The sequence below is a fragment of the Methylobacterium sp. UNCCL125 genome, from assembly GCF_900116795.1.
Lineage (GTDB): Bacteria > Pseudomonadota > Alphaproteobacteria > Rhizobiales > Beijerinckiaceae > Methylobacterium > Methylobacterium fujisawaense.
In genome coordinates this window covers 224267-281592 of sequence record NZ_FPBW01000002.1, presented here as the reverse complement: position 1 = coordinate 281592, position 57326 = coordinate 224267, and the positions used below count along the sequence as shown (strand labels likewise).

The following is a 57326-nucleotide window of genomic DNA, read 5'->3' as shown; positions in this document are numbered from 1 at the left end:
TCGCCAACCGGCCGAATCCCTATCCGATCTATGCGCGGCTGCGGGAGAACCCCGTCTCGCGCCAGGACGACGGCACCGAGGAGGGCACCTGGGTTGCGGCGACCCACGGCACCATCGCCAGCCTGCTGCAGGACCCGCGGGTCAGCTCCGAGACCCTGCCCCCGGCCGACCGGCCGCGTACCGGCAACCCCCTCACCGACCTGATCGTGAAGCCGCTCAAGGACTGGATGATGGACCGGCACCGGGTCTTCATCTTCCGCGACCCGCCGGACCACGATGCCCTGCGCTCCGCGGTGATGCACCAGTTCAGCCGGGAGCGCGTTCAGGCGATGCGCGCCCGCTCCGACCAATTGGTCGCCGATCTGCTCGACGAGAAATGCGGCGCCCGGGAGATCGATGCGGTCGACGACCTCGCCTACCCGCTGCCCGTGACGGTGATCTGCGAGCTGTTCGGCGTGCCCCGGGAGGACGAGCCGAAGTTCCACGGCTGGGCGACGCAGCTCGCCACCGCGCTGGAGCCCGACAGCCTGTCCGATCCCGAGATCCGCGCCGAGAACAGCCGGACCTTCGACGCGATCGGCGGCTACATGGCCGACCTGATCAAGGACAAGCGGAAGCACCCGGGGGACGACATGCTGTCGGGGCTTGCCAACCACGCGACCCCGGCCGGGGTGAAGATGGGTGATTACGACCTGATCGCCACCTCGATCCTGATGCTGGTGGCCGGCCACGAGACCACCGTGAACCTGATCACCAACGGCCTGCTGACCCTGCTGCGCCATCCCGACGAGCTGGAGCGCCTGCGGCAGGATCCGCTCCGGGCCCCGCGGCTGATCGAGGAACTGCTGCGCTACGAGCCGCCGGTGCAGTTCCGGACGCGGCGGACGCTCTCGGCCATCGACATCGCGGGCGTGACGATCCCCGAGGGCGCCGACCTCGTGCTGCTGCTGGCCTCCGGCAACCGCGACGGGGCCGTCTTCCCGGATCCCGACCGGTTCGACCCCGACCGCGCCGGACTCCGCCATCTCGGCTTCGGCGGCAGCCTGCATTACTGCGTCGGCGCGCCCCTTGCCCGGTTCGAGGCCGAGGCAGCGCTGACCGCCCTTGCCCGCCGGCTCAAGGCGCCCCGGCTCATCGAGGACCCGCCGCCCTACCGGTCGGGCGCGGCGCTCCGCGGGCCCGAGCATCTGCGGGTGGCGATCGACGGGATCGCATGAGGCGCCGCGGGGCCGGCGGGGCGGCGGCGCCTGATGCCCCTCAGGCGGCCTTGACGGCGGCGAGGAAGGTCGTGACCTCCTCGCCGAGGCTCGCCGAGTAGCGGGCCAGTTCCTGCGCGGCGCTCAGGACCTGTCCGGAGGCCGTCCCGGTGTCGCGGGCCGCCTGCCGGACGTCGGCGATATCGGTGCTCACCGCCTGCGTGCCCTGCGCCGCCTGCGTGACGTTCCGGACGATCTCGCTGGTGGCCGCGCCCTGTTCCTCCATGGCGGCGGCCACGCTGAGCGCCACCGTGCGCATCTCGTCGATCGTGCCCCCGATCGTCCGCATCGCCTCGACCGCCTGCCGCGTCTCGGTCTGTATGGCCGCGATCTGCGCCGCGATGGTCTCGGTCGCCCGGGCCGTCTGCGAAGCGAGCGCCTTCACCTCGCCCGCCACCACGGCGAAGCCCTTGCCGGCCTCGCCGGCGCGCGCCGCCTCGATGGTGGCGTTGAGGGCCAGCAGGTTGGTCTGCCCGGCGATCCCGGCGATCAGGCCCATCACCTCGCTGATCTGATCGGTGCCGCGGGACAGCACCTGCATCAGGGCGTTCGTCTGGATCACATCCGTGCTGGCCCGGTCGGCCATCGCGGAGGACTGGGCGACGCGGGCCGCGATCTCGTGGATCGAGGCGGCCATCTCCTCGCTGGCCGCCGCCACGGTCTGCACGTTGCTCGACGTCTGCTCGGAGGCAGCGGCCACGCGCACGGACTGGTCGGTGGTCCGCGCGGCCGTGCGCGTCATCTCCCGGGCGGTGGCTTCCATCTCCACCGCGGCCGAGGACAGCCCCTGCGTCAGCGCGCCGACCTGCGTGTCGAACCGGGCGGTGATCGCGTCCAGCATCTGGGCGCGGCGCATCTTCGCGTCGTTCTCCGCCACGGCGGCCGCGTCGGCCGCGCGCTTGGCGATCAGGGCGTCCTTGAACACCTGGACCGCGCGGGCCATGGCGCCGACCTCGTCGCCGCGCCGCTGGTCATCGACCGTCACCGCGAGATCGCCGTCCGCGAGGCCGCGCATCGCCGCGGTCAGGCGGGTGATCGGACGCGCCAGGCTGTTGCCGACGAGGAGGAGCAGCGCCAGGATCGGCAGGGCGAGGCCGGCGGACCAGACGGCGATGGTGACCGCCCGGTCGCGCACGGCCGCGTGGACATCGTCCCGGTACAGGCCGGTGGCGACGATCCAGCCCCACGGCTTGAACATCTGCACGCTCGCGACCTTCTCCACCGCCACGGACCCGCCGGCGCGCGGCTTCATGTAGTCGACGAAGCCGGAGCCGTCGCGCGTGGCGGTCTCGACCATCTCGGCGAAGTAGCGCTTTCCGCCGGGGACGTCGGTCTGGTCCACCACCCGCTTGCCGACGTTCTTGGCGTTGAAGGCGTTGGCGATCAGGTGACCCTGGGCATCGAGGACGAAGAAGTAGTCCTCGCTGCCGAAGCGCAGGGCGGTGATCGCCGCGAGGGCCGCCTTCTGCGCCTCGGCGAGGGGCATCTGGCCCGCGGTGGCCTGCGCCTCGTAATGGCCGAGCAGGCTCTGCGCGACCTCGGTGAGGCGCTTCGTCATCAGGGCGCGATCCTCGAGCGCCGAGCTGCGCATGTCGACATAGCTCAGCGCGCTCAGGGCGCCGATGGCCACGAGCACCAGGACCATCACGGCCGCCAGCTTGTGGCGGAGCTTGAGGTTGGCGAGACTGTGCCACGGCACGGCACGGTCGGCGGACGGGCGGCTGGTCTGGTTGGGAATCATCCGAGCACCGGAAGAGGACGCCTGCAGCCTGCCGGAACAGGGTCGCCGTCGGCGCTGCATCGAGCCACTTTCGCGCGATCGGGTTAGTAAATCGCAAAAATTCGCGACCGAGAGCCGGAACCCTGAGGGCGGATGTCGAGAGGCGCCCCGTGAAAGCAGCCTATCTCAGTAAATTTACATAGATTAGTATCTAATTCTATTCGAGACGGGACAGCAACTCAACTGTTCACGGCTGTCCGGTCACGCTGTAGTGTACCCGCCTGAAGCAGCCCGTGTCCGGCCGCAGGGGCGAGCGGCGGTCGGCCCGACGATCAGTCCGGTCTGCGCCACGAGCGCGAGCCTGTCCGGCCGCAGGATCCGTCATCGATCGGCAGGCTCCGATGGCGCCGGTCCGGCAGGGGCTCCCGGCCGGCAGGACCGCGGCCGCCCCGACACGGATCGCCCGAGCGGAGCGTCATCGGTATTAAACGTGCTTCGACGATCTTCATGGAAATGCAGCGACGGAATTCCCCTGTGCGGCAGTTCGATCTATTGTTGCATCGCCTAGCGGATCAGTCGGGAACGCCGCGATTTCAGGAGGGCACCATGTTGCACGGTGCGCGAACGAGCCTCGCCGCCCTCATCCTGGCCCTCGGCCTGGGCGGCGCATCCGCCGAATCCGTGGCCACGACCTGGACGGACCCACCGGCCCACAAACCGGCCACCGAAAAGGCGCCGGCCGCGGATCAGAAGGCGGCGGCGCCGGCAACGGCCGCCTCGACCCCCGCGGCGGCGACGAAGGTCCGGCCGACGCCCGCCAAACGGACGGCCGTCGCGGCGCGGCGCGAGCCGGAGCGGAAGGCGGCACGCGGCCCATCATCGACCGCCAAGCGGCTCGCCGCCGCGCCGCGCCGGGCCCGCATCGCCGCGGCGCCGGCCCGCATGATCCGCAGCGGCCCGCAGATCGCCGCGGCGCCTCCGCCTGAAGGCTACGCGCGCTACCGCGCCTACAATTACGGGCCCGGCTATGGGTACGGCTACGCGCCGGACGACACCGACGACCGCCTCGATCGCCTGAGCAGCGCGCAGGCCGCCGGCTACGTCGTGGTCCGCCGCCGGACGGTGCAGTTCCCCGACGGCCGGACCCTGCGGGTCTACCGCCCGGACCAAGAGGGTGAGCCGTTCTGATCTGACACGCCTGCGAACACCGCCCGCAGGGGGGCCCTCAGAATCTTCCCGGCGGGGTTGCGCGGCAGGAGTTCGTCCCGGATCACGATCCGCACCGGGACCTTGAACGCCGCGAGCCGCGCGGCCGCGAAGGCGCGGATCTCCGAGGCGTCGGCACTCGACCCCTCCGCCAGAACCACGATGGCGCCCGGCTCCTCCCCGAGGGTCGGATGGGGCACCGGCAGCACCACGGCGTCGATCACGTCCGGATGGGCGTAGAGGGCGTTCTCGACCTCGCAGCAATAGATGTTCTCGCCGCCGCGGATCAGCATGTCCTTGATCCGGTCGACGATGGTCAGGAACCCCTCGTCGTCGGCGCGGGCGAGATCGCCGGTGCGCAGCCAGCCCTCGGAGAGGGCCTCGGCGGTGGCCGTCGGGTCGTCCCAGTAGCCGCGGACCACGTTGGGGCCCTTCACGCAGAGCTCGCCGACCGCGCCCGGCGGCAGCACGTCCCCGAGGGGGTCGACGATCCGCACCTCGCAGACCGGCAGGGGCGGACCGCAGGACTCGGGATGCGCGAGGTAATCCTCGCCCTGGTGATGGGTGAAGGTCGCCGAGGTCTCGGTCATGCCCCAGCCGGTCCCGGGGACGACCTTCGGCAAGGCCTCGCCGAGCGTTCGCACGAGGTCGCCGGCGGCCGGGGCGCCGCCATAGGTGACGCCCTCGAGACTCGGCAGCGGCCGTCCGGCTTCCCGGGCGGCGGTGGCGAGCTGCCACGCGATGGTCGGGACGCCGCCCGCGCTGGTGCAGCCCTCCCGTTCGATCAGGTCGAGGGCCGCGTCCGCGTCCCAGCGGTGCATCATCACCAGCCGGTGGCCACCGTAGAGCGCCGCCCCGAGGCTCGCGTGGCAGCCGGTGACGTGGAACAGCGGGATCACCAGCAGCGCCGCCCGCTGCGGCGCGGACGGGTCGGGCTTGGGCGGGCTCTCGCCCCGGCGCAGGGCGCTGCGCGCCGCCGAGTAGGGATAGGCCATCACCGTCGTGGCGGCCGCCCGGTGGGTGCCGACCGCCCCCTTGGGCTTGCCGGTGGTGCCCGAGGTGTAGAACAGCGTCGCGTCGTCCTCCGGATCGAGAGCGATGTCGGGCAGGGGCAGGTCGGGCAGGGCGGCCCAGTCCCGGACCGGCCCCACGATCTCGGCGAGCGGCGTCGCCCGGGGGTCCGGCTCCATCCGGGTGGTGAGGACCCGCTCCAGGGCCTGGCATTCGCCCAGATGCGGGGCGAGCCGGGCGAAGCGCTCGCCGTCGGCGATCAGCACCCGCGCGCCCGAATGCTGCAGGCCGTAGGCGAGCTCGGGCCCGGTCCACCACGCATTGAGCGGCGTCGCGATCGCCCCGGCGAGCAGGGCACCGAAATAGCTCACCGGCCATTCGGGCAGGTTGCGCTGCGCGATGGCGACCCGGTCGCCCTTGCGCAGGCCGGCCTCCACCAGGGCCCGCGCGAGGGTGGTCGCCGCCCGGGCGAAGCCCGTGAAGGTCACGCGCTCGTCCTGGTAGACCAAGAAGGTCTTCTCTCCGTGCCCCCGGGCGATCCGGAACAGGTCGCGCAGGGTCGGCGGGGCCTTCTCCCAGATCCGGGTCGGCACGCCCCGGATCGGCACCGTGGCGATGGCGAAGGGTGCGCCCGGGGCGGTGAGCCGCGCCTCGGCCTCGCGGAAGGGCAGGGAAGGCCAGCCGGCGGGGATGCGGGGGTCGAGACTCATCGGGCGATGGTCACGCCGCCGTCGATGACCAGTGCCTGACCGGTCACGAACCGGCCCGCCGCGGAGGCCAGGAACACGGCGGCGCCGGCGATCTCGTCGGGCTCGCCGATCCGGCGCAGGGGCGCGGCGTCCGTGGTGGCGGCCAGCATCTCGGGATCCTCCCATAGGGCCCGGGCGAAATCGGTGCGGATCAGCCCCGGGCAGAGGCAGTTCACCCGCACGTTGGCGGGCCCGTACTCCACCGCGTAGTTGCGGGCGAGCTGAAGGTCGGCGGCCTTCGAGATGTTGTAGGCGCCGATCACCGGCGACCCTTTGAGCGCCCCGATGGAGGAGACGATGACGATCGCGCCGTCCCGCCGCGCCACCATGCCGGGGGCGACCCTCTGGATCAGCCAGTGGTTCGCCAGGACGTTGTTCTCGAGGATCTTCCGGAACTGCGCGTCGGAGATGCCGGCCAGCGGCCCGTAATAGGGATTGCTGGCGGCGTTGCAGACCAGCACGTCCACCGGGCCGAGCCGCGCCTCGGTCTCGGTGACCAGGGCTTCCAGCTCGTCCTTCACCGAGATGCTCGCCGGGATCGCCACGGCGCGGCCGGCGCCGTGCGCGGCCTCGATCTCGGCGACCACCGCCGCGCAGGCTTCGCGCTTGCGCGAGGAGATCACCACCCGGGCGCCGTGCTCGGCCATCCGCAGGGCGATCGCCCGCCCGATGCCCCGGGAGGAGCCGGTGATGAGCGCGACCTTGCCGGTCAGATCGAACAGGGACATGGCTCGCCTCCGCGCTGCGCAGGGCCGGACACGCCCGCCAGCTTGGTTCCGCGGGATCTGACGGTCGCGACGCGCCCCCTCTCCCGTACGGAAGAGAGTTGGGGTGAGGGGTGCGCGCTGTCCGGAAAGACCCGATCCCTCACCCTGTCCCTCTCCCGCACGGGAGAGGGGACCAGCGCCCCATCCGGCTGTCGACGATGTCTCCGGACGCCGCCCATCCTCACGCCCCCGCCCGCATCGACCGGCGCAGGCGCGCCATGCCGGCAAGCCACCGTTCGGGATCCTCGGCCCGGCGGCGGGCGTATTCGGCCACCTGCGGGTGCGGCAGGATCAGGAAGCGCCCCGATGCCAGCCCATCCAGGGCGGCCTCGGCGACGGCCTCGGGTGACAGCACGCCGTCGCGCGACGCGGCGCTGGTCGCCCCCAGCATGGCGGTGTCGACGCCTTGCGGGCACAGGGCGGCGACCCGGATCCCGTCCGCGGCATGGGCGATGGCGAGATGCTCCAGGAAGGCCAGCGCCGCGTGCTTGGTGGCCGAGTAGGTGGCGCTGCCGATCTGGCTCAAGAGCCCCGCCGCCGAGACGGTGCCGAGGAACGCGCCCCCGCCTCGGGCGCGCCAGAGCGGGACCAGAACCCGCGCCGCGTGGACATGGCCCATCACGTTCACCGACCACGACCGCGCCCAGCTCTCCGGATCGGCGGAGGTGGCCAGCTCCGGATCGGGGTCGCGCTCCAGGATGCCGGCATTGGAGCAGTAGAGCGCGATGGGACCGATCCCGGCCTCGATGCCTGCGAGGGCAGCGGCAACCGCCTCCGGGTCGCCCACGTCGATGGCATAGGCCCGTCCGCCGAGTTCCGCCGCCACGGCCTCAGCCCCGGCGCCGTCGCGGTCGAGGGCGACCACGGTCGCGCCCCGGGCCCGGGCCGCCGCGGCGAGCGCCCGGCCGATGCCCCGGGCGGCCCCCGTGACGGCGACGACGCGGCCGGAAAACTCCATGCTCAGGCCCCCGCCCGCTCGGCGAAGCCCCAGGCCGCTTCGGCAAGCTTCGGGACGCGTGCCGCCATGGCGGCGGCGTGCTCGCTCGCGGCGTTGCCCGCCTTGGCGCGGGCGGCCACACCCTGCAGGATGCCGACCAGCCGGAACAGGTTGTAGGCGAAGTACCAGTCGAGGTCGGGCAGGCTTTTCCGATCCGCCGCCCGGCAGTAGAGCGCCACCGCCTCGTCCCGTGTGGGAATGCCCAAAGCCGGCAGGTCGAGCCCGCCGAGCCCGCTGCGCCCGTCGGCCGGCAACTCCCACTGCATCAGCAGGTAGCTGAAATCGGCGAGCGGGTCGCCGAGCGTCGACAGCTCCCAGTCGAGCACCGCGCTGACGCCGCCGTCGCGGGAAAAGATCAGGTTGTCGAGGCGGTAATCACCGTGGACCACGCAGGCGCCCTGCTGCTCCGGCACGGTCCGAGGCAGCCACGCGATCAGCCGCTCGACGTCCTCCAGGCGCCCGTCCTCGGCGGCGCGGTACTGGCGGGTCCAGCGGTCGACCTGCCGGGCGAAGTAGTTGCCGGGCCGGCCGTAATCGGAGAGCCCCGCCGCCTCCGGGTCGATGGCGTGCAGGCGCGCCAGCGTGGCGATCATGCCGGCATAGTGCCGGTGGCGGGCATGGGGATCGAGGCCCGGCAGCGCCCCGTCCCAGTGCACCGCGCCGTCCACCGCCTCCATCACGTAGAAGGACGCGCCGATGATGTCCGGGTCCTCGCACAGCGCGAAGGGCCGCGGCACCGGGAAACCCTCGCCGTAGAGGGCGCCGATCACCCGGAACTCGCGGTCCACCGCGTGCGCGGAGGGGAGGAGCGGGCCGAAGGGTTTTCGCCGGAGCACGTAGGCCTGGGCGGGCGTGTCGAGCCGGTAGGTCGGGTTCGACTGACCGCCGCGGAACTGCCGCACGGTGAGCGGGCCGGCGTAGCCGCGGACGTGGCCCTCCATCCAGGCGGCGAGCTTCGCCTCGTCGATCCGGTGGCGCGGCTCGACCGGCTTCACGCCGGAGAAGACATCCGCGTCGCTCATGCGCCCTCGCGGGCATTGGTGTAGCGCCCGAATTCCAGCCGGGCGATCGAGCGGTTGTGGACCTCGTCGGGCCCGTCGGCGAGCCGCAGGGTGCGGATATGGGCGTACATCCTGGCGAGCCCGAAATCCTCCGAGACGCCGGCCCCGCCATGGGCCTGGATCGCGTCGTCGATCACCTTCAGCGCCACCCGGGGCGCCGCGACCTTGATCATGGCGATCTCGAGCTTGGCGCCCTTGGCGCCGACCTTGTCCATCATGTCGGCGGCCTTCAGGCAGAGGAGGCGGGCCATCTCGATGTCGATCCGCGCCTCCGCGACCCGCTGCTCCCAGACCGACTGCTCGGAGATCCGCTTGCCGAAGGCGACCCGGGACACGAGGCGGCGCGCCATGGCCTCCAGGGCCACCTCGGCGGCCCCGATGGTGCGCATGCAATGGTGGATCCGGCCCGGCCCGAGCCTTCCCTGCGCGATCTCGAAGCCGCGGCCCTCGCCCAGGATCAAGTTCCCGGCCGGCACGCGGACATGCTCCAGCACCACCTCGCCGTGGCCCTTGGGGGCGTCCTCGTAGCCGAAGACCGGCAGCAGCCGCTCCACCCGCACCCCCGGCGTGTCCATCGGCACCAGGATCTGCGTTTGCTGCCGGTGGCGGGGGGCGTCCGGGTCGGTCTTGCCCATCAGGATCGCGATCCTGCAGCGCGGGTCGCCGACGCCGGTCGACCACCACTTGCGGCCGTCGATGACGTAGTGGTCGCCGTCCCGGCGGATCGACGTCGCGATGTTGGTGGCGTCCGAGGAGGCGACCTCCGGCTCGGTCATCAGGAAGGCCGAGCGGATCGCGCCGGCCATCAGGGGCCTGAGCCACGCCTCCTTCTGGGCGGGGCTGCCGTAGCGGTGCAGCACCTCCATGTTGCCGGTATCGGGCGCCGCGCAGTTGAAGACTTCCGAGGCGATCCCGACCCGGCCCATCGCCTCGGCGCAGAGCGCGTAATCGAGGTTGGTGAGGCCGGCGCCGCGGTATTCCACCGTGTCGTGCTCGGGGGAGGGCGGCAGGAACAGGTTCCACAGGCCCTCGGCCTTCGCCCGGTCCTTCAGCCGCTCCATCGTGGGCGAGGGGGCACGGCTCTCCGTCCGCTCGGCCGCGACCGCGGCGGTGGCCGGCAGGATCTCGGCGGCGATGAAGGCGCGGACGCGGTTCAGCCAGTGCGTCTGGGACTGGGAGAGGTTGAAGTCCACGGTGTCCGCTCCCTAGGGTTTTCCTGCCGGCCAGCGCACCAAGCTGTGCGAGCCGGCTGCCCGCCGTCCCACTGCCTTCACCCGCGGCGCGACGGGCCCCCTCTCCCGTGCGGGAGAGGGTTGGGGTGAGGGACGAGAACTCTCAGGATCAAGCAACCCAGCGACGCGCGTCCCTGGCGCGCCGCCTCCGGACAGACCTGATCCCTCACCCTGTCCCTCTCCCGCACGGGAGAGGGGACCTGCGCTCCAACCCGAATCGAACGTGGATCTTGATCGACCCGGATCACGCCACCCCTCACAGATAGGCCGATCCCATCTCGCTGGCGAAGCGCTGCGGCGGCCCCTCCCAGACGATCCGCGCCTGCTCCAGCACGTAGACCCGGTCGGCGTGCGGGAGCGCGAAGGTGACGTTCTGCTCGCCGAGCAGGACCGTGATCGGCGTGGTCTGCCGCAGCTTCTCCAAGGCTTTCGACAGCAGCTCCAGGATCACCGGGGCAAGGCCGAGCGTCGGCTCGTCGAGGATCAGGAGGCGCGGCCGCATCATCAGCGCCCGGGCGATGGTCAGCATCTGCTGCTCGCCCCCCGACAGGGTGCGGGCGCTCTGCGTCTCGCGGGCCTTCAGGATCGGGAACAGCTCGTAGAGCCAGTCGCGCTGCCTGGCGCTCTCGGCCTTGGGGAAATGCTGACCGCCGAGGTCGAGGTTCTCGCGCACGCTGAGGTCACCGAACAGCTCGCGGGTCTCGGGCACCTGGACGATGCCGGCCCGGGCGATGGCGGCGGGCTTCATCGTCGCGAGATCCCGGCCGTCGAACCGGATCGTGCCGGTATGCGGCACGAGGCCCGAAATGGCGTTGAACAACGTGGTCTTGCCGGCGCCGTTCAGGCCCACCACCGAGACGAACTCGCCCTCGTGGACGTGGATCGAGGCGGCGCGGAGCGCCTGCGCCTTGCCGTAGAGCACGTCGACACCCTCGACGGTCAGCAGCGAATCCGGCTTGAACGCGGCTTCCGGCCGGGCCGCCGTCTCGATGCTGCCGCCGAGATAGACCCGGCGCACGGTCGGGTCGGCCATCACGGACTCGGCCGAGCCCTCGGCGATGCGCTCGCCGAGATACATGGCGAACACCCGGTCCACGAGGGCCGAGACGCTCTTCACGTTGTGGTCGACGAGGAGCACGGCCTTGCCCTCGTCGCGAAACCCCCGGATCAGCTCGGAGAAGGCCGCGACCTCGCCGCCGGTCAGGCCCGCGAAGGGCTCGTCGACCAGCACCACCCGGGGATCGCGGGCGATGGCCTTGGCGAGCTCAAGCCGGCGCAGATCCGCGAAGGGCAGGGTGCCGGGCCGCCGGTCGACCACGGCGCCGAGGCCGACGCGCTCGGCGATTTCTTTCGCGCGCCGCGCGACGTGGGGATCCGCGACCAATCGGATCAGGCTGTCGGGCAGGAGCGCGAGGCTGATATTCTCCAGCACGGTCTGCCGCTGGAGCGGCCGCGCGTGCTGGAACACGAGGCCGATCCCGGAGCGCGCCACCCGGTGGGCCGGCATCCCGCCGATCTCGGCGCCGTCGAGGCGGATCGAGCCGGCGCTCGGCCGCTCCAGCCCCATGATCAGCTTCATCACGGTGGACTTGCCCGAGCCGTTCGGGCCGATCAGGCCGAGGATCTCGCCGGGCCGCAGGTCGAGATCGACCTCCTTGACGGCGACGAGGCCGCCATAGCGCTTGGTCAGGCCGCGCACGGTGAGGCAGGGCTCGGCCAGGACGGGCGACACGGCCGGCGGGGGTGCCACGGCGACGGTCATCGGGCGCTCCGGAAGGAGGCGAGGCCGAGCAGCCCCGAGGGCACGAACAGGATCACCAGCAGCGCCACCGCCGAGACCACGAAGGTCGAGAGCCCACCGAGCGGGCGCAGCAATTCGCCCGCCGCGATCAGGAACACGGCGCCGAGCGCCGCGCCCACGATGGTGCGGCGGCCGCCGAGCACCGCCGCGATGATCACCTGCACGCCCACCGACGTGTTGATCAGCGTGCCCACCGAGGCGGTGCCCATGTAGAAGACCACCAGCCCGCCCGCGAGGCCCGAGAAGGCGGCGCTCACCGCGAAGGCCGCGAGCTTGTGCTTGGCGACGTTGAAGCCGAGCGCCCCGGTCACCACCGGATCCTGGCCGGCGGCCTGGAGGATCAGCCCCGCGGGCGAGCGGGCGATGGCCGTGAGGATCAGGCCGGAGACCGCCATGAAGCCGAGCGCCAGCCAGTAATTGGTGTCGGCGTCGATGGAGATGACGTCGGGGACGGTCAGGCCGATCTCGCCGCCGGTGAGGCCGGAGAAGACCACGATCATGTTCTGCAGGAGCAGGACCGCCACCAGGGTGATCAGTCCGAAATAGGGGCCGCGGACCTTGAGCGCCGGCAGCGCCAGGGCGAGGCCGCCGACCACGGCGAGCACGGTCCCGGCCGCGAGGCAGTAGGGGATCGGCAGCTCGTAGCGGTTGTTGAGGATGCCGGCGCCGTAGGCCCCGAGCCCGATCAGGAAGGTCGGGCCGAAATTCACCTCGCCGGCGAAGCCGAAGAGGAGGTCCCAGGCCATCGAGAACACGCCGAAATAGTAGGCGATCGTGAGCAGGCCTAGGATGTAGCCGGAGACATACCAGGGGAGGGTGGCGGCGGCCGCGACGGCGAGGATCGCGATCCAGAAGCCGGGGGTGGTGAGGAGCTTCATGGATGAGCCGCACCAGGATTGATGATCAGGGCTTCAACGCTGATGAGGGAACGTGACGCGCCCCCTCTCCCGTGCGGGAGAGGGTTGGGGTGAGGGTCGAGATTGTTCAGGATCGAGCCCGTCCTCGACGCGCGTTCGTGTCCCGCCTTCTCCGGGCGCCGCACGCCCCTCACCCTGTCCCTCTCCCGCACGGGAGAGGGGACCCGCGTCTCGTCTTGCCGCCGCCGCGGCGGCGCACACGCCGTTCGAATCCGGGAGCCAGCACAGGGAAGGGCGTTCATCACGCGCCCGGCGAAGACTCTGATCTCGAGGACCGCCATCAGCGCCGCCCCAGCAGGCCCTGCGGGCGCAGGTACATGACGGCGACGAGCAGCAGCAGCGCCGGGATGACCCGGTAGGCCGGCGAGATCAGGTAGGCGGTGGCGGTCTCGAGGTAGCCCACCACGTAGGCGGCGATCAGCGAGCCGGTGACGCTCCCCAAGCCCCCCAGCACCACGATCGAGAAGGCGCTCGCGGTGAGCGGCCCCACCGAATACGAAGACACCCCGAGGAACATCCCGAGCAGCACCCCGGCGATGCCGGCCAGAAGCCCGTAGATCGCCCAGACCGCCACGTAGATCTTCGCCATGTCGTGGCCGAGCAGCGTGACGCCGCGCGGGTTCATGGAGGCGGCGAGCAGGACCTTGCCGGCCCGCGCCCGGTTCACGAACAGCCAGAGCAGCCCGATCACCACCCAGCAGATCAGCGCGGTGAAGAGCTCGTTCTTCGGCGTGCGGACGCCCGCGATCTCCACCACGCCCTCGATGAGCGGCAGCACGGTCTTCGGGTTGTCGGTGAAGAAGTAGGCCACCAGCTCCTGGATCATGATCCCCCAGAGCAGCGTGCCGGTGAGCACGAAGATTTCCTTCTCTTCGCGCGGGATCGCCCGGCTGCGCTCGATCGGCGCCACGACGGCGAAATAGGTGACGAGGGCGCCCGCGAGCCCGCACAGCACGCCGATCGCCGCGCCCGCATAGGAGCCGAGCCCGAACAGGGCCGAGGCCGCCCAGGCCGCCACCGCGGCCATGACCATCAGGGCGCCGTGGGTCAGGTTGAGGACGCCCGAGACCCCGAAGATCAGGGTGAAGCCCATCGCGCCGAGGGCGTAGAGGGCCGAGATCGCGAAACCGTCGACGAGGATCTGGAGGCCGATCATCGTGCTCTCCCTGTCCGCCTACGGGACCGCCGCCTTCACCGCAGGGGGCAGGATCATGGTCCCGTTGGCGGTCGCCGCCGGCCAGATCGCCACTTGCTTGCCGTTCTGCCACTGGCCGAGGACGCTGGTCATCAGGCCGGGGCCGTACTGGATCGAGTGGGTGAACGGGTCGTCCTTGCCGTAGAACTTCAGGTGCCCGACGGTGCCGACATAATCGGTCTTCTCCAGGGCCTCGACGAGCTTGTCGGCCTCCGTGGAGCCCGCCCGCTTGATCGCCTCCGCGGTGTAGTAGACGGCGTCGTAGGCCATGAAGCCCGCGTAGGAAGGCGCCCCGCCGAAGCGCTTGGTAAAGGCCTCGGAGAACGGGATCGTCTTCTCGGTGAGCGCCACGCCCGGCAGCGCCACGCTGTCGAACAGCACGCCCTGCGTGCCGCCGTTGGTGTTGGCCCAGAAGGTCGAGGAGGTCGCCTGGCCGCTGATGCCGGTCATGGCGATCGGCACCTGCTGATTCTGCCACTGCACGGTCGGCTGCACGCCGACATGGGCGATGCCGGTGACGATCAGGTCGGGCTTGGCCGCCTCGATCTTGTTGTAGATCGGCGTGAAGTCCCCCGTGTCCGGCGAGAAGCGGACATGCTCCACCACCTTGAGCCCGGATTTCGGCAGGCATTCCTGGTAGGCGGCGTCGAGCGGCCGGGTCCAGGCGGCGTCCTCGCTCATGATCGCGGCGGTCTTGGCCTTGAGCGTCCCGACCAGCACCTCCTTGGCCGAGTCGCAGACCGCCTGCGCCAGGGCGTGGGAGGTCAGGTAGCCGTGGAAGGTGTACTTGTTCCGGGCGTAGTCCTTATGGACGTTCACGCTGATCTCGTTGGAGGCCGCGCCGGGCGTGATCATCGGCGTCTTGAGCCGCGCCGCCCAGGGCATCAGCGCCAGCACGACCTCCGAGATGTAGCTGGCGATGACGACGTTGACCTTGTCCTCGGAGACCGCCCGCTGGAAGGCGCGGACCGCGTCGGAGGCGGAGGACTTGTCGTCGTAGGTGACGACCTGGATCTGGCGCCCGTCGATCCCGCCCTTGGCGTTGATCTCGTCGGCGGCGAGCTGGACCGCCTGCGGGATCGAGGCCCCGGCGACCGACTGCGCCTCGGCGATCACCCCGATCTTGATCGGATCCGCGGCCCGGACGGGCCCGGCGGCGACCAGCCCCGCCGCGATCAGCGCGGGCAGCATGCGCCGAATCGGGGCAACCCGAGCGGCGGCGCGCACGGTCTCGGACATCGGCGCTTCCTCATCCCAGTGCCCGAATTTTATATTCGCGGGCTTGGGGAGGGACTGTACCCGCGCTCCGACGGATCACAAGGGGCCGATCGGGACCGGCCGGTGACGTTTGCACCGAGTCGTTTTCCGCCCGGGGTATCGCGGCGCGCCGCCGCGTCCTAGGCTCGCCGCGGCCCTGCGAAGCGCGGGCCCGGCGGCCTCGAAGAAGGGCACGGTCTGGTGAGGAACGCACGCTCGGCCGCGGCCGGGGTTCGCCCCGGACCGCGGCCCTGGAGCCTCGGGAAGCGGCCGGCGCAGGCAGGGGGACCACAGGCATGACCCTGCGCTGGACCCGGCGGCCCGAGGGCTCGACCTGGGGGGATTTCGGCCCCGACGACGAGCTGGGGCGCCTGAACCTGCTGACCCCCGAGAAGGTACTGCAGGGCGTCGCCGAGGTGCGCGCGGGCCGGACCTTCTGCCTCAGCCTGCCGCTGGACCTGCCGGGCGGCAACGTCCTGAACCCGCGCCGCCACCCGCCCCAGATCACCCCGACCCGCCGCGCCGACGGCCGGCCGAACATGAACTTCCCGGTCTGCGAGGAGGTCGACGGCGCCACCGACGTGATCTGCGACGACCGGGCGCTGATCCACCTGCAATACTCGACGCAGTGGGACTCGCTCGCCCATGTCGGGTCGCTGTTCGACGCGGACGGCACGGGCGCGACGCCGACCTACTACAACGGCTTCCGCGGCGGCCGGGACATCGTCGGTCCGAGCGCGCCGGAGGCGGCGGATCAGCCGTCCCGGGCGAAGCGCCTGGGGATCGAGCGCCTCGCCGAGACCGGCATGCAGGGCCGCGCCGTGATGATCGACCTGCGCGCCCATCTCGGCGACGCCAAGACCAAGGTGGGTTACGACCAGCTCGCCCGGATCCTGGAGGCCGATGGCGTCGTGATCGAGCCCGGCGACATGGTCTGCCTGCATACGGGCTTTGCCGAGCGGCTGATCGCCATGGGCGGCGATCCGGACCCGAAGCTGGTCCACAATCTCTGCGCCGGCCTCGACGGGCGGGACCCGCGGCTCCTCGAGTGGATCACCCGAACCGGGCTCTGCGCGCTGATCGCCGACAACTACGCCGTGGAGGCCTACCCGGCGGGACCCGGTCCCGCCTGCTGCGCGACGCTGCCGCTCCACGAGCACTGCCTGTTCAAGCTCGGGGTCAATCTCGGCGAACTGTGGCACCTGACGCCGCTGGCCGCGTGGCTGCGCGCCCATGGACGGAGCCGCTTTTTGCTCACAGCCCCGCCGCTGCGCCTGCCCGGCGCGGTGGGCTCGCCGACGACGCCGATCGCCACGGTGTGAGCACCGGGGCGGCCTCAGATGCCGACCGGATCAGCCGAGGGCGGCGGGCGCGGCGGCGGCGCGCGGCGGGTCGCCGACCGGCTCCGCGGCCAGCTCCGCAGCCGGCTCCGCGGCTTCCTGGGGCGGCCCGGGACGGAGGACGGCGCGCTCGCGGAAATGCGGGATGGCCGCCTCGAACACGGCCTCGGCGGCGGCCCGGTCGCCCGCCGCCACGGCGTCGCGCAGCCGCACCACCCAGCCGTCGAGCCGGGCCCGGTCGGCGAAGACCGGCCGCGCCGCCATCACCCCGTCGATGCCCGGCAGGGCGATCCGGGGCTCCTCGCGGGCGAACAGGATCTCGTTGAGCCGCTCGCCGGGCCGGGCGCCGGTATAGGCGATCTCGATCTCCGCGCCGGGCTCGAAGCCGGCCAGCCGGATCATCCGCTCGGCGAGCTCGGCGATCCGCACCGGCTGGCCCATCTTGAGCACGTAGACCGCGGCACGCTCCGCGCCCGCCCGGGCCTCGCCGTCGGCATGCGAGGCCGCCGTCAGCACGAGGTCGCAGGCCTCGCGCACGGTCATGAAGTAGCGGACCATGTCGGGGTGGGTGACGGTGACCGGGCCGCCCCGGGCGATCTGCGCCTTGAACACCGGCACCACGGAGCCGGCGGAGCCCAGCACGTTGCCGAAGCGCACGGCGATCAGCCGGGTCGCGTGGTTCGGCCTGACCGATTGTTCGGCATCGAGGGCCTGGGCGACCATCTCGGCGAAGCGCTTGGTGACGCCGAGCTGCGAGACCGGCTCGATCGCCTTGTCGGTGGAGATCATCACGAGCGCCCGGGCGCCGGCCGCCACCGCGGCCTCGGCCACGTTGATCGAGCCGAACACGTTGGTCTTGATGCCCTCCTGCCAGTCCCGCTCCAGGTAGGGCACCTGCTTGAGCGCGGCGGCGTGGAGCACGTAGTCCGGCCGGAACGCCGCGATCACCGCGTGCGTCCGCTCCCGGTCGCGGATATCGGCCAGCACGCCGGTCACGTCCGCCTCCGCGGCCAGGATCGCGGGGTGGCTGAGGATGCCGTGGAGGGCCGGCTCGGAGGATTCGAGCACCAGCACGGCGGCGGCCCCGAAGGCCACGGCCCGCAGGCAGATCTCCGAGCCGATCGAGCCGCCGCCGCCGGTGACCACGACCCGGCGTCCGGCGAGGAACGCCTCCAGGCGCGGGCGGTCGATGGCGACGGTCGGCCGCAGCAGCAGATCCTCGATCTCGAGCGGCGCCAGTTCCGGGCCCTGGACGCCCTCGCCGAGACCGACGACGCGGGCGAGGGGCAGGCCGAGGCGCCGGGCACGGGCGATCAGGTCGTCGGGGGCCGCCTCGGGCACGAGGGCGCTCGGGGCCGCCACCAGCCGCCGCACCGGCGCGCCGCGGTTCGCGAGGTCGGCGACCACGCGCTCGAGATCGGGGAACCCGCCCAGAACCGGCACGCCGCGCATGAACTGGCCGCGCTCGTCCGCCCGGGGCGACAGGATGCCCCGCGGCGCGAGCTTCTTCACGGAGCCCGTCTCGATCGCCCGGAGCAGCACGTCCATGTCGGCGCCACGGCCGAGGAGCAGGGTCGGGACGGTGGCGGCCCGCGCGCTCGTCTGCCGGGAGCGGGTATCCTTGAGGTAGCGGAACGCGAGCCGGGTACCGCCCAGGAAGAAGATCTGCAGGACCCAGTACAGCAGGATCGCGATCTTGCCGAAGAAGTAGAAGCCGTACAGGTCGGACGAGACCAGGACCCAGTCGGTCACCAGGAGCGCCAGCGCCAGGACGCTGGCCGCCCGGACGATGCCGGCGAGATCCTGCAGCGAGGCGAAGCGCCACTTGGTCCGGTAGAGCCGGAACCGGCCGTAGACGAGGCCTGCGAAGACCAGGAACGGCGGCAGCAGCAGGGGCAGGGCGTGCAGGCGCTCGGCGAGCATGCCGCCCTGGAAGCGGAACAGGAAGGTGAGCACCACGGCGGCAGCGGTCGCCGCGAGGTCGTGGGTCACCATCACCGCGGTCTTGTAGAGGCGCTGCTGCATCGGGTGCCGGATGGGATGCCGCGGGGTATCCGCCGCGGCACCGGCCCTGTCAACGCGCCGCTCCGGCCCCGCGCCACACGGACGCGCGACCGCTGGGCGTATTACCTGCCGAGACTGCCGCCGAACCCGGATTTGAAATTCTTCTGATAAGTGCGCCCTTTCACCGGGTCGGCCTTGTCGACCATCAGAATTTTGACGCGCTCATTGAAGTCTTCCGTGGTCACGGTCTGTGCCCGACCGGTGATCAGAATTCTAGCCATCTTGGCCTCCGCAACATCGCCCAGGGCACAGGATCGCGCGGAGGGTCTGTTTTACTTGGTGTGTGGCCAGCCGATTACAATCGGAGCAGCCTCAGAATTGCCAGGCTTAGGTCAGCGCCCGGGCCGCGGCGCCGGCCGCATCGTCCACACGGTCGATGTCCGGGGCCTCGATGTGCCGGTACCGCGCCTGAATCAGCCCGAAGGCACCGAAAGCCGCGTGGCCCGCCGCGGCGAGCCCGAGCAGCACCCAGCCGTAGGGCTGCGCCCGCAGCAGCGCGAAGGCCTCGGACAGGCCCTTGGCATCCGAGGAGCGCTGGTGCCACGCCGCCGCCACGAGGAACCCGCCGATGATCAAGAAGGCGAGGCCCCGCGCCGCGTAGCCGAACCGGCCGATCGGGCCGGCCCAGCGGTCACGGGCTTGCGGGTCGATGGCGAGTCGGTCGGTGACGTCGCCGCGCCAAGCCTTGCCGAGGAAGCCGAAGCCGCCTCCGACGACCGCGAGGCCGACGAGGGCCACGAGCCAGCGGCCGAAGGGCTTGCTCAGGAGCCACGCGGTCCCGTCATGCACGCCGTCGCCGCCGCTCATGCCCAGGCCGAGGCTGAGCGAGGCCGCGCTGGCGGCGAGACCGAGATAGAGCACGGCGCTGATCAAGTGGGCGCCGCGCACGGCGAGGCCCTTGGCCGAGGTGCCCCGCCGGTCGGCATCCGTGATGCCCTCGACGAGGCGCCAGAGGGCGAATCCGGCGAGACCCAGGGCGATCAGGCCGACGATGGCCGCGCCGAACGGCCCGGCCATCACGGCGCGGAGCGCGTCCTTGCTGTCCCCGGCCCGCCCGCCATGCCCCAGGGCCGCCAGCAAGGCGAGGCCGCCGACCACGATGTAGACGACACCGCGGGCGCCGTAGCCGAAGCGGGCGATGCGCTCGATCGTGTTGCGGCCCCCGGGAAGCGTCCTCATCGGCAGACCTGGGAAGCCGGGATACGGATGTTCGTCACGGGCTGCCTCGATGAGCGACGTCCTGAGCGACGTCCGGTGACGCTGCGCCTCGTCAACGCCCGGCGGCCCGCGCGCGATCCGTTGCCGGCGCAGAGTTCCGGCCGCCTACATCGGCGTCCGCTCGGCCCGGCCCGTGAGCGCCACGTAGAAGCCCAGCCCGTCCTGGGCCGGGAGGGTCTGCAGGCGCTCGATCAGGCCGCGACGCTTCGCGTCGAGGAGCAGGCGGCCGGCCGGCTGGAACAGGGTCTCGCCCCCGCCCTCCGGCGGCGGATCGAGCCGGATCGCCACGGTCTTGCCCTTGGCGAAGCGGCTGCGCTCCAGCATGTCCTTGAGGGAGGCCTCGGCGGTCGCCCGGTTGGCGCCGCGCAGGTCGAGCACCGACTCGGCGTCGGTCACGCCGAGGGAGCCGCGCAGCTTGGCCGCGTAGAAGTCTTCGAAATGGGGCAAGTCTCGGTGCCTTGATGCGTCGCCGTTCGATCAGGTGGGGTGCGGGCGCTCAGAAGGCGAGGCCGCGGTAGATGTCGCGCACCGGCACCGCGCCGTCGAGTTCCGGCAGCGGCACGGTGCCGTCCAGCCCGAGGGCCGCGACGCTCCGGTCGTCCCCCGCGCGCCGCAAGACCTCGACCCGTGCCGCGTCGGAATAGACGATCGGCAGCACCGCGAGGCGCGGCACGGTCCGGCAGGTATCGATCTTGCGGCCGCGGTCGAGCCTCATGGTCGCGGGAAGGAGCACCTCGGCGACGAGAAGCGGATCCGTGGCATCGCCCTCCGGCAGGGGCGGCCCGGCCCGCACCACCACATCGGGGACCGTCGCGAAATCGTCCCTCGCGGCGCGGGGGATCCCGAGATCCGGCATGGCGCGGCAGCCCCTGCCGTCCGCGAGATCGCCGATTCGTCGGATCAGGTTGGCGACGATCGCCCGATGCCGCTCCCGCGGCGGCGCCATCAGCACGGGTCCGCCGTCGGGCAGTTCCCGACGCTCGTGCGCGGGCCGGCTCTCCACCCAGAGCCTGAACTCGGACACATCCATCCGCGCGTCGCGCTTCGCGGTCAGAGCCATCGCCGATCCCCGATCCCGACCCGATCGTAGCACCGGGGCGGCCGGCCGCAACAGCGCCGCCTCAGAAGGTCATCCGGGCGCGTCATCGTCGATCGCGGCGCTGCGGATCGCGAGATCCGGATAGGCGCCGCCGCCCCGTTCTCGGGCCATCGCGTCGAGACTTCGGGCGACCGTTGAGAACGATCAGCCGCGCGCGCGGCGGCGCCCTCAGCACCGTCGAGGACGTCCCCGCGCCCCTCGTCCCAGCACAGCTTCAGCCATCGCATGTCCTCGGCGACGCCCATGCGCGCGTCGCGCTTCACGGCCAATGCCACGCGGCCTCCGAGCGCGACGCGGAGGCTCGCACGATGCGGCCCTCCAGGGGGCGGACTCAGTCGGCTCCGAGCCGGGCCGTCGCGACGGTCGCGCCGGCGTCCAGGAAGCGCTGCGGATCCACCGGCGCGCCGTCGATGCGGGTCTCGTAATGCAGATGCGCCCCCGTGGAGCGCCCCGTCGAGCCAACCGAGCCGATGACGTCGCCTGCGGCCACGCGCTGCCCCGGGCGCACCCCGATGCGGGCGAGATGGCCGAACCGGGTGGTCAGGCCGTGGCCGTGGTCGATCTCGACCATGTTGCCGTACCCGCCCGCAGCCTCGGCGGTGACGACCCGGCCCGGCGCGGTGGCGCGGGCGGGCTCGCCGTACTCCGCCTTCAGGTCCAGCCCGGTATGCAGGGCGAGGCCGCGGGTGAAGGGGTCGAGGCGCGTGCCGAACGGGCTCGACACGATCGAGGCCCCCCGGATCGGACGGGCCAGGGGCAGGGTCGCGGCGACCCGGCGCAGGCGCTCGCCGTCGTCGAGCGTCCGCCGGGCCAGCGCGAGGCCCTCCGCGAAGCCGCTGCCGTCCAGGGCGCGGCCATTCAGGGGGACCAGCGGGCCGCCGAGTCCGGCGGCCGGCACGGCCGCATCGAAGCGGTCGGGATCGAGGCCGGTGCGGCCGATCAGGCCGCGCAGCCCCCGCACCGCGTCCCCGGCCCGGGCGGCCAGTCGGGCGAGGCGCTCGCCCTGGGCCGCCTGCAGGCCGTCGAGCCGGGCCTCCAGCCGGATCAGCCCGGTCTCCGCCTCGCGCGCGCTCCGGCGGGGCAGGGGCTCGATGGCGGACCGCGCCGGAGCCGGCCCCTCGGTCGGACGCAGGAGAAGCCCGTCATAGCCGCCGCTGCGCGGTCCGTCGGACCGGTCGGGCAGGGCGCCGGTGGTGGAGGGCTCGGACAGGGCCTGCCGCTCGAGGTCGCCGAGAGCCGCGGTGCGCCGCTCCAGCTCGGCCTGGCGCTCCAGGGCGGCCGCGACCCGTTCGGCCAATCCCGCCTCGCTGCCCACCCTGTCGCGCCGGTCGCGGTCGAGGCGGTCCTGCAACTCGCCGATGCGCGCCTCGTAGGCGTCGCGCAGGGCGGCCTGCCGGGCGACGAAGCCGGCGAGCACGTCGTCGTGGAACACGATCAGGTAGGAGGCGCCGAGCGCCCAGACCAGCGCCAGGGCGAGGCCGGCGGCAAGCCAGGGGGCCGGCCGGCACGGCCTGGGAAGCATGTGGAACTTCGGAGGATGCATCGGGACGGCCCCGGAGGAGCCGCCATTCAGACCTCAGTAGGGTTAAGGATCCGTCGCGGGCCGGGTCGTCCGGCCGGTCAGGGCAGGGCGCGGGCGGCCGTCAGCACGGCCTCGGCATGCCCCGGGACCTTCACCTTCGGCCAGATCTTCGCGATACGCCCCTCGCGGTCGACCAGCACGGTGGTGCGCTCCACGCCCATGTACTTGCGCCCATACATGCTCTTCTCGACCCAGACGCCGTAGGCTTCGAGCACGGCCTTGTCCTCGTCGGCGGCGAGCGGGAAGGCGAGTCCGTACTTGCCGCAGAACTTGTCGTGGCTCTTCACCGGGTCCGGCGACAGGCCGACGACCTTGGCGTCCGCCTCCGCGAAGGCCGGCAGGAGACCGTTGAAGTCCTGCGCTTCCAGCGTGCATCCGCTCGTGTCGTCCTTCGGGTAGAAGTAGAGCACGACTTTGTGACCTTTGAGCGCGGACAATCCGACGCGCCCTCCGCCCGAGGCGGGAAGGTCGAAATCGGGGGCGAGATCCCCCTCTGACAGCGGCATCGTGCCTTCCTTTCGGCCGATTGATGATGTGCAACCGATCTCGTGCGCGGCCTCAAGCGATTGCGCCGCGCACGTCCGAGCCAAGCCCGGAGTCGCCGCCGCTGTAAAGCGCGGGCGTGCTTCGATCCACCGGCCGCGGTGCCCGAAGGTGCCGCGCGCAGAGCCCCCGGAACAAGGGTCCCGATGGCGGACGAGACAACGTCGGCAGGCAGGCCTCGGGGGCGGGCGCGGCGCGTGGGTGGCTTCTGCCTCGTGAGCGCCCTCGCGCTGGTGCTGCTCCTCGGCGCCGGTGTCGGCCTCGTGGCCCTGCGCCTGTCGAACGGGCCGCTGCAGATCGACGGCCTGTCGCGCCGCGTCGCCGCCGCCGTGGCCGAGCGGATCGGGCCCGGCTGGAGCATCGGGCTGCGCGGCAGCAGCCTGGAGCTCGACCGCGAGAACGCCCTGAGCCTGCGCTTCTCCGGCCTCGACATCCGCAACCCGCAGGGCGACCTCGTGGTCCGTGCGCCCCTGGCGCTCGTCAGCCTCGACCTCTGGGGACTCCTGCGGCTCAACGTGCAGCCGCGCTCGATCGAGTTCCGCGAGACGCAGACCACCGCGCTGCTGCACCGGGACGGCTCCATCGCCTTCGCGGCCTCGGAGGCCAACCACCCGGTCGATATCGCGCCGCACACGCCGCCGAGCGTGGACGGGGTGCGCGGCACCGTCTCGCCGCTCTCGGCCGCGATCGCGTCGATCTTCGGTGTCGTCCTCGATTCGGGCGGCGTGGTCGGCGCCCTCGACCGCGCCCGCGTCACCGACGCGCGCCTGCGGCTGATCGACGAGGACGGCCACGAGCGCGCGGTCTTCGCGCGGGTCAACGGCCTGTTCGGGCGCGATCCGGTCAACGGGACCCGAAACTTCGAATTGCGGCTCGACGGGCCGCACGGCGAGTGGCGCTTCGGCGGCACGCTGCGCGACGGCGCGGACGGGCAGGAGCGCTCGGGCGTCATCACCCTCGACGACCTGCCGGTCACGGATCTCCTGCTGCTCTCGGGCCAGTCCGGCATGCCTCTGACCACGGACCTGAAGGTCTCGGCTCGCGCCGACGTGAGCCTGACGGCCGGCCGCATCCGGACCATGAACGCCAAGCTCCATACCGGCGACGGCACGTTCCTGATCGAGGAAAAGGACTTCAACCCCGTCACCGTCGAGAGCCTCGACGCGTCCCTGGACTGGGACGAGGCCAACCGGGTCATGTCGCTCACCGGCCTGGATTATCGCGGGGCCGGCAACGCCGTGCACCTCACGGGGACGTGGAAGGGCAACCCCGCCGACGCGAGCACGGCCTGGACCGCGACCCTCGCGAGCCGCGACGCGACCTTACGCGGGGCGACCCCGCAGGACGCGCCGGTGAAGATCGACGCCCTGGACGCGCAGCTCTCCGGCCGCGACGGCGGGATCGCCATCGACGCGCTCACCCTGTCGGGCCCCGGCGTGAAGGGCTCGATCACCGGCACGATCGGCACCACCGCCGACGACGGCGGCCTGACGCTCCACCTCGCCGGCCACGACGGCGAGGTCCGCACCGGGCTGCGGCTCTGGCCGGAGCACATCGCGCCGCCGGCCCGCACCTACCTGGTGGACCAGCTCCGCCGGGGCCGGGTCGATTCCGTCGACATCAAGGTGAAGATGTCGGGCTCGGTCCTGGCCGCCGCGACCCGGGGCGACCCGGCCCCGGACGACGCGGTCCATATCGACTTCCACGTCTCGGACGCGGCCATCGACGTCACCGCCGACGCTCCGCCGGTCACCAAGGGCAACGTCACCGGCGTCATCACCGGACGCTCGACCACGGTGCGCAACGTGACCGCCGAGGTCCACGGGCCGGACGGGCGCGGGCTCGCCATCACGGACGGCAGCTTCGTCATCCCGCAGATCACGCCGGACCGGGTCGTGGCGCAGATCGGGATGCGGCTCTCCGGCGGCGCCGACGGCATGGCCTCCGTGCTTCAGGCCAAGCTGTTCAAGAGCGTGATGAGCGTCGATCTCGACCCCGCCACGATCAAGGGCAGCGCCGACCTGCGCGTCGACTTCCCCCTCGATCTCAAGCACATCCCCGACCTGCCGGACCTGCCGGTGACGCTGATCGGCACGCTCGCCGACCTCTCGGTCGACAAGGTGATGGGCCGAGACAGGCTCGAGTCGGGCAAGTTCAACCTCGCCTACGACCGGGGCGCCTTCACGCTGAAGGGCGACGGCCGGGTCGCGGGCGCCCCCATGTCGGTCGACCTGCGCCAGCCGAAGGTCGGGCAGCCCGGCGAGGCGGTGGTCAACGTCTCGCTCGACGAGGCGGTCCGCGGCCGCAAGGGCCTGCCGACCGCGCCGCAGCTCACCGGCACGATCCCGGTCCGCGCGGTGGTGCCGATCGGCCGGCCGGGATCCGGCAAGCCACCGATCCGGGTCGAGGCGGATCTGGCCAAGGCCGGGATCGACGGGCTGATCCCGGGGCTCACGAAGCCCGCGGGCAAGCCGGGGCGGCTCAGCTTCACCCTCGTCGACAGCGGCCAGAGCTTCGACCTGCGCGACTTCGCCCTCGACGCGGCCCCCGCGAGCGCGCGCGGCACCGTCTCGATCACGCCCGAGGGCGGCCTGGAGCGGGCGGATCTCACCAACGTCAAGCTCTCCCCCGGCGACGACCTGCGCGTGAGCCTCGACCGGACCGGCGGCGGCTACAAGGTCGTGGTCCGGGGCGCGGTGGTCGATGCAAGGCCGTTCCTGAAATCCCTGGGCGCCCCCGATCCCAAGGGCGGCCGGGATGCGAAAGACGCGAACCCGAAGGATGTCGATGCCGACATCCAGGTGCCCATCGTCACCGGCTTCAACGAGGAGGCCCTGACCGGCGCCACCCTGAAGCTCGCCCTGCACGGGAAGACGCTGCGCGCCGCCACCATCACCGGGCGGTTCCGCGCCGCGCCCTTCGCCGCCACGGTCACCCGCGGCGAGCGCGGCGTGCCGACGCTCGCGGTGGACTCGGCCGATGCCGGCGCGACGCTGCGGTTCGTCGACGTGTACCGGCGCATGTATGGCGGCCGGCTCAATGCCGGGATCGGCCTCAACGACGGTCCGCAATCCGGCGTCGTGCAGATCCGCGACTTCATCCTGCGCAACGAGCCGGCGCTGTCGAGCATCATGGCGCAGGGCCCGGAGCCGACCGACACGGAGACGGCCCGCGGCCGCCGGGTCGCCCCGGGCCGGGGGGCGGGCGACGTCAGCTTCGATCGCATGCGCGCAAACTTCGTGCGCACCGGCACCCGCGTCGATTTCAGCGACGCGGCGATCTCGAACGCCGCCATGGGCTTCACCCTGTCGGGCTGGCTCGATACCGGCCGCGAGCGCACCGACATGACCGGCACCTTCGTGCCGCTCTACGGCCTGAACAACGTGGCCTCGCAGCTGCCCCTGCTCGGGCCGCTGCTCGGGGGCGGGCACAACGAGGGCCTGTTCGCGGTCAATTTCCGCGTCTCCGGCAAGCTCGCCTCGCCGGACGTGAGCGTGAACCCGCTCTCGGCGATCGCCCCGGGCTTCCTGCGCAAGCTGTTCAGCGCCGGCGGCGGCCCCTTCGCGGACGGGATGCAGGGGGTCCCGCAGCAATAGGGCGGGCAGCCCGGAAGAGCCGCCCGCCCCGGTCTCACGCGCGGATGAATTCCGCGATCACGGCCGGCGCCGCCGCGTCGAAGCCGACCACGTCGAGCATGCCGGGATCCGCCGGGTCGGCGATGCTGAAGCCGTTGGAGACCAGCCCCACGACCACCAGCTTCGCCGGGATCCCGGTCTTCTCCCGGTACGCCCGCAGGGCCTGGACCGGGTGGACCGGCCCCGCCCAGGTCTCCGAGTCCGTGTAGACCACGAACGCGTCGGCCTTCACGCCCCGCTCCAGCGCCCAGCGCATCGGCAGGGCGCAGTCGGTGGCGCCGAACGGCAGGTCGGCGGTCGCCCGCACCGCCCGATCGAGCCGCATCGACGGGCCGATCGCCAGGGGCGTCAGACCGTCGGTGAAGCCGAGCACCTGCCAGTGCTCCTCGGTCGCCGCGGTGACGAGCGCCATCGCGGCGGCCGCCTCCCGGGCCGTGAGCGTCGAGCCCGCGACCGTGCTGGCGCCCATCGAACCCGAGACGTCCAGCGCCAGCACGAGGCGCCGGCCCGTGGGCTCCACCGCGCTGAACGCCGTGTAGAACGCGGCGTTCAGCGCCTCGACGATCGCGGCCACCGGCTCCCAGGCGAGCGTGCCCCGCTGACCGCGCCCGGAGGCGTAGGTCTTGAGAGCGAGCAGCAGCGCCATCGGGTGGAGGCGCGCCCGGAGGATGCGCTCCCGGTCCGACAGGACCGACCGGACATGCTCGGTGCCCTCCGAGAAGGGCGCGAGTACCCCCGCGGCCGTCAGGCGGCCGAGCTGGCGCACGAGGGCTCCGACCGGCATCCGCTCGATCAGGGCCTCGTTCACCGCGCGGCTGCCCATCAGCCCGGTCGGCAGCGCCTCCCACGGCAGGCCGTGCGAGCGCACCAGGGCGGCGGCCACCGCCCCGTCGATGCCCTCCGTCTGCACCTGCGCGAAGGCGTGGACGATCCCGGGGGCGGCCTCGGTCACGGTGCCGCGGCAGATCCAGTCGAACAGCGCCTTCCGGGCGGGCTCCTCCGTCTCCGGATGGGCCAGCCGCAGCAGGTCGCGGTGCGACCAGCCCTGACGGGCCCGGTACTTCACCGCCTGGAAGGCCAGGGCCTCCACGGGCTTGGCGCAGTACCAGCCGCCGACGGCCCGGCGCAGGCCCCGGCCCCAGCCGCGCATCGCCTCGACGGACGCGGCGAACTGGAACAGGTGCGTGCCGGTGCGGCAGACCCGGGGCAGGGCCGCGAGCGCCGCGCGCCGGGTCGCCAGATCCGCCGAAGCGGCCGCCAGCGCCAGGGCGAAGATCGCCGGATCCTGCTTCGGAGCCCGGCCGCCCTCGCTCACCGCCACGATGGCGGCGACCGCGCGGGCGCCGTCCTGCGCGATGCACCGCTGCACGGAAGCCGCGTTCTCGGCGGTCAGGGCGCGCGGGCTCGCGTAGTACGAGCCGCCCTCGGAGCCGAGCACCAGGAAGCGGTCGAACCGCGCCCAGTCGCCGACCGCGAAGGCGTGGCCCCCGGCGGCATTCGGCACCGTGCCGGGGATCGGCTCCGCCTGCGGGGTGGCTCGGAGCCGGAACATCTGTGCAAGCTTCGTCATGGCGGGCTCCTCTCTGTCTCTCCTCTCTCCATCGCGGCCGATCGCCGGCCGGTGGCGCGTTTCGGCGCGCGCGGACGGGCGGGGGACGCGGCCGCAGCGCATCGTCCTCCGCCGCTGCCGGGCGGCCGGTCTCTCGTGTCGTCGGGGGCGGGTTTCCGTCCGGCTGCGGGCGTGGCGGCGACGAAGGGCTTGTCCGATGCTCTGCTTGAGCGACGGGCCTGACGGCCCGGCGGGACTTGCACCCGCACCCCTCGGATCCCGAGAACCTTCGTCTTCCGGCCCGCGTCCGGGCGATGCAGTCGTGGCGTGAGGAACGGTGTCTGGGCGCTCTATCCGGGCTGAGCTACGGGCCTCGCGGCCCGGCGGGATTCGAACCCGCGACCTCCTCCTGCGTCAGGATAACCGTTCCTCTCCGGCCCGCATCGTCGGTCGGGATCCGCGCACGGTCGGCTCCACGGTCGTCTCGCGGGGCCCTGCGGTCGTGGTGTCGGGGACGGGCATGAGCTCCGGCGACCTCGCGGCCCCCGGCGGGGATCGAACCCGCAACCTCCGCGGGACAAGCCAGCGGCGCTCTACCGATGATAACCGTCCCCTGCCGGCCCGCAGGGTCCTCGAGACGCGCGTGGGAACCGCGTCGGCGGCGCCGGGCTCCGCCCGGACGCGCTCAGCCTCTCGGGCCGAGAGCCCCGCGATACGACCGTAACGGTCGCATCAGCCCGGGACGGGCGAACGCCGCGACGCCGATTCCGTCGTGCTGTTTCATGCCAGGCTCCGTCCGAACGGGGCTGCGGGTGACGCGGGCGTGTCGATGAGGCTCGGGGGGATCCGTGACAGGGATAACCGAGCGTCTCCGGCCCGCGCCGGTGAATGTCAGGGGCCTGCCGGTCATGTCCGATCGAGGCGGACTGGGCGTTTCACCCCCGCGGCTCGCCGGCCGCGGACGTCCCAAGGGTGCGATAACCTCGGATCACCGGCCCGGCAGGCCGATGGCGGGGTGGATACGGCCGCGCTCGACCTGCGTCAACCGGAAACTTGAAAATTCTTTCAGTTCGGGCGATGCCGGAGCCATGATCACTGCCGCCCAGATCCGCGCCGGCCGCGGACTTCTCAAATGGACGCAAGGGGTTCTCGCGAGCCGCGCCGCGGTCTCCGTCGTCACCCTGAACATGATCGAGAGCGAACAGGTCCAGCCCCGCAACCGGACCCTCGCGGCGATCCGCACGGTCCTCGAAGGGGCGGGCATCCGCTTCGTCGGCGACGATCAGGAGGGATACGGGGCGATCCTGCGCCCCGCCCCCGCGACCGGATCCGGGGACGGGCCGGCACAGAAAAGCCCGGCGCGGCGGACCGCACCGGGCTGAACCCGAAACCGACCTGCGCGGCGGGCTACTTCTCCACGAACGCCTTCTCGATCACGTAGTGACCGGCCTCGCCGTGGTTGCCCTCCTCGTAGCCGCGGCCCGAGAGCAGCTCGCGCGTGTCGCGGATCATGTCGGGGCTGCCGCACAGCATGAACCGGTCGTTCTCGATCGACATGTCCGGCAGGCCGATATCCTCGAACAGCTTGCCCGAGACCATGAGGTCGGTGATCCGGCCGCGATTGCGGAACGGCTCGCGGGTCACGGTCGGGTAGTAGACCAGCTGGTTCGAGATCATCTCCCCCAGGAATTCATGCTTGGGCAGCGTCTCGGTGATGGTCTCGCCGTAGGCGAGTTCCTGCACCTGCCGGCAGCCATGGACCAGCACGACCTTCTCGAAGCGCTCGTAAGCCTCCGGATCCTTGATGATCGACAGGAACGGCGCGAGCCCCGTGCCGGTGCCGAGCAGATAGAGGTTCTTGCCCGGCAGGAGGTTGTCGAGCACGAGGGTGCCGGTGGGCTTCTTGCCGACGATGATCGGGTCGCCGACCTTGAGGTGCTGGAGCTTCGAGGTCAGCGGGCCGTCCTGGACCTTGATCGAGAAGAACTCCAGTTCCTCCTCGTAATTGGCCGAGACCACGGAATAGGCGCGCAGCAGCGGCCGGCCCTCGACCTCCAGGCCGATCATGGTGAACTCGCCGTTGCGGAACCGGAACGCCGGGTCGCGGGTCGTGCGGAACGAGAACAGATTGTCGGTCCAGTGGTGGACCGACAGGACGCGCTCCTCGTAGAACTTGCTCATCGACGGATCAGCCCTCGAATCCTCTGATGCTCGGCTCACGGTCCCGACGATTCGGGGGCCGTGGTTCGGCGGATCCCCGCCGCCCCGCTCGGGCGGGGGTGGATCCTCGACGAGAGAGCCCGCCCGGATCCGGATGACACACGCGCGCTGCTTCTTTCGCAGTTGCAGCACGCCCGTCAAGGCGCGCCGGGATCACACTCGCGAAAGAAGTGAACGGCCTGGAATCGTTCGAATATTTAGCGTCTTCGCGGAAGGTCTGCAGCACCGCTCCGGACATGGGAGGGTTGCCGCCCGCCGGGCCTCGCGCGGCGCGATCAGCCGGCGGTTCCGGGGTGGAGCGGCTTCAATCCCGCCTCGATCTCGGCCCGGCGCGGCTCAAGGAAGGGCGGCAGGGCGAGGCGGTCGCCCAGGGTCTCCAGCGGCTCGTCCGCGGTGAAGCCGGGCCCATCCGTGGCGATCTCGAACAGGATGCCGTTGGGCTCGCGGAAGTAGAGGCTGCGGAAGTAGTAGCGGTCCACCGGCCCGCTGGTCGGAACCCGGGCGGCCTTGAGCCGGTCGGCCCAGCCGCCGTAATCCGCATCCGGGATGCGGAAGGCGACGTGGTGAACCGCGCCCGCGCCCTGGCGGGCCGGCGCGGACCGATCGGCCAGGAGCTGGACCTCCGCGGCCGGGCCGCCGGGCCCCATGGCGTAGACCGCCACCGGCCCGTCGCCCGTCTCGAAGACGCGGTCCCGACGCATGCCGAGCACCTCGGTCAGCACCGCGGCGGTGCGGGCCGGGTCCGGCACCGAGAGCCGGATCGGGCCGAGGCCGCGGATCTGGTAGGGCGCCGGCACCGGCGAGCCGTCCCAGGGATGCTCCGGCCCGGTCCCGCCGTCATCGACCAGGGCGAGGCGCTGACCCTCCGGATCCTCGAAGTCGAGGGTGAGGCGCCCGTCGCGCAGGGCGGGCTCGGCCTCGACGAACCCGGCCTCGCGCAGCCGGGCGTGCCACCAGGCCACTGCGCCTTCGCCGGGCACACGCAGATGCGTGCGGGTGATGCTGTTGGAGCCCCGCCGCTCCGGGGGCGCCGGCCAGTCGAAGAAGGTGATGTCCGTGCCGGGGCTCGCCAGCCCGTCCGCGTAGAACAGGTGGTAGGCCGAGACGTCATCCTGATTCACCGTCTTCTTGACGAGGCGCAGGCCCAGCGTCCCGGTGTAGAAGGCGACGTTCTCGGCCGCGCGGGCGGTCACCGCCGTGAGGTGATGGAGGCCGGTGAGGTGCATGTCGATCCGGGGGTTGACGCCGATGCGTCTCAGGTAGGGATCCCCGCCGGCACTGCGAGCACCGAGGCTTCCGGGCCGATCGACATCGCGTCGGAAGGCGCCTCGTCCGGGCGCAATCCGGTCCGGAGATGCCGACGCCGTGCGCGGGGACTGGGACAGGTCTTCCAGCCAGCCGTGCGGGCCCTGGACAGCACCTGCGAGGCTGAACGATCGACGATCGTTCAGCCTCCAGGATGAAGGGTTGGAGCGGACGGCCTCGCGGTCGACCGCCTCGATGGTCCGCTCCGAAAGCTCAGAGCCCGACCGGACGGCCGGCGGCGACCACCAGCATCTTGCCGTCCGCGAAGGTGCGGACGGCGGCCCGGCGGATATCCGCCTGGGTCACGGCCGAGACCATGGCGTTGCGGCGGGCGATGTAGTCCATGCCGAGCTCCTCGAAGGCGATCTGCACCAGCTGGTGGGCGATCTTGGTCGAGGTGTCGAAGCCCAGGGCGTAGGAGCCGGTGAGGTAGTCCTTGGCCTTCTGCAATTCGTCGTCGTCCGGCCCGTCGGTGATGAGCCGGCCGATCTCGTCGCCGATCACCGACAGCGCCTCGCCGACGCGCTCGTTCTTGGTGGCGGTGTAGCCCCAGGTCATCGCGGCGGACCGGTGGCTGACCAGGGAGGTCCCCACCGAGTAGGCCAGCCCGCGCTTCTCGCGCACCTCCTGGAACAGGCGGGACGTGAAGGCGCCGCCCCCGAGGATGTGGTTCAGCACGTAGGCCGGGATGAAATCCGGGTCCCGCCAGGGCACGCCGGCCATGCCGAACCGGATCACCGACTGGGGCACGTCGAGGTCGACGACGATGCGGCGGCCGAGATCCTGGACCTCGGTCCGCGGGACCGCCTTCAGCGCCCCGGCCTCGGGGAGCGCCCCGAAGGCGCGGTTCAGACCCTCGGCGAGTTGCTCCGCCCCGATGGCGCCGACGGCCGCGACCTTGACCCGGCCGCGCCCGATGATGCGGGCATGCATCTCCAGCAGGTCCTCGCGGGTGATCGCCGCGACGCTCTCCACGGTGCCGGAGGAGGGTCGAGCGTAGGGGTGGCCGGCGAAGGCCTCCTTGAAGAAGCGCCGCGAGGCCAGGACGCCCGGATCGTTCTGCTGGTAGCGCAGGCCGGCGATGATCTGGGCCCGAACCCGCTCGATCGCGTCCGGATCGAAGCGGGGCTTGGCCAGCGCCAGGGCGAGGAGGGCGATGCCCTCGTCGGCATGCTTGACCAGCATCTTCAGCGAGCCGCCGACCGCGTCGGCGCCGGCATGGAAGGACAGTTCGATGGCCCGGGCGGCCAGCCGCTCCTGGAACAGATCGGAGGTGAGGTCGCCCGCCCCTTCATCGAGGAGCCGCGCCAGCATCTGGGCGCAGCCGGCCTTGCCCGCCGGGTCCTGCGCGGCGCCGCCCTCGAAGGTGAAGGCGAGGGCGATCATCGGCACCACCGGCGATTCGACGTGCCACGCCTCGATGCCGGGGGCGGTCGTCACCGGCAGCGCCGTCGTGGGCGACGTGGCGGCGGGGGCGGCGGTCTCGACCAGAGTCTCGGCCAAGCTCATGGGAACCTCTTGTCTCTTTCTCGGGCGACGGCGGAGCGGGCCAAGGCTCCCGTTCGGCACACGCCCCGTGCCGGCCCTCCGAGGGCCGGGCGGGACGCGCCCGGGGCTACTCGGCGGCCATCGCGACCGGGGCGTCCGGATCCTGCGCCTTGGTCAGGTAACCGGTCACCGAGCGGGCCGGCGTCAGCCAGCGCTCGGCGGCGGTCTTGAGGCGGTCCTGCGTCACCCCCTCGATATCGGTCGGCCAGCGGCGGACCTCCTCGATGGTCTCGCCGATCGCGAGCGCAGACCCGTAGATGCGCGCCAGCGACGACTGGCTGTCGGAGGAGTACACGGTCTCGGCCACGAGGCGGGTCTTGGCCCGCTCGATCGCCTCGGCGTCCAGGGCCTCGGCGGGCGCGCGGCGCAGCACCTTGTCGACGGCCTCCTCCAGCTTCTCCAGCGGCACGCCCTCGGCGGGCACCGCGTAGACGGAGAAGCGGGTGTCGTCGATCGCCGAGCCCATGTACCAGGCGCCGGCATTCACCGCGAGGCCGCTCTCCATGACCAGCTTGCGGTAGAGGTAGGAGGTCGAGCCGCCGCCCAGCACCTCGGCGAGGAGTTCCAGGTCGTGGCAGCCGCCGTCGCGGGCGGTGATGCAGGAGGGCGTGAGGTAGAGCCGCTGCAGGGTCGGCTGCTCCACCTTCGGGTCGGCCACGGCGACGCGGCGCAGCGCCTTCGGCTCCGGCTCCCGCGCACGCAGGCGCTCCGGCCGGGCGCCCTGGGGCGTCACGCGGCCGTAGGTGTCCTCGGCGAGGCGACGCACCTCGTCCGGGGTGACGTCGCCCGCGACCACCAGGATGGCGTTCTCGGGGGTGTAGAAGCGCTTGTAGTAGGCGAGCGCATGCTCGCGGTTCAGGCCCTCGATCTCGTGCATCCAGCCGATGATCGGGATGCCGTAGGGATGGTGCACGAACAGGCCGGCGGCCATCGCCTCGGAGAGCTGCGCGGAGGGGTCGGTCTCGACCCGCATGCGGCGCTCCTCCAGCACCACGTCGCGCTCGGGCGCCACGACGGCATCGTCGAGGACGAGGCCGCTCATCCGGTCCGCCTCGAACGCCATCATGGTGCCGAGATGATCCCGGGCGACCCGCTGGAAATAGGCCGTGTAGTCGTAGCTGGTGAAGGCGTTCTCCTGGCCGCCCAGGCCCGACACCGCCTTGGAGAAGGCCCCGACGGGGTGTTTCTCGGTGCCCTTGAACATCAGGTGCTCGAGGAAGTGGGCGATGCCCGACTGGCCGAGGGGATCATCGGCCGAGCCGTTGCGGTACCAGATCATGTGGGTGGCGACGGGGGCCCGGTGGTCGGGGACGACCACCACGTCGAGGCCGTTGTCGAGGGTGAAGGCCGTCACTTCCGGTCCGCCCGCCTCGGAACGCCCGAACGGCGCGGCCTCGCCCCGGCCGGCGCTGCCGCCGAAGGACGAACCCGGACGCAGCGGGAAGAGGTGGGGCGTCGCCTTCCTGAACAGGTGCATTCCGCTTTCCTTCTGCCGGCCCCAGATCGAAGCGTTCCACGACAGGACGCGTTCGTGGTTCGGGGCCGTCCTGGTCTCCGGTGGGCAAGAGCCGTACCGGGACGATCATCTCATGTTGCCATGCCGCGTCGTCGTTGCAACGGCGACACGGCGCCCCCGTCACTGCTGCGCGCGCTTCCGGAGATACGCGCCGGGATCCGCCTCTTCGCGTTCGCGGCTGGCGTTGTTGATCGGGTCGCTCGACGGCGGGCGGGCCAGCTTCTTGGGCGACTGGCGGTATCCGGTCGGCGGATCCGTGAGCGTGTCGCGGCTCGGCTCGATGTCGGACGGCTCGGCATTGGCGCTCTTGCCCTTCAGGAGCTCGAAGGGGCTGAGCAGGCTGTCGTCGCGGTTGTTGTCGCCGGGCTTCCGCTCGGCCGTGGTCGTGAGGCCCGCCCCGGCGCGGCGGCCGCCGCGCATCTCATCCACGGAGAGCGTCGCGTTGTTGTCGTCGTAGCGGCCCTGGGCCTGGGCGCCCCTGGGATTACGCCGCTCCACGGCGGCGCGCTCGCGCTCCACGATCTCGGGATCCTTCGGCCACGCGGTGCTGGTGGAACGCGCCCGGGGCTGGGGCAGGGCCTTGCCGTCGATCTTGGGCGGCATCACCAGCGGCGGGCGCTCGTGATAGTCGATCGGATCCTGGCGCTTCTCCAAGAGGCCGATGCCCGACAGCGCGTCGCGCATGAATTCGCCGCGCTCCTGCGCCTGCGCGGTGCCGGCGCAGAGCGGGGCCAGGACGACCGCGGCGGAGAGGAGGGGACGAAGCCTGCTATGCCCGGTCATGCTGCCTCACGGGTTCCGGACGGAGCGTCCGGCTCTGGGATGACCGCGGCGCGGCCTGATCCGACGGGTTCCGGCCTGAGACCGGTTTCCGGCGATCGTATGGCGCCTTGGCCACGTTGCGCCAGGGCAGGCATGCAGGTGGACCTGTGTGTTGCGCGGATCACAGGCGCGGAGCGGGGTCGCCCTGCGACGGAAGCGGCCGCTCCTTGCGGCTGTCCGGGGACAGGCTGTCGAGGATCAGGCCGATCACGCCGGCCACGATCGCCGCATCGGCGACGTTGAACACGTACCAGGACCAGCCGCCGGCATGCAGGTGGACGAAGTCAAACACCGCCCCGTAGGCGGCCCGGTCGATGGCGTTGCCGAGCGCCCCGCCGACGATGAGCCCCAGGGCGACGCCGAGGAGCCGCGAGCCGGCCCGGCGCATCCAGATCCCGAGGCCGATCGCGGCGGCGAGCGACAGGACCACGAGGAGCCAGCGCCCGATCCCGCCCTCCTGCTGGAACAGGCCGTAGGAGACGCCCCGGTTCCAGACCACGACGAAGTCGACGAACGGCGCCAGCCGCCAGGGCTGGGTCAGCACGAGGTCGGTGCCGAAATAGAGGCCGAGCTTGGAGGCCTGGTCGAGGACCAGGGTGAGGAGGAGGGCCAGAAGGCCGGCGCGGAAGGGGGTCACGGGCGCCGACCCCGCGACCCATGCCGTGCGGGCGCATCGCCCTCTCCCCTCTGCGGGGGAGGGTACCCTGCGCAGCAGCGGGAGAGAGGGGAGCGACGGCGCAGAGAAAGGCTGTGGGCTTCAAGACGGTCGCGCCGCGACCGGAAGCCGGGCGCCCCTCTGCCGACCCTCGCGGACGCGAGGGCCACTCTCCCCCGCAGGGAGGAGAGGGAGAGCACCGTCGCGCGCCTCTTCACGCCGCGCTCGCCTCCGGATGCGCCGCGTCCCACTCGCGCAGGGCCCGGGCGTCGCGGGGGGTCACGTCCGGATAGTCCGGATCGCTGCCAACGCTGGGGCTCACCCGCCAGGAGCGGGCGCATTTGCGCCCCTCGGCCGGGCTCGGCACCACGGCGACGCCGCGGATCTCGTCGAGGCGGAAGGCGTCGGCCGGCCCCTCGCCCGCCGTCACCGTGATGTCGGAGGTGATGCAGGTGTCGGCGAAGTCGCAGCCCTCGAGCGCGGCGAGCAACTCGGGATCCGCCACGTAGACGTGCGGGGCCGCCTCCAGGCTCGCGCCGATGCGCTTCGCCGCGCGCTCGATCTCCAGGGCGCCGGTCACCACCCGCCGCACCCGCCGGATCTTGTGCCAGCGCTCCGCGAGGGCGGCGTCGAGCCACGCGGCCGGGGTCTCCGGCAGCGTCTGGAGATGCACCGATCCGTCCTCGGACGGGTAGCGGTCGAGCCACGCCTCCTCGGCCGTGAAGGCGAGCACCGGGGCGAGCCAGATCGCCACCCGCCGGAAGGCCTCGTCGATCACCTGCAGCGACGCCCGGCGGCGGACCGAGGAGATCGGATCGCAGTACAGGGCATCCTTGCGGACATCGAAGTAGAAGGACGACAGGTCGCCGGTCATGAAGCCGTTGAGCAGCGCCACCACCCGCTTGGTGTCGAAGGCCGCGTAGGCCTCGCGGATCTCGCCGTCGAGCTCGGCGAGCCGGTGCAGGATCAACCGCTCCAGCTCCGGCATGTCCGCGTAGGCCACGTCGTCGCCCTGAACCCGGTGGGCCAGCGAGCCCAGCATCCACCGCAGGGAGTTGCGCAGCTTCCGGTAGGTCTCCGCGAAGGTCTTGATGATCTCCGGTCCGATGCGCAGGTCGTCGGTGTAGTCGGAGGCGGCAACCCACAGGCGCAGGATGTCGGCCCCCGAATCCTTGATGACGCTCTGCGGCGCGACGACGTTGCCCTTGGACTTCGACATCTTCAGGCCCTTGCCGTCGAGCACGAAGCCGTGGGTCAGGACGATGTCGTAGGGCGCCCGGCCGCGGGTCCCGGCGGATTCGAGCAGCGAGGACTGGAACCAGCCGCGGTGCTGGTCCGACCCCTCCAGGTACATGACCCGGTCCTGGCCGCCGTCGCGGACGCGCGTCACTCCGGCCAGGCCCGGGAAGGCCTCCGGATCGTCCAGCACGAAGGCGTGGGTCGAGCCCGAATCGAACCAGACGTCGAGGACGTCGGTGACCTTGTCGTAGGCGGCCGGGTCGTGGTCCGGCGCCAGGAAGCGCTGGGCGGCGTCGTCCTGGAACCACGCGTCGGCGCCCTCGGCCGCGAAGGCGTCGCGGATGCGGGCGTTGACGCGCTCGTCCTTCAGGATCTCGGCCGTCTCCCGGTGAACGAACACGGTGATCGGCACGCCCCAGGCGCGCTGGCGCGAGACCACCCAGTCCGGCCGGTTGGCGACCATGCCGGTGATGCGGTTCTTCCCCTGGGCCGGCACCCACTGGGTGTCGTCGATGCCCTGAAGGGCCACTTCCCGGAGCGTCCGGTCGCCGAGCAAATCCACCGGCCGGTCCATGGCGATGAACCATTGCGGCGTGTTGCGGAAGATCACCGGCTTCTTGGAGCGCCAGGAATGCGGGTATTGGTGGCGCAGCACCCCGCGGGCGATCAGCGCCCCGGCCTCGGTCAGCGCGGCGATGACCGCCTTGTTGGCGTCGCCCTTCTCGCCCTTGGCGGTGAGCACGCGGGTGCCGGTGAAGCCCGGGGCGGCCTCCGTGAGCACGCCGTCCGCATCCACCGTGTAGGGGATGGTCGTGTCGATGCCGCGCTCGAGCAGCGACCGGCCGCTCGCCATCCAGAGCTCGAAATCCTCGCGGCCGTGGCTCGGCGCCGTGTGGACGAAACCCGTGCCGGACTCGTCCGTGACGTGGTCGCCGTCGAGCATCGGCACCGCGAAGCCGTAGCCGCGCTGGGCCAGGGGATGGTCCAGGGTGAGGGCGGCGAGCATCGCCGGGCTCACGTCGCCGACGCGCGCGAACGCCTCGACGCGGGCGGCCTTGAACACGGTCGCGGCCAGGCTGTCGGCGAGGACATAGGTCTGGCCGGGGGTCGCCCAGTTGTCGGCCGGCGCCTCGGTGACCCGATACAGCCCGTAGGCGATCTTCTTGGAGTAGGCGACCGCGCGGTTGCCCGGGATCGTCCAGGGCGTGGTCGTCCAGATCACCACCCGGGCCCGCGCGAGATCACCCTCGGCGCCGGACCGGATCGGAAAAGCACAGAAAATCGTGTCGCTGACGTGCTCCTCGTACTCGACCTCCGCCTCGGCCAGCGCGGTCTTCTCCACCACCGACCACATCACGGGCTTCGAGCCGCGATAGAGCTGGCCGCTCATCGAGAACTTCATCAGCTCGTCGGCGATCACCGCCTCGGCCGGGTACGCCATGGTCGCGTAGGGATGGTCCCAGTCGCCGGTGACGCCGAGCCGCTTGAACTCCTCGCGCTGCACGTCGAGCCAGTGGGCCGCGAAAGTCCGGCATTCCTGCCGGAACTCGATCACCGGCACGTCGTCCTTGTTGCGGCCCTTGGCGCGGTACTGCTCCTCGATCTTCCACTCGATCGGCAGGCCGTGGCAGTCCCAGCCCGGGACGTAGTTGGCGTCGAAGCCGAGGGCGGTCTGCGAACGGACCACCACGTCCTTGAGGATCTTGTTGAGCGCCGTGCCGATGTGGATGTTGCCGTTGGCGTAGGGCGGGCCGTCGTGGAGCACGAATTTCGGCCGGCCCTGGCCGCCGGCGCGCAGCTTCCCGTAGAGGTCCATCCGCTTCCAGCGCTCGATGAACAGCGGCTCGCGCACCGGCAGGCCGGCGCGCATCGGGAACTCGGTCTGCGGCAGGAACAGGGTCTTGGAATAGTCGCGGGCGGGCGCGGTCTCGGGGGTCGTCATCGGATCTCGCATCGGCGGTCGGGCCGGCGAAAGGCCGGCGGAATCGGGTCAGGCGGCAGGAGGATCCCGGACCTCCGCGCGGCCGCGCCGAAGCGGGCCCTCAGGCGGAGGCCGGGCCGGTAATTCGGATCGGGCGGCCGAAGCCGCGCAGGGCGCGCGAAGCGTGCATGACCCGTTCTCTATCAGCCGCTCCGGCCCGAGGCCAGCGGCAGCGCGGATCACGCGCCCGTGACCGCGGATGGGACCAATCGGCGCCTGAACCGTTGAACAGGCACATCCTCCGCGCCCCGAGGCGGCGCGGAGACTCCCAGACCGTATGACCGGAGCAGACCCATGAAGAAGCTACTGATTACGACCCTCGCCCTCGCGCCCCTCGCCTTTGCCGGCGCCGCGCAGGCCCAGGGCACGGCCCGCGGCGCCCAGCGGGGTGCCGAGGATGGCGCGGCTGCGGCCGGTCCTGTGGGCGGGGTCGTCGGTGGCGCGGTGGGCGCGGCCACCGGCACGGTCGGCGGCGTGCTCGGCACCGATCCGGATCCGGCCCGGCGTGCGCGCGAGAACCGCCGCGAGGAGCGGATGGAGCGCCAGGAGCGCATGGGCCGCTGACCCGATCCGTCACCGGACCGTCCGGCCGCCTCAGGCGGCCGGACGCGTGTCCCGGCGGATCGTCTCCTGCGCCAGGAGATACAGGCCCGAGCCGACGACGATCATGGCGCCCGCCACGGTCCAGCGGCTCGGAACGTCGCCGAACAGCAGGAAGCCCAGCGTCACCGACCAGAGCAGCTGCGTGTAGATGAACGGTGCCAGCACGTTGGCCGGGGCCCGGGCATGGGCCATCACCAGCAGCCAGTGGCCCAGCGTCCCGAACAGCGCGACCCCGAACAGCAGGGCCCAGTGGGTCAGGCTCGCCGGGCTCGTCCAGATCCAGGGCAGGAGCGGGGCCATCAGCGCGAGGCCCGCGAGCCCCGTGTAGAACATGGTCGTGGCGGTCGAATCGTAGGCCGCGAGCTTGCGCGTGATGATCGCGTAGAAGGCGTAGACCACGACGTTGGCGACGCACAGCAGCGCGGCCGGATGCATCCCGCCCACGCCCGGGCGCACGATCACCAGCACCCCCAGGAAGCCGACGCCGATCGCCGTGAGCCGCGCCCGCGACGACCACTCGCCGAGCAGCGGCCCGGCGAGCAGCGCCACGGTGAGCGGCGCGGCGAACTGGATCGAGATCGTCTCGGCGAGTTGCAGGTAGCGCAGGGCCAGGAAGTTCAGGGCCGTGGAAGCGAAGAGCAGCAGCGAGCGGACGATCTGCAACGGCAGCCGCCGGCTCTTCACTACGCCCGGCGTGCGCACCGGGTTGATGAACAGGGAGATCATGGCGACGCTGGCCGCGTAGCGCATGAAGGTGGTGACCAGCGGGTCGACGCCGGCCCGCGCCAGGGTCTTGCCGCAGGCATCGAGGCTGGCGAAGAAGGCGACGGCCCCGCACATCAGGGCGATGCCGACGATCCGTCGGCGGCCGGCGAGGTCGACCTCCGGAGCGGCGCGCGGCGCGCCGATGTCATCGGGGACGGAGGTCGCGACCTGCGTGCTCATGCCTGACCCATCTCGGTAGAGGCCGGTTCACTGCCACGCCCGGCGCTTCGCCGGTATCCGCCGGCGCGCAGGGGAACCATGCAGCCCGCACGATCGCCCGGGCCGGGGCGGAGCTCAGCGCTTCACCGCGGCCTTCTCGGCGGAGGCCGTCTTCTCGGCGGAGGCCGTCTTGGTCGCGGTCTTGGCGAGCTTCGGCTTGGGCGGCGTGGCGCCGGCGATCAGGGCAGCCAGATGCGACTGGTCGAGCCCCGGAGCGGCGCGCGCGGCCGCCACCGGAACCGCCGCCGCAGGGGCCGGCACCGAGGCGGGGACCAGCGCGGCGGCCCGCTCGACCCGGCGCGGCTCGATGGAGCCGGTCACGGTCGGTTCGGCCGGGCGCGCCGTCGCGGTGGCGGGCGCGGCGGACTCGCGCTGCACGCGCAAGGTCCAGTGGGCGGCGGTGGAGAGCGCGGCGATGCCGAGGATCGCCTTGATGCCGCTGGTGAGCAGGGCTCGCATGGTCGTCAGGCCCGAGAGAACGCGGTTACGCGGAACCGGATCCCCGGCCCGGACGCATCATCGCGCGGGAGCGTGAACGAAGCCGCAACCGTCGCGTTCGGCCCTGTCCCGGAACGGGTCAGATCGCGGCGTCGGGACGGCTCCGGCGCTCGGTCGACGGGGAATCTTGTGGGCCTTGCGCCGAACCCGCGGTTCCTGTTCCCCGCGCTCCCGACACTCCTGCAGCGACTCGGCCCACTGAGCCTCACAGGAACGGTCCAGAGAACTGGTCCGGACCGCCCCGTCACTGCCGACCCCGCTGCCATGCAGGCCCGAGCGGGCTCGCGAAACCTTCAGGCGCATCGGCCGCTGGGGACAGCCCGTGTAGAGGGTGACAGCCGAGCCGGCAACAGAGGCGGGACCGTTTCGGTGGCCCGCGCGGCGATCCGTGCGCCGCCGCGGCCGCGGCGAAGCGTATCAGCGGGCCCCGCGGCCGACCGGAGGGCGCCCCCGAGAGCGCGGGCAAGAGCGCGGGCGCGAGCCCCGTCACGCCGAGCGCGGACCGGGGTCCGCGCCCGGGAAGGATCGCCCGGAGGGCCCCTACCGCAGCGAGCCGCAGAAGCGCTGGATACGCCGGCAGGCCTCCTCCAGCACCGCGTTCGACGTCGCGTAGGAGATGCGCAGGTTCGGGCCGAGCCCGAAGGCCGAGCCATGCACCGCGGCCACGCCCTCGGCCTGGAGCAGCTCCATGACGAAGTCCTCGTCGGTCTCGATGGTCTTGCCGGCCTCCGTCTTCTTGCCGATCAGCGCCGCGCAGGACGGGTAGACGTAGAACGCGCCCTCGGGCGTCGGGCAGGTCAGGCCGTTGGTCTGGTTGAGCATCGACACGACGAGGTCGCGCCGGCCCTGGAAGGCTGCCCGGAACGTGGCGAGGTGATCCTGAGGGCCGTCGAGGGCAGCGACCGCGGCCCATTGCGCGATCGTGCTGGCGCCGGAGGTCTGCTGGCCCTGGACGAAATCCATCGCCTTGATGAGCGTCTCCGGCCCGGCCGCGTAGCCGATGCGCCAGCCGGTCATGGCGTAGCCCTTCGAGACGCCGTTCATGGTCAGCGTCCGCTCGACGAGCTGCGGCTCGACCTGGGCCGGGGTGACGAATTCGAAATCGCCGTAGGTCAGGTGCTCGTAGATGTCGTCGGTGAGGATGTGCACGTCCGGATAGCGGAGCAGCACGTCGGTCAGCGCCTTCATCTCGGCGCGGGAATAGGCGGCCCCAGACGGGTTCGAGGGCGAGTTGAGGACGATCCACTTGGTCTTCGGCGTCAGGACCCGGTCGAGCTCCTCGGGCTGGAGCTTGAAGCCGTTGGCCATGTCGGTGTCGGCGAAGACCGGCGTGCCGCCGCACAGGCCGACCATCTCCGGGTAGGACACCCAGTAGGGGCGGGGGATCACCACCTCGTCGCCGGGGTTCAGGGTGGCGAGGAAGGCGTTGTACAGCACCTGCTTGCCGCCCGTGCCCACGATGGTCTGCGAGACCTTGTAGTCGAGCCCGTTCTCGCGCTTGAACTTGCGCACGATCGCCTCGCGCAGGGGCACGATGCCGGAGACCGGCGGGTAGCGGGTCTCGTTCCGGTGGATCGCCGCGATGGCGGCCTGCTTGATGTGCTCGGGCGTGTCGAAGTCGGGCTCGCCCACCGACAGGCTGATGACGTCGACGCCGGAGGCCTTCAGGTCCCGGGCCTTCTGGGTCATCACGATGGTCGCGGACGGCTTCACCCGCGAGAGGACGTCGGCGAGGAGAGCCATGGCGTGCGGTGCTCCGGATTGCGTGGGCGAGGAATGCCCGTTCGCCGCCCCTTTTTGCGGCGCGGCGGACCCTAGGCCCGGGACGCTGAGCCGGCAAGGCGGTGCGCGGCACGAAGCCGGATCTCGCTTCGGGCGCGCGGCGCAGGTCTCGCCTGCGCGGCCGCTCTCGCTTTGCGGGATCGTCGTTACCAGATCCTGTCCATGACTCCGCTCTCCGTCCTCGACCTCTCCTTCGTCGGCGCCGATTCGACCCCGGCGCAGGCCCTGCACGACACCCTGGCGCTCGCCCGCCACGTCGACGGCCTCGGCTACCGGCGCTACTGGCTCGCCGAGCACCACGCCCTGCCCAACGTGGCGAGCCCCGCCCCCGAGATCATGATCGGCCAGATCGCCGCCGAGACCCGCAACCTCCGGGTCGGCTCGGGCGGGATCATGCTTCCGAACCACGCGCCGCTGATGGTGGCCGAGCGCTTCCGGGTGCTGGAGGCGCTGTTCCCGGGCCGGATCGATCTGGGTCTCGGGCGCGCGCCCGGCACCGACGGCCTCACCGCCCGGGCGCTGCGCCGCCGGGAGGCGCCGGGGGAGGGCGGCGGGGACGATTTCCTCGACCGCCTGCAGGAGCTCCTGTTCTGGGACGGCGGCTTCCCGGAGGGGCATCCGTTCGCGCGGATCGAGGCGAGCCCCGCGGGGGTGCCGCTGCCGCCGATCTTCCTGCTCGGCTCCTCCGATTACAGCGCTCGCCTCGCCGCCGAGATCGGCTGCGGCTTCGGCTTCGCGCAGCACTTCTCCGGGATGCCCGCGGAGCCGCCGATGCTGGATTACCGGAACCGGTTCCAGCCGACGCGGCTCGGCGCGAAGCCCCACGCGATCCTGGCGGTGGCGGCGATCTGCGCCCCCACGGATGCGGAGGCCGAGCGGCTGGCCTCCAGCGCGCGGCTGGCGACGCTGCGGCGGGAGCGGGGCGAGTACCGGCCGCTGCCGAGCCTCGCCGAGGCGCTGGCCTACCCGTATTCCGACGCCGAGCGGATGCAGATCGCGCGCGGCCGAGACCGCCTGCACGTGGGCGGCCCCGAGACCCTGCGGGCCCGGCTCGCCGACATGGTCCAGCGCACGCAGGCCGACGAGCTGATGGTCGTCACGGCGATCCCCGACCAAGCCGCCCGGCACGAATCCTACGCGCTGCTGGCGCAGGCCTGGGGGCTCGGCGCCGCCTCACAGGCGGCCTGAGCCGTCACCGGCCCCCGCCGCGGGGTCCTGGCGGCGCCGCCGCCGGCCGTGCAGGCTCCCGCCCGGATCACGCCCGCGACCAGACGGGCCGACCGGAGGAGAGGCAGCATGGGCAACCGACGCGAATTCCTGACCGCCACGGCCGCGGGCCTCGCCGCCGCCGCGGCGCCGGCCCGGGCCGCCGAGGAGCGCACGGCGGCTCCGAAGACCGCGCCCAACACCGCGCCGGCGGCGCCGCCGCCCGTCGGCATGCCCCGGGACATGATCCTGCTCAACATGCGCCGCGGCGACGGCTACGCCCTGGGCGTGAAGACCAGGGACGGCGTGCTCGACGTCGAAGCCGCCGGCCGGGCGCTCGGGATGCCGGTTCCCACCGACATGGACGACCTTCTCCAGAACGGGCGCGGCCCGGCGCTGCGGGCGCTGATCGACGCGGTCGAGGCCGCCCCCGACGGGCGCTTCATGCTGGCGGAATCCGGCATCGCCTACGCGCCGGTGGTCACGCGGCCCGAGAAGATCATCATGATGGGCTTCAACTACCGCCACCACGCGGAGGAGACCGGCACGCCGATCCCCAAGGACCCGCCGCTGTTCAACAAGTACAACAACGCCCTGAACCACCACGGCGGCACGATCACGCTGCCGACCCAGGCGGCGCGGGAATTCGACTACGAGACCGAGCTGGTGATGGTGTTCGGCCGCGAGTGCCGGAACGTGTCCGAGGCGGACGCCCTCGACTATCTCGCCGGCTACTGCACGGGCAACGATTTCAGCGCCCGGGATCTCCAGACGCTGACCTCGCAATTCATGATCGGCAAGACCTCGGACGGGTTCGCGCCGCTCGGCCCCTACTTGGTGACCGCCGACCGGGTGAAGGACCCGAACAACCTCAAGCTCAAGACGCTGGTCAACGGCCAGGTGCGCCAGGACTGGAGCACCAACGACATGATCTTCAACTGCCGCCAGCTGATCAGCTTCGCGTCCAAGGTGATGACGATCAAGCCGGGAGACATCTTCTACACGGGCACGCCGCAGGGGGTGATCTTCGGCGAGAAGACTCCGCGCAAGGACCGGGCGTGGCTGAAGCCCGGCGACGAGGTGGTCTCGGAGCTGGAAGGGCTCGGGGCGCTGCGGTTCAAGCTGGTCTGATCGCGTTGCGCGACGGCCCGGTCCGCTGCGCCTACACGGGCGCGGCAAGCGACCGGCCCCCTTTCCCGTGCGGGAGAGGGTTGGGGTGAGGGACGAGACGCCACAGGATCGAGCCCGTCCTTGCCGCGCAGTCAGGTCGAGCCCTCTCCGGACAGACCTGATCCCTCACCCTGTCCCTCTCCCGCACGGGAGAGGGGACCCGCGCCCGATCCTGAAACCAGTCGCGCGCCCGGCCGTCCTCAGCGCCCGAACAGGCGACCGAGACGGGCGAGGAAGCCGCCGCCTTCCGCAGGTTTCGCATCGGGCGTCGCCGGCTTGGCCGCTTCCGTCTTCGGCGCCAGGACCAGCCCGAGCGCCGCCGTGTCGGTGGTCTCGCGGTCGATCAGGATCAGGCTGCCGGTCTCGCGGTTCTCCGCGTAGGCGTCGACCGCCACCGCCCGGTCGAGGCGCAGGGCCACGTCGGCGATGTCGTTGGCCGACAGGCGCTCGGCCGGGCCGGGCCTGCCGGTCTCGGGATCGATGCGCGAGATGATCCGCTCCACGGTCGCGGTGACCGTGGCGGTGCCGATCTTGGCGAACAGGCTGGCACCCGGGCTGAGATCGGTCTCGGCCGCCCAGAACAGGCGGGCGTCGAGGGTCTCGGTGACCCGCATCGGTGCGTCGGTGGCCACGATCACCTGACCGCGGGAGGCGTCGATCTGGTCGGCCAGCACCAGGGTGACCGACTCGTCCTCGCCGGCTTCGGGCAGGTCGCCGTCGGCGGTGTAGATCCGCGCCACGGTCGAGGTCCGGCCGGAGGGCTGGACCGTCACGGAATCGCCCGGGCGCACCCGGCCGCTGGCGATCCGGCCGCTGTAGCCGCGGAACTCGGAATTGGGCCGGTTGACCCACTGCACCGCCATGCGGAACGGCGCGTTCAGCGCCTCGGCGCGGACCGGCACGGTCTCCAGGTAGGCGAGCAGGGGGCCGCCCGTGTACCAGGGCGCCGCGATGCCCGGCTCCACGACGTTGTCGCCGTTCTTGGCCGAGAGCGGGATCGCCTTGACCTCGGCGAAGTTCAGATCCCGGGCGAAGTCGGAGAAGCCCGCGACGATGCCGTCGAAGGTGCCCTGCGCCCAGCCGGCGAGATCCATCTTGTTCACCGCCAGCACGACCCGGCGGATCCCGAGATTCGAGACCAGCAGCGCGTGGCGCCGGGTCTGGCGGGTCAGGCCCTGGCGGGCATCGACCAGGATCACCGCCACGTCCGCCGTCGAGGCGCCGGTGGCCATGTTGCGGGTGTACTGCTCGTGGCCGGGCGTGTCGGCCACGATGAACGAGCGCTTGTCGGTGGAGAAGAACCGGTAGGCGACGTCGATCGTGATGCCCTGCTCGCGCTCGGCCTGGAGGCCGTCCACCAGCAGCGCGAGATCCACCTCCTGCCCCTGCGTCCCGTGCTTGCGCGAATCGCGCTGGAGGGCCGAGATCTGGTCGTCGAAGATCTGCTTGGTGTCGTGCAGGAGCCGCCCGATCAGGGTCGACTTGCCGTCATCCACCGAGCCGCAGGCGATGAAGCGCAGCACCGCCTTGCTGCGGTGGGCCGTGAGGAAGGCCGCGTAGCCGGAGGCGCGATCGGCGAAGGCCGTGGGAGCCTGGTGCACCGTCATCAGAAATAGCCCTCCTGCTTCTTGCGCTCCATGGCGCCGGCCCCGTCCTTGTCGATCACCCGGCCCTGGCGCTCCGAGGTGCGGGCGGCGAGCGTCTCGCCGATGATCTCGGGGAGCGTCGCGGCGTCGCTCTCCACCGCGCCGGTGAGCGGGTAGCAGCCGAGCGTGCGGAAGCGGACGAGCCGCTGCTGCGGGGTTTCGCCGGGCGCCAGCGGCAGCCGGTCGTCGTCGACCATGATCAGCTGCCCGTCGCGCTCCACCACGGGCCGCTCCTTGGCGAAGTAGAGCGGCACGATCGGAATGTTTTCCTGCTCGATGTAGAGCCAGATGTCGAGCTCGGTCCAGTTCGACAGCGGGAAGACCCGCAGGGATTCGCCCCGCTTCTTCTTGAGATTGTAGAGGTGCCAGGGCTCGGCGCGCTGGCGCTTCGGGTCCCATCGGTGCTGTGCGGTGCGCAGGGAGATGATCCGCTCCTTGGCGCGGCTCGCCTCCTCGTCGCGGCGGGCGCCGCCGAAGGCCGCATCGAACTTGTGCTTGTCGAGGGCCTGCCGCAGGGCCTGCGTCTTCATCACGTCGGTGTGGACCTCGGAGCCGTGGCTCACCGGTCCGATGCCGCGGGCGAGCCCGTCCGGGTTCGTGTGGATCAGGAGGTCGAGGCCGAGTTCCTTGGCGCGGGCGTCGCGGAAGGCGATCATCTCGCGGAACTTCCACGTGGTGTCGACGTGGAGCAGCGGGAACGGCAGCCGCCCGGGCGCGAAGGCCTTGAGGGCGAGGTGCAGCAGCACCGAGGAATCCTTGCCGATCGAGTAGAGCATCACCGGGTTCTCGGTCTCGGCGACCGTCTCCCGGAAGATGTGGATGGCCTCGGCCTCAAGCCGCTTGAGGTGGCTGAGGCGGTCGGCAGAGGTCTGTGCGGACGCAGGGGCGCTCGGCGGCACGGTGGCGGCGAGGGCGGCGCTCATCGGGCGAACTCCGGCTGGCGGGCTGAATGATCTTGGTTAGTCTTTAAAGGAGTCTCGAAAACGGCGGCCTCCTGGCCGGGCTGCACCGACGCCCCGGGGCGTCCGACATGCAGGCCGCATTCCTTCTTCTCCTCCTGCTCCCACCACCAGCGGCCGGCGCGCTCGGGCTCGCCGAGCTTCACGGCCCGGGTGCAGGGGGCGCAGCCGATCGACGGGAAGCCCCGGTCGTGCAGGACGTTGTAGGGCACGAAATTGTCGCGCACGAAGCTGTCGACCTGCGCCCGGGACCAATCGGCCAGGGGGTTCAGCTTGATCAGGCCGCGGGCGGGGTCGAACTCGGCCAGCGGCGTCTCGGCGCGGTTGGCGGACTGGCCGGCCCGCAGGCCCGTGAGCCAGCCGCTCGCGCCTTCGAGCGCCCGGCCCAGCGGCTCGACCTTGCGGAAGCCGCAGCAGGCCTGCCGGGCGGCCACCGAGCGCCGGAAGCCGTTGATGCCTTCGTCCCGAACGAACGCCTCCGCGGCCGCGCGCTCGGGCGCATAGGCGGCGATCCGGATGCCGTAGGCCGCTTCGGTCTCGGTCCAGGTGTCGTAGGTCTCGGCGAAGAGGCGGCCGGTATCGAGGGTGACGATCTCGACGCGCCCCTTCGCCAGACCCGCCATGGCCAGGGCGTGGGTGAGCGCCTGATCCTCGACGCCCAGGCTCGTCGTGAAGACGAGGCGGCCGGGGATCTCGGCGGCGATCAGGTGGAGGCGGCCTGGAAGGTCGAGCCCGGACAGCCGCTCCGCGAGGGCTTCGGCCGTCTGTCGGTCCGGACGGGTCATCGCGCCATGTCCCGGGGTTCGCGTGGTGGGTGGAAAGGCCACGGCCTGCGCCATGCCTGTTGTCGAAGGGCGGAAATGTTCGCTATACCGAACGAAGTCAAGGCGCCCCGGCGCGCTTGACGGTGTCGGGCCGGCGGTTCGGCGTGCGGTTGCGCACAGCAATCGGCGCGGGCAACCTGGTCCCGAGGTAAAAGATTCTTCTCACCGAGACCGGTAGCCTCCTATATGCGCCCGCGCCCCGCGCGCGGCGGAAACCCACGGAGACAGCTTTGGACGCGATCGATCTGAAGATTCTCGCCCTGCTGCAGACCGACGCGACGCTCTCCATCGCGGCGATCGGCGAACGCGTGGGCCTGTCGCAGACCCCGTGCTGGAAGCGGATCCAGAAGCTGGAGGCCGACGGGGTCATCGACCGGCGGGTGGCGGTGCTCGATCCGGTGAAGCTCGGCCTCGGGCTGACCGTGTTCGTCTCCATCGAGACCGCCGACCATTCCCAGGACTGGCTGCAGCGCTTCGCCGCAACCGTCTCGGCCATGCCGGAGGTGCTGGAGTTCTACCGGATGGCGGGCGACGTGGACTACATGCTGCGGGTCGTCGTCGCCGACATGCAGGCCTATGACAGCTTCTACAAGCACCTCATCGCGGTGCTGCCGCTCAAGAACGTCACCTCCCGCTTCGCCATGGAAAAGGTGAAATCCACGACGGCGCTGCCGCTGCCGGCGCCGCCGAAGAACGGGCGCCATCTGCCCGGCACCTCCCCGGTCCTCTCCGTGGTAGGAGAATGATATTCTCTTTTTTCGCAGTGCAGCGAATGTGATGTTCTCGTCTCCGCCCGTTCTGCAAAAAGAACGTTTCTTGATTGACACGGGCCGCGCAGGCCCCGACATGGTCTCGTAATGTCCCGCCAGAACCTCCTCCCGCGCACCGCCCCGTTCGGGGACGGCGAGCGCGCCAGCCTCGATGCGGTGCTCGGCGCCGCGAGCCCCACGCAGCGCGCATGGCTGGCCGGCTTCCTGGCGGGCCTCGACGCCGCTGGTGGCCAGCCCGCCGCTTTGCCGGCCGCCCCGCCCAAGGCCGCCGCGCCGCTGACGGTGATCTACGCGAGCGAATCGGGGAATTCCGAGACGCTGGCCGGCACCGTCGCGAAGCTGGCGCGCAAGCAGGGCTTCAAGCCGAAGGTGGTGGATTTCGCCGATCTCGACATCGCGACCCTGCCCAAGGCCGGCAAGCTCGTCGCCATCGCGGCCACCTGGGGCGAGGGCGAGCCGCCGGCCCGGGCCGTGCGGGCCTATGGCGAGCTGATGGGGGAGGGCGCCCCGCGCCTCGACGGCGTCGAGTTCGCGGTGCTGGCGCTCGGCGACACCTCCTACGCGGAGTTCTGCGCCATCGGGAAGGCCCTCGACGAACGCTTCGAGGCGCTGGGAGGCAAGCGCGCCGCGGAGCGGGCCGACCTCGACCTCGACTTCGAGAAGCCGGCGGCCGACTGGATCAAGGGCGCGCTCAAGGCGCTCGCCCCCGCGGAGCAGCCCGACAACGTCGTGGCGGTGGACTTCGCCCGCGCCGGCACCGGCGAGGAGGACGACGCCGAGCCGAGCCGCGAGCCCGTGGTGGTCGAGGTCGTCGAGCACGTGAACCTCAATTCCTCGCGCTCCGACAAGGAGACGATCCACCTCGCCCTCGCCTTCGAGGAGGGCGCCCCGGCCTACGAGCCGGGCGACTCGCTGGAGATCTTCCCCGAGAACGACCCGCAGCTCGTGGACGAGATCCTCGACGCCGCCGGGCTCTCGGGCGACGAGGCCCTGCGCAAGGCGCTGCTGGCCGAGCGGGACATCACCACGCTGTCGGCCGCCACGGTCGAGCGTTTCGTCAAGGCCACCGGCCACACGCAGGCGCAGACGCTCATCGACAGCGGCGAGGCCAAGGCCTGGATCGAGGGGCGGCACCTGATCGACCTGCTGGAGACTTACCCGGCCAAGCTCACGGCCGAGCATCTCGGCACCATCACCCGGCCGCTGCCGCCGCGGGCCTACTCGATCGCCTCCTCGCGCAAGGAGGTGGGCGACGAGGTCCACCTCGCCATCGCGGCGGTGCGCTACGAGACCCACGGCCGCGCCCGCTCGGGGGTCGCCTCGGTCCACGTGGCCGACCGGATCCGCGACGGCGCCAAGCTGCGGGTGCGGCTGAAGCCGAACCGCCACTTCCGCCTGCCGCAGGACCCGGCCACCGACATCATCATGGTCGGCCCCGGCACCGGCGTCGCGCCGTTCCGCGCCTTCGTGCAGGAGCGCCGGGCGATCGAGGCCCCCGGGCGGTCGTGGCTGTTCTTCGGCGACCGGCACTTCACCCACGACTTCCTGTACCAGCTCGAGTGGCAGGACGCCCTGGAGGACGGGTCGCTCACGAAGATCGACGTGGCCTTCTCGCGGGACCAGCCGGAAAAGGTCTACGTGCAGGACCGGATCACCCAGCACGCGCAGGAGTTGGTCTCCTGGCTGGATGGGGGCGCCCATCTCTACGTCTGCGGCGATGCCAAGAACATGGCCAAGGACGTGCGGGCCGCGGTGGTGGGCGCGTACCAGACCGTGAAGAACCTGAGCGCCGCCGACGCGGAGACCCAGGTCGCGGCTTTGGAGCGCGGTCACCGCTACCAGCAGGACGTGTACTAACGGACCGGCCTTCCGAGGCCGCAGGATTGAGATTGGAGCGGAGCAGGACGGGGCGCGGGTCCCCTCTCCCGTGCGGGAGAGGGACAGGGTGAGGGATCCAGGTCTTTCCGGAGAGGGCGCATCCCTCTCCCCGACCCTCTCCCGCACGGGAGAGGGGGACCGTCGCGGCTCCCGCCCTTCCCGTGAACCGGCACGCGTTCCGCTCGGCACCCACCCCTGACGCGTGGGGTGGGAGACGCGTTCAGACAGACGGATTCACCCCATGGACGACCACAGCCCCCGCGACGCCGCCGAGACCCCGACCCCGGCCAAGCGCGTCTACGAGACCCCGCCGACCGACCGGCCGATCACCGATGCCGAGGCCGCCCGCGCGGCCCAGCTCGCGGCGAACGAGCACATCAAGATCGCCAGCGGCTACCTCCGCGGCACGCTCGCGGACGGCCTCCTGAAGCACGCCACGGGGGCGATCTCGGAGGATGACGGGCAGCTCGTGAAGTTCCACGGGATGTACCTGCAGGACGACCGCGACCTGCGCCCCGAGCGGACCAAGAAGAAGCTCGACAAGGCCTACAGCTTCATGATCCGCCTGCGCATCGCGGGCGGCGTCATCACCCCGAAGCAGTGGCTGATCCTCGACGACATCGCCCGGACCTACGCGGGCGGGGCGCTGCGGGCGACCACGCGCCAGACCTTCCAGTACCACGGCGTGATCAAGTCGAACCTGAAGCGCACGATGGCGGCCATCGACGGCGCGCTCCTCGACACGATCGCGGCCTGCGGCGACGTCAACCGCAACGTCATGGCGGCGACGAACCCGGCCCAGACCGGCGCCCACAAGGCCGCCTACCAGCTCGCCAAGGACATCTCCGACTCGCTGCTGCCCAAGACCAGCGCGTGGCGGGAGATCTGGCTCGACGGCGAGCGCGTGGTCGGCGGCGAGGACGCGGCCGAGGTCGAGCCGGTCTACGGCCGGACCTACCTGCCGCGGAAGTTCAAGACGGTCGTGGCGGTGCCGCCCTCCAACGAGGTCGACATCTTCGCCCACGACCTCGGCTTCATCGCGATCCTGGACAAGAAGAACCAGGTGACGGGCTGGAACGTGACGGTGGGCGGCGGCATGGGCATGACCCACGGCGAGCCCGACACCTTCCCGCGCACCGCCGACGTGATGGGCTTCGTGAAGCCGGAGGACGCCCTCAAGGTCGCCGAGGCCGTGATGACGGTCCAGCGCGACTGGGGCAACCGCAAGAACCGCAAGAACGCCCGCCTCAAGTACACGATCGAGCGCTACGGGCTCGACGCCTTCCGGGCCGAGGTGGAGAAGCGGATCGGCCAGAAGCTCGGCGCGCCCAAACCCTTCACCTTCACCAACAACGGCGACCGCTACGGCTGGGTCGAGGGCGACGACGGCCGCTATCACCTCACCCTCTACGTGCCTTCTGGCCGGATCAAGGACATCGAGGGCGGGCCGCAATTCCTCTCGGGCCTGCGGCGCATCGCCGAGGTGCACGAGGGCGATTTCCGCCTCACCGGCAACCAGAACGTGATCATCGCCAACGTACCGGCGGAGAAGCGCGCCGAGATCGACGCGCTCGTCGACGAATACGGCCTGACCCGGGGCGCGGGCGCGCTGCGGCGCAACTCGCTCGCCTGCGTGGCCCTGCCGACCTGCGGCCTCGCGCTGGCCGAGAGCGAGCGCTACCTGCCGGACCTGATGACGGAGCTGGAGGAGAGCCTCGCGTCCCATGGGCTGGCCGAGGAGGAGATCACGATCCGCTCCACCGGCTGCCCGAACGGCTGTGCCCGGCCGTTCATCTCCGAGATCGGCCTCGTGGGCCGCGGCCCCGAGCGCTACCACCTCTATCTCGGCGCCGCCCACGACGGCTCGCGCCTGAGCAAGCTCTACAAGGAGGACGTCGCGGCCTCCGAGATCCGCAGCACCCTCGATCCGCTGTTTGCCGACTACGCGAAGGGTCGGCAACCGGGCGAGCATTTCGGCGACTACCTGATCCGCGCCGGCCACGTGGCCCGGACCACCAACGGCCCGGACTTCCACGAGCGGACCGGCGCCCTCAAGCCGGCCGTGCTCGGCTGACGGCAGGCCTCGCGCGTCCGGGACGGGGCTCCCGGACGCGCCGAGACCGCGACACGGCGGCGGCCGCGGATCACGGGTTCCGGCCCGGCTCCGGCATGACCGGATCCTCCACGACTGATTCTGCGCCCCCGATCCCGAGCCGCCGGAGCGCGGCGAAAGAGATCGGCGCCCCGGAGCGGCGTCCCGCCCGCGCACCGGTTCGAACCGCCGCTCCGGCATACCCTGCACCGGCGTCGAAGACCCGGCGGCGATCGCGCCCTCCCTCCCGACGAACCGCAGGCATCGGCGGCAGGCCGTCCTTCGTCCGCTGCGCGACCTCGGCGAGAATGAACGTTCATTGACATGAGAATGAACGTTCATTATACGGGTGAGGCCAATAGGAGCGCACGATGGCTCTCACCCTCGAAGGCCGCTGGTCAGATCTCGATGCCGAGCGTTTCGGCGCCCGCGGCCCGGGCGCTCTCGCCCAGCTCCGCACCGTCTGCACCCCCGCCAACCTGACCTTCGGCGCCGTCCTGGCCCTCGCCTGGCTGGCGCTGATCGGCTGGACCGGGGCCGGCCCGGACGGCTGGCAGGCCCGGATCTGCGCGGACCTGCATCAGGGACCGCAATCCTGCACCGTCGCCAGCCTGGGCAAGGATCAGAGCCGCATCACGCCGGTGGCCGTCGCCGCGCAGCCGGGGCAGTGACCGCCGCAGCGGACGGACTTGCGGAGGCCCGCGTCGGGCCCTCCGCCCGGCGCGAGCACATTCTCGACGCCGCCGAAGCCTGCTTCACGCGCAACGGCTTCCATCGCACCACCATGCAGGACCTCGCCCGCGAGGCCGCGATGAGCCCGGGCAACTTCTACCGCTACTTCGAATCCAAGGAGGCCCTGGTCCTCGGGCTGGTCGAGCGTGAGCGCGAGCGCGGCACGCTCCTGGTCGCCGAGATGGAGGGCAGCAGTGACCCGCGCGGGACGTTGCTGGGCCTCATCGCCCGCTACTTCATGTCGATCACCCGCGAAGCCGCAGCCCTGCGGGTGGAAATCTGGTCGGAATCGACGCGCAATCCGGCCATCGCCGCCATGACGGCGCAGACCGAAGCCGAGAGCCGGGACTGGTTCGTGGCGACCTTGTCGGCGCTCGCCACCGCGCCAGCTTGCGATCCGGCGGCGCTTTACGCCCTCCTCGCGCCTCTGATGAAGGGGATCGTCGTGAGCCGCGCCGCGCTGCCCGATTACGACGTCGCCGGGGCGGTCACCCAGATCCACCAGCTCCTCCATGCCGGGCTCGACGGCCGCCTGCCGTGCCCGGCGACACCGGATCGGCCCGCAGCCCGCTGATCCCGGCTCCGTGGCGGCCTCCATGGGCCGCACGGACAGGGAGCCCGCACAACCGCAATTCCCGATCGCGGGCCGGCCGTGCCGGCCATTCCCGACGACCCCCTGCACCATGTGGCGGGGTACGGCGGACGAATCCCGATGCCCGTCACCGGATGCAACGGGTTGCGAAGTTTCAGCAAATCACACGCAAAAGTTGTCAGATTTGAATGACTTCAAAGTATTTCAGAACAAATCGTGCCCTTCACGCAACACCCGGACACAGGATGCGCCCCCGATCCGCGCCATGCTCGATCGCCATTGAGATCGAGCGGCATTTGCACTCTAGGAATACAGCGTCATATCGAGACGCCACTCCTAAGAATGATTTTAAATTATGCCAGCCGATCAGATCGACGCCGTCGATCAAGCCAAATATTATCGCTCTTGCTTGATTCTCTATCGAGCCGGACTTGCAACGGCCCTTCTATTTTCTTCGCCCGCAGAGGTTCTCGCGCAATCCGCTCCGACAGCCGACGAGGTCGTTCTCTCGGAACTCAGCGTCACCGGTACCGGTCCGGTCGGTGAACGGGCAGATGGCCCCGTCATCGGCTATCGGGCGACACGCTCGGCGACGGCCACACGCACCGACACCCCCGTGCGCGACTCGCCGCAATCGATCAACATCGTTCCCCGCGCGGTGCTGACCGACCAGCAGGACCTGCGCCTGACCGATGCCGTAACCAACGTCAGCAACGTCGTGCTCGGCAGCACCATCCAGGGACGATCGCAGAACTACCTCATCCGCGGATTCTCCACGCAGGTCTTCGCCGTCGACGGTGTGCTGGTCGATCCAGCGATCAACTTCTACCCGGTCACACGGGACCTTGTGGATGCCGAACGTGTCGAGGTCATCAAGGGGCCAGCCTCCATGCTGTTCGGTCGCGGCGATCCGGGCGGGGTCATCAACATCGTGACCCGCCGGCCGACGCTTGAACCGACAGCCGATGCGAGCGTCCAGGGCGGCAGCTTCGGCTTCCGGCGCTTCCAGGGCTCCGTGTCGAGTGCGCTACCTGCTGTCGAGGGGCTTGCCGCCCGTCTCAGCTTCGCCGCGCAGGAAGATCCGACCTTCCGCAACTTCGGGGGCGACACCAATCGGCGCGTCTTCGTAGCGCCCGCCTTCAGTTGGACCCCGAGTGCTGACACCCGCGTCTACGTGAACTCGGAATTCACCAACCAGCACAGCCAGTATGACGAAGGTCTGGTGGCCTTCCGTGGCCGCGTGCCCCTCGACAACATCAGCCGGTTCTACGGCGAGCCCTCGTCACGATACTCCGGAGCCTTCAACACGATCACCATGCGGGCCGAGCACGACGTCAACGAGAACCTGATGCTCCGGCAGATCGTCAGTGGGCAATGGGGCACCTTCGACGTGTTCGCGGCCCGCGCCGAGAGCGTCAACACTGCCGGCACGCTGGTGAACCGACGCGAGTCAGCGGTCAATTCACGCTTTGCCGCGGTCGACACGCAGTCCGAGGCCGTGATGAAGTTCGAGACCTTCGGCCTCGCCCATACGGGGCTCCTGGGGATCGAATATTCCAACGGCTTCCGGCACGCCCTCCTGCTGCAAGGCAACCTCGCCCCCGTCAGCTTCCTCACCCCTGTGTTCGGTGCGGCCTTCCAGCCACTCCGGTTCCAGTCTGACCTGAAGCAGAAGCTGGAAGTGTACGGGTTTTATGCGCAGGACCAGATCGTGCTCGCGCCCGGATTGCAGCTCGTCGTCGGAGCTCGGTTCGACCTCGGCAGCCAATACTATTTCAGCCGCGTGCCGGCATCGAAATCCCAGCCGCCCGAGCAGACCCTGTTTGGCGCCTCGCCGCGGGTCGGCCTGATCTACAGGCCGTTCGAGCCGCTGACCTTCTATGCGAGCTACGCCACCTCGTTCCTGCCGCAGACCGCAAGCGTCTTGAACGTGACCAGCCCGCCTCCCAGCACGGGCGATCAGATCGAGGTCGGTACCCGGGTCGATCTCAATCCCGGCCTGACCCTGAGCGCAGCCGCCTTCCGGATCACGCGGGACAACGTCGCGGCCACCGATCCACAGAACCCCACCTTCTCCGTCATCACCGGCCAGCAGCAATCGCAGG

Annotated in this window: 45 protein-coding genes and 2 tRNA genes (2 of these 47 running past the window's edge); 14 read left to right on the top strand and 33 right to left on the bottom strand. The window is 71.4% G+C overall.

Translation table 11 applies throughout. The features are described 5' to 3' along the window. A protein-coding gene (locus BM396_RS01225; RefSeq protein ID WP_043383124.1) for a cytochrome P450 crosses the window boundary here: on the top strand, positions 1-1217 show its 3' portion. The gene continues 37 nt to the left of window position 1, outside the view; the window shows 1217 of its 1254 coding nt (coding positions 38-1254); its start codon lies off the left edge, out of view; the stop codon is at positions 1215-1217. Between the two features lie 40 nt (positions 1218-1257). On the opposite strand, the gene BM396_RS01220 is transcribed toward BM396_RS01225, so the two are convergent. Next, positions 1258-2955 (bottom strand): methyl-accepting chemotaxis protein, encoded by a 1698-nt coding sequence (locus BM396_RS01220; protein ID WP_244538784.1) that lies wholly within the window; start codon positions 2953-2955, stop codon positions 1258-1260. A gap of 627 nt (positions 2956-3582) precedes the next feature. Here BM396_RS01220 and BM396_RS01215 point away from each other — a divergent pair. Continuing rightward, positions 3583-4164, top strand: coding sequence for a hypothetical protein (locus tag BM396_RS01215; RefSeq protein WP_043383130.1), 582 nt, complete (start codon positions 3583-3585; stop codon positions 4162-4164). Here the strand turns inward: BM396_RS01215 and BM396_RS01210 are convergent. The 9 genes from BM396_RS01210 to BM396_RS01170 all read right to left on the bottom strand — a co-directional run bounded on the left by BM396_RS01210 (position 4131) and on the right by BM396_RS01170 (position 15151). Next, complete coding sequence (locus BM396_RS01210) at positions 4131-5903, bottom strand: class I adenylate-forming enzyme family protein (protein WP_043383133.1); 1773 nt, start codon at positions 5901-5903, stop codon at positions 4131-4133. The genes BM396_RS01215 and BM396_RS01210 overlap by 34 nt on opposite strands. After that, complete coding sequence (locus tag BM396_RS01205; RefSeq protein WP_043383136.1) at positions 5900-6670, bottom strand: SDR family NAD(P)-dependent oxidoreductase; 771 nt, start codon at positions 6668-6670, stop codon at positions 5900-5902. The genes BM396_RS01210 and BM396_RS01205 overlap by 4 nt, the downstream gene beginning before the upstream one ends. A gap of 220 nt (positions 6671-6890) precedes the next feature. After that, positions 6891-7667, bottom strand: a complete 777-nt coding sequence (locus BM396_RS01200; RefSeq protein WP_043383139.1) for an SDR family NAD(P)-dependent oxidoreductase — start codon at positions 7665-7667, stop codon at positions 6891-6893. 2 nt (positions 7668-7669) lie between these two features. Continuing rightward, positions 7670-8728, bottom strand: coding sequence for a phosphotransferase family protein (locus tag BM396_RS01195; RefSeq protein ID WP_043383142.1), 1059 nt, complete (start codon positions 8726-8728; stop codon positions 7670-7672). After that, a complete protein-coding gene (locus BM396_RS01190; RefSeq protein WP_043383145.1) occupies positions 8725-9960 on the bottom strand; it encodes an acyl-CoA dehydrogenase family protein in 1236 nt (411 codons plus the stop codon). The genes BM396_RS01195 and BM396_RS01190 overlap by 4 nt, the downstream gene beginning before the upstream one ends. A gap of 295 nt (positions 9961-10255) precedes the next feature. After that, positions 10256-11761, bottom strand: coding sequence for an ATP-binding cassette domain-containing protein (locus BM396_RS01185; RefSeq protein WP_043386826.1), 1506 nt, complete (start codon positions 11759-11761; stop codon positions 10256-10258). Next, positions 11758-12678: a branched-chain amino acid ABC transporter permease gene (locus BM396_RS01180; protein ID WP_043345981.1), complete on the bottom strand. Its 921-nt coding sequence runs from the start codon at positions 12676-12678 to the stop codon at positions 11758-11760. The genes BM396_RS01185 and BM396_RS01180 overlap by 4 nt, the downstream gene beginning before the upstream one ends. 319 nt (positions 12679-12997) lie before the next feature. Then, positions 12998-13873, bottom strand: coding sequence for a branched-chain amino acid ABC transporter permease (locus BM396_RS01175; RefSeq protein ID WP_043386828.1), 876 nt, complete (start codon positions 13871-13873; stop codon positions 12998-13000). Positions 13874-13891: 18 nt separating this feature from the next. Further along, entirely contained in the window at positions 13892-15151 is a 1260-nt protein-coding gene (locus tag BM396_RS01170) for an ABC transporter substrate-binding protein (RefSeq protein ID WP_043386830.1), read from the bottom strand. A gap of 314 nt (positions 15152-15465) precedes the next feature. Between BM396_RS01170 and BM396_RS01165 the strand changes: the two genes are divergently transcribed. Then, a complete protein-coding gene (locus BM396_RS01165; protein ID WP_043386832.1) occupies positions 15466-16491 on the top strand; it encodes a cyclase family protein in 1026 nt (341 codons plus the stop codon). A 30-nt stretch (positions 16492-16521) separates the two neighbouring features. On the opposite strand, the gene BM396_RS01160 is transcribed toward BM396_RS01165, so the two are convergent. The 7 genes from BM396_RS01160 to BM396_RS01135 form a co-directional block, all read right to left on the bottom strand. Further along, positions 16522-18534 carry an SDR family NAD(P)-dependent oxidoreductase gene (locus BM396_RS01160; RefSeq protein ID WP_043386835.1) on the bottom strand — a complete coding sequence of 671 codons (2013 nt, stop codon included), beginning with the start codon at positions 18532-18534 and terminating at the stop codon, positions 16522-16524. A gap of 101 nt (positions 18535-18635) precedes the next feature. Continuing rightward, on the bottom strand, positions 18636-18794 hold the full coding sequence (locus BM396_RS32550; protein ID WP_164706392.1) for a hypothetical protein: 159 nt from the start codon (positions 18792-18794) through the stop codon (positions 18636-18638). 106 nt (positions 18795-18900) lie between these two features. Then, the gene (locus tag BM396_RS01155) at positions 18901-19752 is read right to left on the bottom strand and encodes a DUF1206 domain-containing protein (protein ID WP_043345966.1); all 852 of its coding nucleotides are present in this window, start codon (positions 19750-19752) and stop codon (positions 18901-18903) included. 144 nt (positions 19753-19896) lie between these two features. Continuing rightward, entirely contained in the window at positions 19897-20238 is a 342-nt protein-coding gene (locus BM396_RS01150; RefSeq protein ID WP_043345965.1) for a hypothetical protein, read from the bottom strand. Positions 20239-20287: 49 nt separating this feature from the next. Further along, a complete protein-coding gene (locus BM396_RS01145; RefSeq protein WP_043386837.1) occupies positions 20288-20851 on the bottom strand; it encodes a Uma2 family endonuclease in 564 nt (187 codons plus the stop codon). 370 nt (positions 20852-21221) lie between these two features. Then, a complete protein-coding gene (locus BM396_RS01140; protein ID WP_244538783.1) occupies positions 21222-22412 on the bottom strand; it encodes a M23 family metallopeptidase in 1191 nt (396 codons plus the stop codon). 98 nt (positions 22413-22510) lie between these two features. Further along, positions 22511-22978 (bottom strand): peroxiredoxin, encoded by a 468-nt coding sequence (locus tag BM396_RS01135; protein WP_043386844.1) that lies wholly within the window; start codon positions 22976-22978, stop codon positions 22511-22513. A 183-nt stretch (positions 22979-23161) separates the two neighbouring features. Between BM396_RS01135 and BM396_RS01130 the strand changes: the two genes are divergently transcribed. Beyond that, entirely contained in the window at positions 23162-26611 is a 3450-nt protein-coding gene (locus tag BM396_RS01130) for a DUF3971 domain-containing protein (protein ID WP_043386848.1), read from the top strand. 34 nt (positions 26612-26645) lie between these two features. Here BM396_RS01130 and BM396_RS01125 read toward each other — a convergent pair whose 3' ends face one another. The 3 genes from BM396_RS01125 to BM396_RS32540 form a co-directional block, all read right to left on the bottom strand. After that, positions 26646-28220 carry a TROVE domain-containing protein gene (locus BM396_RS01125; RefSeq protein ID WP_043386850.1) on the bottom strand — a complete coding sequence of 525 codons (1575 nt, stop codon included), beginning with the start codon at positions 28218-28220 and terminating at the stop codon, positions 26646-26648. A gap of 221 nt (positions 28221-28441) precedes the next feature. Next, positions 28442-28573, bottom strand: a tRNA-OTHER gene (locus BM396_RS32545). Next, positions 28574-28641: transfer RNA gene (locus BM396_RS32540), tRNA-Ser, on the bottom strand. Between the two features lie 646 nt (positions 28642-29287). Between BM396_RS32540 and BM396_RS01120 the strand changes: the two genes are divergently transcribed. Further along, complete coding sequence (locus BM396_RS01120) at positions 29288-29581, top strand: helix-turn-helix domain-containing protein (protein ID WP_043346915.1); 294 nt, start codon at positions 29288-29290, stop codon at positions 29579-29581. 25 nt (positions 29582-29606) lie between these two features. Here BM396_RS01120 and BM396_RS01115 read toward each other — a convergent pair whose 3' ends face one another. The 7 genes from BM396_RS01115 to ileS all read right to left on the bottom strand — a co-directional run bounded on the left by BM396_RS01115 (position 29607) and on the right by ileS (position 39446). Next, positions 29607-30380: a ferredoxin--NADP reductase gene (locus BM396_RS01115; RefSeq protein ID WP_043386851.1), complete on the bottom strand. Its 774-nt coding sequence runs from the start codon at positions 30378-30380 to the stop codon at positions 29607-29609. A gap of 314 nt (positions 30381-30694) precedes the next feature. Further along, positions 30695-31645: a ring-cleaving dioxygenase gene (locus BM396_RS01110; RefSeq protein WP_043386853.1), complete on the bottom strand. Its 951-nt coding sequence runs from the start codon at positions 31643-31645 to the stop codon at positions 30695-30697. 292 nt (positions 31646-31937) lie between these two features. Next, positions 31938-33233, bottom strand: a complete 1296-nt coding sequence (locus BM396_RS01105) for a M16 family metallopeptidase (RefSeq protein ID WP_043386855.1) — start codon at positions 33231-33233, stop codon at positions 31938-31940. 106 nt (positions 33234-33339) lie between these two features. Beyond that, a complete protein-coding gene (locus tag BM396_RS01100; RefSeq protein ID WP_043346924.1) occupies positions 33340-34749 on the bottom strand; it encodes a M16 family metallopeptidase in 1410 nt (469 codons plus the stop codon). Between the two features lie 159 nt (positions 34750-34908). Next, the gene (locus BM396_RS01095) at positions 34909-35571 is read right to left on the bottom strand and encodes a hypothetical protein (RefSeq protein WP_043346925.1); all 663 of its coding nucleotides are present in this window, start codon (positions 35569-35571) and stop codon (positions 34909-34911) included. Positions 35572-35731: 160 nt separating this feature from the next. After that, on the bottom strand, positions 35732-36247 hold the full coding sequence (lspA, locus tag BM396_RS01090; protein WP_043386857.1) for a signal peptidase II: 516 nt from the start codon (positions 36245-36247) through the stop codon (positions 35732-35734). Positions 36248-36479: 232 nt separating this feature from the next. Then, complete coding sequence (gene ileS, locus BM396_RS01085) at positions 36480-39446, bottom strand: isoleucine--tRNA ligase (RefSeq protein WP_043386859.1); 2967 nt, start codon at positions 39444-39446, stop codon at positions 36480-36482. 333 nt (positions 39447-39779) lie between these two features. Here ileS and BM396_RS01080 point away from each other — a divergent pair, with 333 nt between their 5' ends. After that, positions 39780-40049 carry a hypothetical protein gene (locus BM396_RS01080; protein WP_043346930.1) on the top strand — a complete coding sequence of 90 codons (270 nt, stop codon included), beginning with the start codon at positions 39780-39782 and terminating at the stop codon, positions 40047-40049. A gap of 30 nt (positions 40050-40079) precedes the next feature. Here BM396_RS01080 and BM396_RS01075 read toward each other — a convergent pair whose 3' ends face one another. From BM396_RS01075 to BM396_RS01065, 3 genes are all read right to left on the bottom strand, one after another. Beyond that, on the bottom strand, positions 40080-41033 hold the full coding sequence (locus BM396_RS01075) for a DMT family transporter (protein ID WP_043386862.1): 954 nt from the start codon (positions 41031-41033) through the stop codon (positions 40080-40082). A gap of 114 nt (positions 41034-41147) precedes the next feature. After that, a complete protein-coding gene (locus BM396_RS01070; protein ID WP_043386864.1) occupies positions 41148-41531 on the bottom strand; it encodes a hypothetical protein in 384 nt (127 codons plus the stop codon). Between the two features lie 579 nt (positions 41532-42110). After that, complete coding sequence (locus BM396_RS01065) at positions 42111-43313, bottom strand: pyridoxal phosphate-dependent aminotransferase (protein ID WP_043386866.1); 1203 nt, start codon at positions 43311-43313, stop codon at positions 42111-42113. 201 nt (positions 43314-43514) lie between these two features. Here BM396_RS01065 and BM396_RS01060 point away from each other — a divergent pair, with 201 nt between their 5' ends. Beyond that, entirely contained in the window at positions 43515-44540 is a 1026-nt protein-coding gene (locus BM396_RS01060) for an LLM class flavin-dependent oxidoreductase (RefSeq protein ID WP_043386869.1), read from the top strand. A gap of 108 nt (positions 44541-44648) precedes the next feature. Continuing rightward, positions 44649-45689 (top strand): fumarylacetoacetate hydrolase family protein, encoded by a 1041-nt coding sequence (locus tag BM396_RS01055; protein WP_081948745.1) that lies wholly within the window; start codon positions 44649-44651, stop codon positions 45687-45689. 239 nt (positions 45690-45928) lie between these two features. Here the strand turns inward: BM396_RS01055 and cysN are convergent, their stop codons facing one another. The 3 genes from cysN to BM396_RS01040 are packed head-to-tail and all read right to left on the bottom strand — an operon-like array spanning position 45929 to position 49118. Beyond that, positions 45929-47335 (bottom strand): sulfate adenylyltransferase subunit CysN, encoded by a 1407-nt coding sequence (cysN, locus tag BM396_RS01050; protein WP_043386873.1) that lies wholly within the window; start codon positions 47333-47335, stop codon positions 45929-45931. Beyond that, on the bottom strand, positions 47335-48297 hold the full coding sequence (cysD, locus tag BM396_RS01045) for a sulfate adenylyltransferase subunit CysD (RefSeq protein WP_043351851.1): 963 nt from the start codon (positions 48295-48297) through the stop codon (positions 47335-47337). Before cysD ends, cysN begins: the two co-directional genes overlap by 1 nt. Next, on the bottom strand, positions 48294-49118 hold the full coding sequence (locus BM396_RS01040) for a phosphoadenylyl-sulfate reductase (RefSeq protein ID WP_043386876.1): 825 nt from the start codon (positions 49116-49118) through the stop codon (positions 48294-48296). The genes cysD and BM396_RS01040 overlap by 4 nt, the downstream gene beginning before the upstream one ends. A 269-nt stretch (positions 49119-49387) precedes the next feature. Between BM396_RS01040 and BM396_RS01035 the strand changes: the two genes are divergently transcribed. The 6 genes from BM396_RS01035 to BM396_RS01010 all read left to right on the top strand — a co-directional run. Then, the gene (locus tag BM396_RS01035) at positions 49388-49903 is read left to right on the top strand and encodes an Lrp/AsnC family transcriptional regulator (RefSeq protein ID WP_043351854.1); all 516 of its coding nucleotides are present in this window, start codon (positions 49388-49390) and stop codon (positions 49901-49903) included. Between the two features lie 111 nt (positions 49904-50014). After that, on the top strand, positions 50015-51784 hold the full coding sequence (locus tag BM396_RS01030; RefSeq protein WP_043386878.1) for a diflavin oxidoreductase: 1770 nt from the start codon (positions 50015-50017) through the stop codon (positions 51782-51784). 262 nt (positions 51785-52046) lie between these two features. Continuing rightward, positions 52047-53879 carry an NADPH-dependent assimilatory sulfite reductase hemoprotein subunit gene (locus BM396_RS01025; protein ID WP_043379496.1) on the top strand — a complete coding sequence of 611 codons (1833 nt, stop codon included), beginning with the start codon at positions 52047-52049 and terminating at the stop codon, positions 53877-53879. Between the two features lie 389 nt (positions 53880-54268). Next, positions 54269-54568: a hypothetical protein gene (locus BM396_RS01020; protein ID WP_043379498.1), complete on the top strand. Its 300-nt coding sequence runs from the start codon at positions 54269-54271 to the stop codon at positions 54566-54568. Beyond that, a complete protein-coding gene (locus tag BM396_RS01015; RefSeq protein WP_043379501.1) occupies positions 54565-55203 on the top strand; it encodes a TetR/AcrR family transcriptional regulator in 639 nt (212 codons plus the stop codon). The genes BM396_RS01020 and BM396_RS01015 overlap by 4 nt, the downstream gene beginning before the upstream one ends. A gap of 373 nt (positions 55204-55576) precedes the next feature. Further along, on the top strand, positions 55577-57326 hold the 5' portion of the coding sequence (locus tag BM396_RS01010) for a TonB-dependent siderophore receptor (RefSeq protein WP_051975939.1). Its footprint extends 431 nt past the window's final position; the window shows 1750 of its 2181 coding nt (coding positions 1-1750); the start codon lies at positions 55577-55579; the stop codon falls past the right edge of the window.

What these genes read in the sequence shown, in the direction of transcription:
- BM396_RS01215 (WP_043383130.1), top strand. Translation starts at nt 3,583, where the DNA reads ATGTTGCACGGTGCGCGAACGAGCCTCGCCGCCCTCATCCTGGCCCTC.
- BM396_RS01210 (WP_043383133.1), bottom strand. Translation starts at nt 5,903, where the DNA reads ATGAGTCTCGACCCCCGCATCCCCGCCGGCTGGCCTTCCCTGCCCTTC.
- BM396_RS01205 (WP_043383136.1), bottom strand. Translation starts at nt 6,670, where the DNA reads ATGTCCCTGTTCGATCTGACCGGCAAGGTCGCGCTCATCACCGGCTCC.
- BM396_RS01200 (WP_043383139.1), bottom strand. Translation starts at nt 7,667, where the DNA reads ATGGAGTTTTCCGGCCGCGTCGTCGCCGTCACGGGGGCCGCCCGGGGC.
- BM396_RS01195 (WP_043383142.1), bottom strand. Translation starts at nt 8,728, where the DNA reads ATGAGCGACGCGGATGTCTTCTCCGGCGTGAAGCCGGTCGAGCCGCGC.
- BM396_RS01185 (WP_043386826.1), bottom strand. Translation starts at nt 11,761, where the DNA reads ATGACCGTCGCCGTGGCACCCCCGCCGGCCGTGTCGCCCGTCCTGGCC.
- BM396_RS01180 (WP_043345981.1), bottom strand. Translation starts at nt 12,678, where the DNA reads ATGAAGCTCCTCACCACCCCCGGCTTCTGGATCGCGATCCTCGCCGTC.
- BM396_RS01175 (WP_043386828.1), bottom strand. Translation starts at nt 13,873, where the DNA reads ATGATCGGCCTCCAGATCCTCGTCGACGGTTTCGCGATCTCGGCCCTC.
- BM396_RS01170 (WP_043386830.1), bottom strand. Translation starts at nt 15,151, where the DNA reads ATGTCCGAGACCGTGCGCGCCGCCGCTCGGGTTGCCCCGATTCGGCGC.
- BM396_RS01165 (WP_043386832.1), top strand. Translation starts at nt 15,466, where the DNA reads ATGACCCTGCGCTGGACCCGGCGGCCCGAGGGCTCGACCTGGGGGGAT.
- BM396_RS01160 (WP_043386835.1), bottom strand. Translation starts at nt 18,534, where the DNA reads ATGCAGCAGCGCCTCTACAAGACCGCGGTGATGGTGACCCACGACCTC.
- BM396_RS32550 (WP_164706392.1), bottom strand. Translation starts at nt 18,794, where the DNA reads ATGGCTAGAATTCTGATCACCGGTCGGGCACAGACCGTGACCACGGAA.
- BM396_RS01155 (WP_043345966.1), bottom strand. Translation starts at nt 19,752, where the DNA reads ATGAGGACGCTTCCCGGGGGCCGCAACACGATCGAGCGCATCGCCCGC.
- BM396_RS01145 (WP_043386837.1), bottom strand. Translation starts at nt 20,851, where the DNA reads ATGGCTCTGACCGCGAAGCGCGACGCGCGGATGGATGTGTCCGAGTTC.
- BM396_RS01140 (WP_244538783.1), bottom strand. Translation starts at nt 22,412, where the DNA reads ATGCTTCCCAGGCCGTGCCGGCCGGCCCCCTGGCTTGCCGCCGGCCTC.
- BM396_RS01135 (WP_043386844.1), bottom strand. Translation starts at nt 22,978, where the DNA reads ATGCCGCTGTCAGAGGGGGATCTCGCCCCCGATTTCGACCTTCCCGCC.
- BM396_RS01130 (WP_043386848.1), top strand. Translation starts at nt 23,162, where the DNA reads ATGGCGGACGAGACAACGTCGGCAGGCAGGCCTCGGGGGCGGGCGCGG.
- BM396_RS01125 (WP_043386850.1), bottom strand. Translation starts at nt 28,220, where the DNA reads ATGACGAAGCTTGCACAGATGTTCCGGCTCCGAGCCACCCCGCAGGCG.
- BM396_RS01120 (WP_043346915.1), top strand. Translation starts at nt 29,288, where the DNA reads ATGATCACTGCCGCCCAGATCCGCGCCGGCCGCGGACTTCTCAAATGG.
- BM396_RS01115 (WP_043386851.1), bottom strand. Translation starts at nt 30,380, where the DNA reads ATGAGCAAGTTCTACGAGGAGCGCGTCCTGTCGGTCCACCACTGGACC.
- BM396_RS01110 (WP_043386853.1), bottom strand. Translation starts at nt 31,645, where the DNA reads ATGCACCTCACCGGCCTCCATCACCTCACGGCGGTGACCGCCCGCGCG.
- BM396_RS01105 (WP_043386855.1), bottom strand. Translation starts at nt 33,233, where the DNA reads ATGAGCTTGGCCGAGACTCTGGTCGAGACCGCCGCCCCCGCCGCCACG.
- BM396_RS01100 (WP_043346924.1), bottom strand. Translation starts at nt 34,749, where the DNA reads ATGCACCTGTTCAGGAAGGCGACGCCCCACCTCTTCCCGCTGCGTCCG.
- BM396_RS01095 (WP_043346925.1), bottom strand. Translation starts at nt 35,571, where the DNA reads ATGACCGGGCATAGCAGGCTTCGTCCCCTCCTCTCCGCCGCGGTCGTC.
- ileS (WP_043386859.1), bottom strand. Translation starts at nt 39,446, where the DNA reads ATGACGACCCCCGAGACCGCGCCCGCCCGCGACTATTCCAAGACCCTG.
- BM396_RS01080 (WP_043346930.1), top strand. Translation starts at nt 39,780, where the DNA reads ATGAAGAAGCTACTGATTACGACCCTCGCCCTCGCGCCCCTCGCCTTT.
- BM396_RS01075 (WP_043386862.1), bottom strand. Translation starts at nt 41,033, where the DNA reads ATGAGCACGCAGGTCGCGACCTCCGTCCCCGATGACATCGGCGCGCCG.
- BM396_RS01070 (WP_043386864.1), bottom strand. Translation starts at nt 41,531, where the DNA reads ATGCGAGCCCTGCTCACCAGCGGCATCAAGGCGATCCTCGGCATCGCC.
- BM396_RS01065 (WP_043386866.1), bottom strand. Translation starts at nt 43,313, where the DNA reads ATGGCTCTCCTCGCCGACGTCCTCTCGCGGGTGAAGCCGTCCGCGACC.
- BM396_RS01060 (WP_043386869.1), top strand. Translation starts at nt 43,515, where the DNA reads ATGACTCCGCTCTCCGTCCTCGACCTCTCCTTCGTCGGCGCCGATTCG.
- BM396_RS01055 (WP_081948745.1), top strand. Translation starts at nt 44,649, where the DNA reads ATGGGCAACCGACGCGAATTCCTGACCGCCACGGCCGCGGGCCTCGCC.
- cysN (WP_043386873.1), bottom strand. Translation starts at nt 47,335, where the DNA reads ATGACGGTGCACCAGGCTCCCACGGCCTTCGCCGATCGCGCCTCCGGC.
- cysD (WP_043351851.1), bottom strand. Translation starts at nt 48,297, where the DNA reads ATGAGCGCCGCCCTCGCCGCCACCGTGCCGCCGAGCGCCCCTGCGTCC.
- BM396_RS01040 (WP_043386876.1), bottom strand. Translation starts at nt 49,118, where the DNA reads ATGACCCGTCCGGACCGACAGACGGCCGAAGCCCTCGCGGAGCGGCTG.
- BM396_RS01030 (WP_043386878.1), top strand. Translation starts at nt 50,015, where the DNA reads ATGTCCCGCCAGAACCTCCTCCCGCGCACCGCCCCGTTCGGGGACGGC.
- BM396_RS01025 (WP_043379496.1), top strand. Translation starts at nt 52,047, where the DNA reads ATGGACGACCACAGCCCCCGCGACGCCGCCGAGACCCCGACCCCGGCC.
- BM396_RS01020 (WP_043379498.1), top strand. Translation starts at nt 54,269, where the DNA reads ATGGCTCTCACCCTCGAAGGCCGCTGGTCAGATCTCGATGCCGAGCGT.